A 57,671-nucleotide genomic window follows, 5' to 3' on the forward strand; every position below is an offset into this window, starting at 1 on the left:
TGGCTACTTGCGCTTCGTCGCTCCATGCCTTCATATTGCGGTGGGCTTGGCAGTGCGGTTCATCGCAGTTCGGCCACCGGTATCCCGCTCTCGTCGTTCAGCATGAGTCATTTGCACAGCCAGGCGATGTAGCCAACCCTCACGAATCGATGCGAGACCGTCCCCTTCATGCCGGGGGACTGCGGAGGTATTTCCATTGGCTGTTGCGAATAACGCACCCGCGCCCAAGTCGGGCCGCTTGGCACAACGACTCTCGTTCGCCAAGATCGCTGACACCCTCGAGGTGCCAGACCTGCTCTCACTGCAGACCGAATCGTTTGACTGGCTCGTCGGTGACGATGACTGGAAGGCACTTGTGGCCTACCAGCTCGAACAGGGCCGTACCGATGTGGCTACCGCATCCGGCCTTGACGAGGTCTTCGAAGAAATTTCGCCGATTGAAGACAACGCCGGCTCGATGCAGCTGACGTTCCGCAACCCCTACCTCGAGCCTGCCAAGTACTCGATTGACGAGTGCAAGGAACGCAGCAAGACCTACGCGGCGCCGCTGTACGTCGAAGCCGAGTTCATGCGCTACGAAACCGGCGAAATCAAGACCCAGACCGTGTTCATGGGCGACTTCCCGCTGATGACCGACAAGGGCACGTTCATCATTAACGGCACCGAGCGTGTTGTGGTGTCGCAGCTGGTTCGTTCGCCGGGCGTCTACTTTGAGCGCACCCCCGAAAAGAACAGTGACACCGACGTGTTCTCGGCGCGCGTGATCCCCTCGCGCGGTGCCTGGCTCGAATTTGAGGTCGACAAGAAGGGCTTCGTTTCGGTTCGTGTTGACCGCAAGCGTAAGCAGTCGATCACCATCTTCCTGCGCGCAATCGGTCTCACCGAAGACGAAATCCGCGCCGAGTTTGCCGGCTACCCGACCCTGCTCGAAACGCTGAGCAAGGACGACCCGAAGATCCAGACCCAGGAAGACGCGCTGCGCGACATCTACCGCAAGCTGCGTCCCGGTGAGCAGGTGGCTTCGGAAGCAGCTCGCGCGCTGCTCGACAACTTCTACTTCAACCCCAAGCGCTACGACCTCGCCAAGGTTGGCCGCTACAAGCTCAACCGCAAGCTGGGTCTCGAAGCTCCCATCACCGACTCGGTGCTCTCGGTGGAAGACGTCGTCGCCACCATCAAGTACCTGGTTGCGCTGCAGCAGGGCGACACCAGCATCCCCGGCACCCGCAACGGTGGCGAGATTGTCGACATCCCCCTCGACGTTGACGACATCGACCACTTCGGTAACCGTCGTATTCGCGCCGTTGGTGAACTCATCCAGAGCCAGGTGCGTACCGGTCTGAGCCGTATGGAGCGCGTCGTGCGCGAGCGCATGACCACCCAGGAAGTCGACGCGATCACCCCGCAGTCGCTCATCAACGTGCGTCCCGTCGTGGCAGCCATCAAGGAGTTCTTCGGAACCTCGCAGCTGTCGCAGTTCATGGACCAGAACAACCCGCTTGCAGGTATCACCCACAAGCGTCGTCTCTCGGCGCTCGGCCCGGGTGGTCTGAGCCGTGAGCGTGCCGGTGTTGAGGTGCGTGACGTGCACCCCTCGCACTACGGCCGCATGTGCCCGATCGAAACCCCCGAAGGTCCGAACATCGGTCTGATCGGTTCGCTCGCAACCTTCGCTCGCATCAACGCGTTCGGTTTCATCGAAACCCCGTACCGCCGCGTTAAGGACGGCGTGGTGTCGAACGAGATCGACTACCTCACCGCCGCCGAAGAAGACGAGTTTGTCGTTTCGCAGGCAAACGCACCGCTCGACGAGAACGGTCGTTTCATCGAAGACGACGTGCTCGTGCGCACCAAGGGCGGCGAGGTTGAGCTCGTGCCCGCAAACGAGGTCGACTACATGGACGTCTCGCCGCGCCAGATGGTGTCGGTGGGTACCTCGCTGATCCCGTTCCTCGAGCACGACGACGCCAACCGTGCACTGATGGGCGCCAACATGCAGCGTCAGGCTGTGCCGCTGGTGCGCGCCCAGGCGCCGATTGTGGGTACCGGTATGGAGGGCTACTCGGCCGTTGACGCTGGTGACGTGGTCACCGCAGTAAACGCCGGTGTGGTCACCTCGGTATCGGCCGACCAGGTCACCGTGCAGACCGACGATGGCGGCAGCGAATCGTACTTCCTGCGCAAATTCCAGCGCTCGAACGCCGGCACCTGCTACAACCACCGCGTGATCGTCAAGGCTGGCGACCGCGTTGAGGTTGGCGAAGTGATTGCCGACGGCCCCTCGACCGACCGCGGTGAACTCGCGCTCGGTGCGAACCTGCTCGTGGCATTCATGCCGTGGGAGGGCCACAACTTCGAGGACGCCATCATCATCAGCCAGAACCTCGTGAAAGACGACGTACTCTCGTCGATCCACATCGAGGAATACGAGGTGGATGCTCGCGACACCAAGCTCGGTAAGGAAGAAATCACCGCCGACCTGCCCAACGTGTCGCAAGACATGCTCAAAGACCTCGACGAGCGCGGCATTATCCGCATCGGTGCCGAGGTTCGCCCCGGCGACATCCTCGTCGGTAAGGTCACCCCGAAGGGTGAAACCGAGCTCAGCGCTGAAGAGCGCCTGCTGCGCGCCATCTTCAACGAAAAGAGCCGCGAGGTGCGCGACACCTCGCTGAAGGTACCCCACGGTCAGCAGGGCACCGTCATCGGCGTCAAGGTGTTTGACGTTGAGGCCGGCGACGACGAGCTCGGCTCGGGCGTGAACCAGCGCGTAATCGTGTACATCGCCCAGAAGCGCAAGATCACCGAGGGTGACAAGCTCGCGGGCCGCCACGGTAACAAGGGCGTCATCGCCAAGATCCTGCCCGAAGAAGATATGCCGTTCCTCGAGGACGGCACCCCGGTCGACATCATCCTGAACCCGCTGGGTATCCCGAAGCGAATGAACTTCGGTCAGGTCATGGAATCGCACCTCGGTTGGGCCGCCTCGCAGGGTTGGGACATCGAGGGCAAGCCCGAGTGGGCTGCACAACTGCCCGAGGCTGCCTACCACGTTGAGGCTGGCACTCGCGTGGCCACCCCGGTCTTCGATGGTGCCACCCAGGAAGAGCTCACCGGTCTGCTCGGCTCGACCCGTCCGAACCGTGACGGCGACCGACTGATCGACGAGACGGGTAAGACCCGCCTGTTTGACGGCCGCTCGGGCGAACCGTTCCCCGACCCGGTCTCGGTTGGCTACATGTACATCCTGAAGCTGCATCACCTCGTCGATGACAAGATCCACGCTCGTTCGACCGGTCCTTATTCGATGATTACCCAGCAGCCGCTGGGTGGTAAGGCCCAGTTCGGTGGTCAGCGCTTCGGTGAGATGGAGGTGTGGGCGCTCGAAGCCTACGGCGCCGCCTACACGCTGCAGGAGCTGCTCACCATCAAGTCGGACGACATCGTCGGTCGTGTGAAGGCATACGAATCGATCGTGAAGGGCGACAACATCCAGAAGCCCGGTATCCCCGAGTCGTTCCGCGTGCTCGTGCGCGAAATGCGCTCGCTGTGCCTCAACGTCGAAGTTCTCGGAGCTGACGGCCAGATCCTCAGCCTCGAAGAGAACGACGATGACGCTTACCGCGCTGCCGAAGAACTCGGCATCAATATCTCCAGCCGGTTCGAGTCGGCCTCGGTCGAAGAGATCTAGCCCGGTACTGAGAATCGAATCGCGTTCAGATTTAGGAGAAATCAGAATTGATCGACGCAACAAAGTTTGACAGCCTCAGCATCGGGCTGGCGACCAGCGACGACATCCTCGCGTGGTCGAAGGGTGAAGTTAAGAAGCCCGAAACCATCAACTACCGCACCCTCAAGCCCGAGAAGGACGGTCTGTTCGGTGAACAGATTTTCGGTCCATCGCGTGACTGGGAGTGTGCCTGCGGTAAATACAAGCGCGTGCGCTTCAAGGGCATCATCTGTGAGCGCTGCGGTGTTGAAGTCACCAAGTCATCGGTGCGACGCGAGCGGATGGGACACATCAACCTCGCCGCACCCGTGACCCACATCTGGTACTTCAAGGGTGTGCCGTCGCGCCTGGGCTACCTGCTCGACATGGCCCCCAAGGACCTCGAAAAGGTCATCTACTTCGCCGCCTACATGGTGGTCTCGGTGGATGAAGAGGGCCGCCGCGACGACCTCGACGAGCTCGAACAAGAGCTGCGTCTCGAGCTCGAGTCGATCGGCAAGTCACGCGACTCGCAGATCAACAACAAGCTCGCCGAGCTCGAAAAAACGCTCGCTGAGCTCGAGGCTGACGACGCCACTGCCGACCAGAAGCGCAAGGCCAAGGACGCCAGCGACAAGGAACTCGCGCGCATCCGCAAGGAATCAGACGCACTCATCCAGCAGCTCGAGCGCGTGTTTGAAGCGTTCAAGGAGCTCAAGGTTGGGGAATTGCGCGCCGACGACGCCGACTACGCCGAGCTCGTCGACCGCTACGGCGACTACTTCGAGGCCTACATGGGTGCCGAAGCCATCCAGCGCCGCCTGCGCGACTTCGACCTCGAGAGCGAAGCTGAGATCCTGCGCGAGCAGATCCAGACCGGTAAGGGTCAGAAGAAGATCCGCGCCATCAAGCGTCTCAAGGTGGTGACCGCGTTCCTCAGCACCAACAACAAGCCTGAGGCTATGGTGCTCGACGTGATCCCGGTCATCCCGCCGGAGCTGCGCCCGATGGTTCAGCTGGACGGTGGCCGTTTTGCGACCAGTGACCTCAACGACCTCTACCGTCGTGTCATCAACCGCAACAACCGGCTGCGCCGCCTGCTCGACCTCGCTGCCCCCGAGATCATCGTGAACAACGAGAAGCGCATGCTGCAGGAGGCCGTTGACGCGCTGTTCGACAACGGCCGCCGTGGTCGTCCGGTGACCGGCACCGGTAACCGCGCACTGAAGTCGCTCAGCGACATGCTCAAGGGTAAGCAGGGTCGTTTCCGTCAAAACCTGCTCGGTAAGCGCGTTGACTACTCGGGCCGCTCGGTGATCATCGTTGGTCCGACCCTGAAGATGCACCAGTGCGGTCTGCCCAAGCAGATGGCACTTGAGCTGTTCAAGCCGTACGTCATCAAGCGCCTGATCGACCTCGGTCACGCATCCAACATCAAGGCAGCCAAGCGCGCTGTTGAGCGTGCCAAGCCCGAGGTGTGGGACGTGCTCGAAGAAGTTATTCGTGAGCGCCCGGTGCTGCTCAACCGTGCACCCACCCTGCACCGTCTCGGTATCCAGGCCTTCGAGCCGCAGCTCGTTGAGGGTAAGGCCATCCAGCTTCACCCGCTCGCCTGTGCGGCGTTCAACGCCGACTTCGACGGTGACCAGATGGCTGTGCACCTGCCGCTGTCGGTTGAGGCGCAGGCCGAGGCACGCATCCTCATGCTCGCCTCGAACAACATCCTGAAGCCCTCGGATGGTCGACCCGTGACCCTGCCCTCGCAGGACATGGTTGCCGGTCTGTACCACCTCACCTTCCAGCGTGATGACGTTGTGGGTGTGGGTCGTTCGTTCTCGTCGGTTGCCGAAGCGATCCTGGCAATGGATGAGGGCACTCTGCACCTCAATGCCAAGGTCAGCATTCGTATCACCGATGGTGCTGGCGGGTCGACTGTGCGTGAGACCACGCTCGGCCGGGCACTGTTCAACGAGCTGCTGCCGGACGACTACCCGTACCTCGACAAGGTCATGACCAAGGGCCAGCTCTCGGGCGTCGTGAACTACCTCGCCGAGCGCTACGACAAGGACGTGGTTGCCAGCACCCTCGACAAGATCAAGGACGCTGGTTTCCACTGGGCAACCCGCTCGGGTATTTCGCTCGCAATTAGTGACGTGGTGGTGCCCGACACCAAGGAAGCCATCGTTGCCGAGACCGAGGCCAAGGTTGCCGAGCTGCGCGACGACTACACCATGGGTCTTATTTCGCAGGCAGAGTACCGCGAAAAGACCATCGCGATGTGGGAAGACGCCACTGAGCGCGTGGCCGAAGACACCCGCGAACAGTTCCCCGACACCAACTCGATTCACCGCATGGTGACCGCGGGTGCTAACGGTAACTGGCTGCAGGTGCGTCAGGTTGCCGGTATGCGAGGCATCGTGGCAAACCCGAAGGGTGAGAAGATTGCTCGTCCGATCATTCACTCGTACCGTGAGGGTCTGACCGTGCTCGAGTACTTCTCGTCGACCCACGGTGCTCGTAAGGGTCTGGCCGACACCGCCCTCAAGACCGCCGACTCGGGTTACCTCACCCGTCGTCTGGTGGACGTTTCGCAGGATGTGATCATCCGCGAACTCGACTGTGGTACGCGCAAGGGCCTCACCCTGCCAATCGTCCAGACCGACGCGACTGGTGAAGTGCAGCTGGCCGACAACGTTGAAAACTCGGTGTACGCCCGTACCCTGGCGGTTGATGTCAAGGATGCTGAGGGTAACGTGCTGGCTCAGGCTGGCGACCCTGTCGGTGACGTGCTCATCGAGCAGTTTGTTGCCGCCGGTGTGCGCGAGGTTGCCGTACGTTCAGTGCTCACCTGTGAATCGCAGATTGGTGTTTGTGCCAAGTGCTACGGCCGCTCGATGTCGGCGTCGCAGCTTGCCGATCTCGGCGAGGCCGTCGGTATTATCGCGGCGCAGTCGATTGGTGAGCCCGGTACCCAGCTGACGATGCGTACCTTCCACACCGGTGGTATTGCCGGTGCTGCCGACATCACCCAGGGTCTGCCCCGTGTGCAGGAGCTGTTCGAGGCCCGCACTCCGAAGGGTGCAGCGCCGCTGGCGAAGGTGGCCGGCATCATCACCATTCAGGACACCGAGAAACAGCGCAAGCTGGTGCTCACCCCCGACAACAAGGATGAAGAGCCCATCACCTACCCGGTGACCAAGCGTGCCGAACTGCTGGTTGAAGAGGGTGCTCGTGTTGAGCCCGGTCAGCAGCTGGTTGAGGGTCCGCTCGACCCGAAGGATGTGCTTGAGGTGCGTGGTCCGGCTGCCGTGCAGAAGTACCTCGTGCAGGGTGTGCAGGAGGTGTACAACAGCCAGGGTGTGCCGATTCACGACAAGCACATCGAGGTGATTGTGCGCCAGATGCTGCGCAAGGTCACGATTAACGAGTCGGGCGACACCAACATGCTGCCCGGTGAGCTGATCGACCGCCAGCGCTTCCAGGCCGCTAACCGCCAGGCGGTAACCGAGGGTCGTCGCCCGGCTTCGGGTCGACCCGAGGTGATGGGTATCACCAAGGCGTCGCTCGCCACCGAGTCGTGGCTGTCGGCCGCATCGTTCCAGGAGACCACCCGCGTGCTCACGCAGGCGGCTATGGAACAGAAGACCGACCCGCTGCTCGGCCTCAAAGAGAACGTCATCATCGGTCGCCTCATCACCGCTGGTACCGGTCTCAACGAGTACTCCGACCAGGTGGTGGAAGCTACCGAAGAGGCAATTGCCGAGCGGTACCCCTACCAGCAGGAGAACATCGACTACGAAGCCGATTTGTCGTTTGCCGACTTCGACTCGTTCGGAGCTGACAGCGACTTCGGCATCACGTTCGAATAGACAAAGCGCTCTCGCTAGTTTTTAGCGGAGATGCAGCGGGGCTCGCGCCGGGTGCGCGGGCCCCGCTCGCGTTTCCATTCGCCATGCTGATCCGTCGCCGATGCGCGGCACGTTCGGCGCGGCAAGCCGGTAAGGCCAGGCATGCGCAATAGTGTGGCCTGCATGACCGATGAATACCGCGCTCCTCAGCCCTATGACGATGGGCCGCGCTACGACGACGACCGCGCCACCACATCCGCTGCCGATCAGGTAGCCGGTGGCGACGAGCAGCAGCGCGTGTTTGCGATGCCCGCAGCCGAGCAGGCCGCTCGCGCGGAAAGCTCAGCAGAGCAAAATGCTCGCGAGGGAAGCGCCGTCGAGCGGGAAGCTCGTGGGGAAGGTGTCGGCGAGCAGACCCCCGCTGAGCCGGCTAGCGACTCGGAAGCTGCGGATGTAGGTAGCGTCGACGCCACGCCAGCACCGACCAGCCAGGATGCTGCGACGCAAGCTGCCGCAGCAGCTGCTGAACAATCGCATTTTGAAAGTGCTCCGACGCAGCAGGATGAGCGCCTCATGGAGGCAGTGCAGCGATCGCGTCACCTGCCGCTCGACGGTGAATATGAAGTCGCGCCGGTCAGCCCACAGGTAGCTGACAACACATCGGCGCCGACAACCGAAGGGGAAGCGCAGCCCGCGCCGGGGGCGCACCCTGACGTGACCACCGAAACGGCGGCGTATCCTGACACGACGACCGAAACGGCGGCGCAAACACGGCGCATCGAGACAACGCCAGCCCCCGCCGCAGAACCCTCGCAACCGGATGCATCCAGTGTGACCGCGGCGCCGGAGCCGGTTGATTCCGCGAGCGTGCACGATGACGAGACCTTCGCGCCGCTCGGGATTTCGGTGACCGAGGGCCTGTTGGTTAAGCCCGAAAAACCCAGTAACCGCGGGTTTGCCGTACTGATGTCGGTGTTTGCGACCGTACTATTTGCGGTTGGCTATGCGGTTGCGTTCACCTTTGCGCGCAAGCTGTTCAGCCCTGATCTCGAAATTGTTGACGGGCTGATGCAGCTTGTGGGTTCGATGCAGTTCTACCTGCCGGTGGCTGTGTTTTTTGTGGTTTTCCTGTTCTGGTCGCTACTGGCGAATCGCGCACGGTGGTGGGGCTACATTGTCGCCTCGCAGGTGCTGGCCGTGCTGGTGGCCGCGGCCTGCTATGCCGCAGTGGGGCTGAACGCGGTGCTCGCGGGGGAGCCGTTCACCGCGGATGTGTTCCTGCAGGCGCTGCGCGACTATGTGCACCTGCCCGGTGCACTACTGGCCGCACTCGTCGCGATTCCGGTGGTCACCTGGTTTGGCGGTATCAGCGCCATGCGCGGACGCAAGCTCACTCGCGAATACGAGCACGATCTCGCCGAGTATGAGCGGCGGGTCGAGATTGAGCGTGAGCAGGTGCGCGAACAGCGCGATACCAGCGCTGTCGAATAAAACCAGCGACGCCGAATAAACTTATCGGCAGTTTAGGGCCCGATTGCATCCCAGGCTTGACCGCTATCTGACGCCCCGGTAACATGTTCAGGTGCGCCGGACTCGGCGTGCCTGAAATGCTCCGTGGGAGTCACCTTCTCGTGATGCCCCGGCAGGTAGCCGCCGGACGTCCGTGCAGGACGTGTTACTTACCAGCGATATCGCATGTTGTCGTATTGCCGGTGAGCCGGGCGAACGCCCGAAGCTGCAGTCCGCAGCCAATCACACAGAGCAATACACCATCAAGGAGAATTACCAAGTGCCAACCATTCAGCAGTTGGTTCGCAAGGGCCGCAAGCCCAAGGTGAGCCGTTCAAACTCGCCCGCACTCAAGGGCAACCCCATGCAGCGCGGTGTGTGCACCCGTGTCTACACCACCACCCCGAAGAAGCCGAACTCGGCACTGCGCAAGGTAGCCCGTGTGAAGCTTTCGAACGGTACTGAGGTCACCGCCTACATCCCCGGCGAGGGCCACAACCTGCAGGAGCACTCGATGGTGCTCGTGCGCGGTGGTCGTGTGAAGGACCTTCCCGGTGTGCGCTACCACATCGTTCGCGGTGCGCTTGACACCCAGGCAGTCAAAGGCCGCAAGCAGGCTCGTAGCCACTACGGCGCCAAGAAGGAGAAGTAATGCCTCGTAAGGGACCTGCGCAGAAGCGCCCCGTCGTTATCGACCCCGTCTACGGTTCGCCGGTAGTCAGCCAGCTCGTCAACAAGGTGCTCGTTGACGGCAAGAAGTCGCAGGCTGAGCGCATTGTTTACGGCGCACTCGAAAACGTCGCCAACAAGACCGGCGAAGACGCTGTCGGCATGCTCAAGAAGGCGCTCGACAACATCCGCCCAACCCTCGAGGTCCGTAGCCGCCGTGTCGGTGGTTCGACCTACCAGGTGCCGGTTGAGGTGAAGCCGCACCGCGCCAACACGCTCGCACTGCGTTGGCTCGCCGGCTACGCCAAGGTGCGTCGCGAAAAGACCATGACCGAGCGTCTCACCAACGAGATCCTCGACGCCTCGAACGGCCTCGGTGCCGCGGTGAAGCGCCGCGAAGACATGCACAAGATGGCCGAATCGAACAAGGCCTTCGCACACTACCGCTGGTAGTTTCCAAACCGGTCAACAAGACATGCTAAGCAGTCTTGTCGGCCGGTTTGCGGTTGGAGTAACCAACTCGAGCCGCGAATTAGAGCAGTAACCCACACATCAACAAACGGGAGACACCGTGGCACAGGAAGTGCAGACAGACCTTAAGAAGGTCCGCAATATCGGCATCATGGCGCACATTGACGCCGGTAAGACCACGACTACCGAGCGCATCCTGTTCTACACGGGTGTTAACCACAAGATCGGTGAGTCGCACGACGGTGCGGCCACCATGGACTGGATGGCTCAGGAGCAGGAGCGCGGTATCACCATTACCTCGGCTGCTACCACCTGCTACTGGAACAAGACGCAGATCAACATCATCGACACCCCCGGTCACGTCGACTTCACCGTCGAGGTAGAGCGCTCGCTACGCGTGCTCGACGGCGCCGTCGCAGTGTTCGACGGTAAGGAAGGTGTTGAGCCGCAGTCAGAGACCGTGTGGCGTCAGGCCGACAAGTACAACGTGCCGCGCATCTGCTTCATCAACAAGATGGACAAGCTCGGTGCCGACTTCTACCACTCGGTTGAAACCATCAAGTCACGCCTGGGCGTGAAGCCGCTCGTGCTGCAGCTGCCGATCGGCGCTGAGAACGACTTCATCGGTGTTGTTGACCTCGTCAAGATGCAGGCGCTCACCTGGCGCGGTGACGACAAGGGCGCTGTGGTTCCCGGCACTCCAGCCGAGATCGAAGAGATCCCCGCCGACCTCGTCGACAAGGCTGAAGAATACCGCGCTGAGCTGCTCGAGACCGTGGCCGAGACCAGCGAGGAGCTGCTCGAAAAGTACCTCGGTGGTGAGGAACTCACCGTCGAAGAAATCCAGGCCGGCATCCGCGAGCTCACCATTGCTGGTGACGCATTCCCTGTGATCTGTGGTACCGCCTTCAAGAACCGCGGTGTGCAGCCCATGCTCGACGCCGTTGTGGCCTACCTGCCCTCGCCGCTTGACGTGCCTCCGATGAAGGCCACCCTGCCGAACGACCCCGAGGCTATCGTTGAGCGCCCCTCGAGCAAGGATGCACCCTTCTCGGCACTCGCGTTCAAGGTGGCGGTGCACCCGTTCTACGGCCGCCTCACCTACGTGCGCGTCTACTCGGGTCAGGTTTCGACCGGTACCCAGGTGCTCAACTCGACCAAGGGTAAGAAGGAGCGCATCGGTAAGCTCTTCCAGATGCACTCCAACAAGGAGAACCCGGTTGACGAGGTAATCGCTGGTCACATCTACGCCGTTATCGGCCTCAAGGACACCACCACCGGTGACACCCTGTGTGACATCAACGACCCCGTCGTGCTCGAGTCGATGACCTTCCCCGAGCCGGTTATTTCGGTGGCAATCGAGCCGAACTCGAAGGCCGACCAGGAGAAGCTCGGTACTGCTATTCAGAAGCTGGCCGAAGAAGACCCGACCTTCCGCGTTGAGCTCAACCCCGAAACTGGTCAGACCACCATCTCGGGTATGGGTGAGCTGCACCTCGACATTCTCGTCGACCGTATGAAGCGCGAGTTCAAGGTTGAGGCAAACATCGGTAAGCCGCAGGTGGCCTACCGTGAAACCATCCGTCGCACCGTCGAGCGCTACGACTACACCCACAAGAAGCAGACCGGTGGTTCTGGTCAGTTCGCTAAGGTGCAGATCAAGCTCGAGCCGCTCGAGGTTGAGGGCGACAAGATTTACGAGTTCGAGAACGCCGTTACCGGTGGTCGCGTGCCGAAGGAATACATCCCCTCGGTTGACGCCGGTATTCAGGATGCAATGCAGGTGGGTATTCTCGCCGGCTTCCCGGTGGTGGGCGTCAAGGCCACCCTGGTTGACGGTGCCTACCACGACGTTGACTCTTCGGAGATGGCGTTCAAGATCGCGGGTTCGATGGCGTTCAAGGAGGCCGCAACCAAGGCCTCGCCGGCGCTGCTCGAACCGCTCATGAAGGTCGAGGTGCGCACCCCTGAGGAATACATGGGTGACGTCATCGGCGACCTCAACTCTCGCCGCGGTCAAATCCAGTCGATGGAGGACGCCTCGGGTGTGAAGGTGGTGCGTGCACTCGTACCGCTTTCGGAGATGTTCGGCTACATCGGTGACCTGCGCTCGAAGACTTCGGGTCGCGCCGTGTACTCGATGGAGTTCGACTCGTATGCGGAGGTCCCGAAGGCCGTCGCAGACGAGATCATCGAAAAGGGTAAGGGCGCCTAGTTGACGCACTGCGTCGCAACGCGTTTAACCCCTACACTCGATCGTCCAGGTGACGACCGGGTATACTAAGCAACTGTCAAATTTTTCAAAGTTACGATTCTCGCGATAGCGTAGAGCGTTACCAAGAAACCGTCCTGAGGAGGACCCACAGTGGCCAAGGCCAAGTTTGAGCGGACTAAGCCGCACGTCAACATCGGAACGATCGGTCACGTTGACCACGGTAAGACGACCCTGTCGGCTGCCATCTCGAAGGTGCTCGCTGACAAGTTCCCGTCGGAGGTCAACGTCAAGCGTGACTTCGACACCATCGACTCGGCTCCTGAAGAGCGCCAGCGTGGTATTACCATTAACGTTTCGCACATCGAGTACGAGACCGAGAAGCGTCACTACGCACACGTTGACGCTCCCGGCCACGCCGACTACGTGAAGAACATGATCACCGGTGCGGCCCAGATGGACGGCGCAATCCTCGTGGTTGCTGCTACCGACGGCCCGATGGCGCAGACTCGTGAGCACGTGCTGCTCGCCAAGCAGGTTGGTGTTCCCTACCTGCTCGCTGCACTCAACAAGTCGGACATGGTTGACGACGAGGAAATCCTCGAGCTCGTCGAGATGGAAATTTCGGAGCTGTTCGACTCGCAGGGCTTCGACGCCGACGCACCGATCGTGCGTGTTTCGGCTCTCAAGGCTCTCGAGGGTGAAGAGAAGTGGGTTGACTCGATCCTCGAGCTCATGAACGCCGTTGACGAGAAGATTCCCGACCCGGTGCGTGACAAGGACAAGCCGTTCCTCATGCCCATCGAGGACGTCTTCACCATCACCGGTCGCGGTACCGTTGTTACCGGTCGTGCCGAGCGCGGTACCCTCGCGATCAACTCGGAAGTTGAGATCGTCGGTCTCCGCCCGACCCAGAAGACCACCGTTACCGGTATCGAGATGTTCCACAAGCAGCTCGACGAGGCATGGGCCGGCGAGAACTGTGGTCTGCTCCTGCGCGGTCTCAAGCGTGAAGACGTTGAGCGTGGTCAGGTTGTTGCAGCCCCCGGCTCGGTTACCCCGCACACCAACTTCGAGGGCACCGCGTACATCCTCTCGAAGGAAGAGGGTGGCCGCCACAACCCCTTCTACACCAACTACCGTCCGCAGTTCTACTTCCGTACCACTGACGTGACCGGTGTGATCACCCTGCCCGAGGGCAAGGAAATGGTTATGCCCGGTGACACCGTGGAGATGACCGTTGAGCTCATCCAGCCCATCGCTATGGAAGAGGGCCTCGGCTTCGCTATCCGTGAAGGTGGCCGCACCGTCGGCGCCGGCACCGTGAGCAAGATCATCAAGTAGTCACTGACTGCTCGCTAAGGCGGGTGGCAACCTTCGGGTTGTCACCCGCCTTTGTTGTTGGATGCGTCGAGTGTTTGCTGATGCGCGGAGCGCGGGCTGGGCGCGTCGAGGCCATTCAGTCGCCGGTTGTATCTCCGGCTAATTCCCGTGAATAAGCGTGGCGGCCTCGGTGAAACCCGCTAGCCTTTACCAGTGCCCATACAACGAGGGGATGGAATGAACAACCAGTCGATGGGGAACGGTCCGGGCTACGACGGTCAGCACCCGCAGCAGTCGTGGCCGGCTCAAGCCCAGCCCACGATGAGTGGGATGCCACCGCTGCCCGAGATTCACCCGCAGCATCAACACACGGCCAAGCGGCGTCGGCGCACTGGCTGGATCGTGGGCCTCTCGGCCGCAGTTGTGGTTCTCCTCGCACTCGGAGCCTGGGGCGTACTCGCACTGACATCGCGCTCGGGTGCTGACACGCCAGAAAATGCAGCCGTGAAACTGCTGCGCTCGGCCGCCGGGGTTGACATCGTCACCCTTAGCCAGGTGGTTTCGCCCAGTGAGCTCGGTGTGGTGGCCGGGCCGATCCAGGAAGTGATGAAGAGCGGCGGTGGTGGGAACCCCGGCGCTGATATCCCCGGCGTGCAATCGGCAGTGCAAGAGCTCAACGCGGCTGCCAATGTAAGCCTCGAAAACTTTCAGTCAGACACCACCGAAATTACCGATGGGGTAGTGGCGGTCCGCATCCAGTCGGGCCAGCTCATTATTGAGGGTGACACCGCGCGATATCAGCAAGCTCTCACCGACATGCAGCGTGCGGTGGCATACGAGTCGGCTCTGATGGACGGCGCTACCGAAGAAGAGGCTGCGGAGCGAGCCAAGAACGACGTTGAACCGGTAACCGACGTCACGCTGCCGAAAACGATCGATCTCGAACACCTCGACGAACTCGACCCGAGCGCACCGGATGTGAAGCTCAGCCTGGTCGCGGTGCAAGAAGACGGACGCTGGTACATCAGCCCGGTGATGTCGCTATTTGAAACTCTTTCAACTGTGACCGGCGGCAGCGCAATGCGTGGCGATGAAGTGCTGCCGGCGCATCCCGCCAAAACTCCGGAAGCTGCGGGTCTGCAATTCATCGAAAACCTACTGACCGACTCGATGACCGTCACACAGGGTCGCAGCACTTTTGAAAACACGATCGGTTCGCTCGCGGTTCCCGAACGTCGGGTGCTTTCGCTCTATCTGCTGCCGCTGATCGAGCAGGCCCTGGGTAGTGCGGGGCCAAGCGGGCCCGGCGCGCCGCGACTCAAGCTGAGCGGTGATTTTGAACGGGTCAAGAGCACCGGAGACATCATGGTGCTACCCGAGAAAGTTACGGTCAGTGTAGACGGGCAACCCCAGCTCACGCTGTCGGGAACCTGCGCACTAGTAGCGAGTAGCGGCCAGGAAAGCTGTCTCGAAGACGCCTGGCCCGGCTTCGAGGCGCTCGGACTTGACGAACTCGGACTCGTCATCGTGAAAGAAGACGGCGGCTATGTGGTGAGCATCTACGACACCGTGCGGGTGTGGCTGCAGACCGCTAGCGAAAACTATCTCAAGCTGCGGGATGCGGGCGAGCTCGACCGGCTGCGCGGCTGAGAACCGTTGGCAGGGCAGGGATGCTCGGCCACAATTCAGAAAAGAGGAAAAATTATGATTGTCACCACCACTAATTCGGTCGAAGGTCACCAGATTGCACAGTATCTGCGTGTGGTTTCGGGCGAGACCATCGTGGGTATCAATATGTTCAAAGACATCGGCGCGGGCTTCCGCAATATCGTCGGTGGCCGCAGCGCTGCCTACGAGGGCGAGGTGCAGCAGGCTCGCGAAACGGCCCTTGGCGAAATGGTGCAGCGCGCCATTGAACTCGGGGCACAGGGGGTTGTCGGCGTCGACATCGACTACGAATCGCTCGGCCAGGGCGGCATGATGATGGTGTGCGCGAGCGGCACCGCGGTACGTTTTCAGTAGCCGCTATTTACCGGGCTGATGCGGGCGACAATTGTTAAGCAAGCTTGAAGATTTGTTCGCATAGGCTCAACCCGACTCGACCCGATCACAGCGGCGAGTTGCCCGTTAATTTTTGAACAAGGAGCCCAACATGGCAGATCTCAACGGCGACGGCAAAGAAAGCTTCGGCGAAAAAGTACAGAGCCTCGGTAAGACCATCGGTGAAAAGGCCGCCGACCTGCGTGATAGCGAGGGTGTGCAGAACGCCCTCCACGGCGCGGGTGACGCAGCCAAGAAGGTGACCGGGGGCAAGTTCGACGACAAAATCGACGAGGTTGTCGACAAGCTCGACGGGCCCAACAACTAGCCACCAGCGTTGAAATAGCCAAGCGCACGGCGCGATCAATCTCAATACGGGCGAGCGCCCCGGAAGATCGGATGCATCCGACCAGCCGGGGCGCTCGTTCGTTTTAGTGCGCTACATGGTGTCGAGCAGCTGCTGGGCGAGTTCGACAGTCGTGCGCGGGTTCACGATCGCAAACCGCATGATCGGTTCGCCACGGTGTGAAGACGGCGTGGCGAAGGCGATCTGTTCGTCCAGCATGCGGTCGCTCCAGTTCTGGTAATCGGCAAGCTCCCAACCGATGCGGCGGAAGGCCACCACGGATAGATCTGGGTCACGCACGAGCTCGAGATTCGGGTGCTCGCGCACGCGCTCGGCAATTGCGTGGGCGGTGGTGATGCAGTGCTCGATCGCGGTGCGGTAGGCACCCGCACCGTAGGTTGCGAGCGAAAACCACAGCGGCAGCCCGCGCGCCCGGCGCGATAGCTGGATGCCATAGTCCGACGGGTTCCAATCTTCGCCCTCGAGCGTGTCGAGATAGCCCGCTTTTTGAGTGTGGGCCATGCGCGCCAGCTGGGGTTCGCGGTAGAGCAGCGCGCACGCATCAAAGGGAGCAAAAAGCCATTTGTGCGGGTCGACGATGAGCGAGTCGGCGGCCTCGAGGCCGTTGAACCGATCCCGCATCGACGGGGCGAGTGCGGCCGCGAGGCCGTAGGCGCCGTCAACGTGCAGCCAGAAGTTGTAGCGCTGCTTGAGTTTGGCGATCGAGGCAAGATCGTCGACGATGCCGAGGTTGGTTGACCCGGCGGTCGCGACCACCGCAACCACTGCATCCCCATACTCTTCAAGCGCCGCTTCGACAGCCTCGCCCGAGAGGCGACCCTGGTCGTCGACCGGCACGGTCACCGCATCCACATCCATGACCTCGGCAGCCGACACCACCGACGAGTGGGTCTCGGCGCTGCAGATCACGACCCAGCGCGAAGGAAGGTCCTTGCCCTCCTCGGTCAGCCGCTGACGGTGTGCATGTCGAGCGGTGACCAGAGCCGAAAGGTTGCCGATAGTGCCGCCCTGCACGAACGAGCCGCCGGCAGTTTCGGGTAGACCGAATTCACGGGCGAGGAAGGCGAGCACCTCGTTTTCCGCGTACACCGCCCCGGCGCCGTCGAGCCACGACCCGCCAAACAGCGAGGATGCCGACACCACCATGTCGAACGACACGGCAGCTTTTGTGGGCGCCGAGGGGATAAACGCGAGGTAGCCGGGGCTATCGGTTGATACGCAGGCCGGAGCAAGCACTCCCTCGAACATCGACAGTGCGCGTTCAGAGCCGATGCCCTCTTCGCAGATCGAACCCGGAGCCAGCCGCCGGAATTCCTTGAGGGGGAGTGGCTTATCCAGCGGCACATCAAAGATGAGGCGTCGACGCGAATAGTCGATCACGCGGTCGATCATCGTGAGCATCTCGGGCGAGACCTCGTGCATTCGAGTTGCACCGGTGGGTTCAGGCAGAGCGTGAGCTTCGCTCATCGTTGAGCGTTCCTTTCGTCACAGGACGCGGTGCCGTAAGGGGTGGTGCAGCACCGCACGCGACCGCGGCCGGTCGCCGGCATACAAGCATAGGGCCGGGCGCCCAAAAAATGCACCGGGATGCGGAAAACGCGACGAAATTCGACTCTCAGGAAATTCCGACACGCCCGGGTTGCACGAACACTTCAAGCCGGGCTAAGATTCTTGAGTTCAATACTTCGGACGGGCCCAGCGCTCTTCGCTGCGAATCCATCCGAATCACTGCCGAGTCAGTGCATCGCCGTACCGAGTACAGGCGCTGCCGCCGGTAGCAGAGCACGGCTCGTGCGAGCCCAGGCACACGTGCCTGACTCGCCTCGCCGTCACATCTGCCCGAGTGTAAACGCGCTCCGGGTCGGTGAACTTGACAGATACATAGTGGTGCACGCCGACTGCAGCGCAGTCCAAATGCAAGTGAGGCCGACCACGGCCGATTCGATCAAGGCCGCAGGCCAGAGAAACAGGAGTGGACATGGCGGGACAGAAGATCCGCATTCGACTGAAGTCGTATGACCACGAAGTCATCGACAACTCCGCGCGCAAGATCGTCGACACGGTCACCCGCGCAGGCGCATCCGTCATCGGGCCCGTCCCGCTGCCGACCGAGAAGCAGGTCATTACCGTGATCCGCTCACCTCACAAGTACAAGGACAGCCGCGAGCAGTTTGAAAAGCGCACCCACAAGCGGCTGATCGACATCGTCGACCCGACCCCGAAGGCTGTCGACTCGCTCATGCGTCTCGACCTTCCGGCCGACGTAAACATCGAGATCAAGCTCTAGAGGAATCCATGGCTACCGCAACGAAGACATATAAGGGGCTGCTCGGCACCAAGCTGGGCATGACCCAGATTTGGGACGAAGAGAACCGTATGGTTCCCGTCACCGTCATCCAGGTGAGCCCGAACGTCGTGACCCAGATCCGCACCCTCGAGAAGGACGGTTACGAAGCTGTTCAGATCGCCGCCGGTGCGATTGACCCGCGCAAGGTGAACCAGCCCAGCGCTGGCCACTTCAAGGCCGCCGGTGTCACCCCGCGCCGTCACCTCACCGAGATCCGCACCCCGGATGCATCCGAGTACGAACTCGGTCAGGAACTTAACGTCGACATCTTCGAAGTTGGCCAGGTCGTAGACGTGGTCGGCACCTCGAAGGGTAAGGGCTTTGCCGGCACCATGAAGCGCCACAACTTTGCAGGTGTGGGCGCATCGCACGGTCAGCACAAGAACCACCGCAAGCCCGGTTCGATCGGTGCTTCGGCTACCCCCAGCCGCGTTTTCAAGGGCACCCGCATGGCTGGTCGCATGGGTAACGACCGCGTTACCGTGCAGAACCTCACCATCCAGGGCGTCGACGTCGAGCGCGGTCTGCTGCTCGTCAAGGGCGCTGTCCCCGGCGCTAAGGGCCGACTCGTATTCGTTCGTAACGCAGTGAAGGGAGCCTAGCCAGATGGCTACCAACACCATTGACGTTCTCGACTCGACCGGTAAGAAGGCCGGCACCGTCGAACTCCCCGCTGAGATTTTCGACGTCGAGATCAGCATCCCGCTCGTGCACCAGGTGGTTGTCGCCCAGCAGGCCGCAGCTCGCCAGGGTACGCACAAGACCAAGAACCGCGGTGAGCGTAAGGGCTCGGGCCGCAAGCCGTTCAAGCAGAAGGGCACCGGTAACGCCCGCCAGGGTTCGGTGCGCATGCCGCAGCACCGCGGCGGTGGTATCGTCCACGGTCCCGTGCCTCGCAACTACTCGCAGCGCACCCCCAAGAAGATGATCGCTGCAGCACTGCTGCAGTCGCTCTCGGACCGCGCTCGTGGCGGCCGCATCCACGTGTTCACCGAACTGGTGACCGGTGAGGTGCCGTCGACCCGCAGCGCTAAGGCCGCCGTTCGCACCGCCGCTCAGGGCCGCAATGTTCTCGTGGTCGCTGGCCGCGAAGACTCGCTCACCCGCAAGTCGGTGCGCAACCTGCAGGATGCTCACATCATCGCTGCCGACCAGCTCAACGCCTACGACGTGCTGGTTGCCGACGATGTCGTGTTCCTGAAGGACGCATTCGACGCGTTCGTCGCGAGCAAGACCAACACCACCGTTGAGGAGCAGTAGACATGAGCGCAATCAACAAAGACCCGCGCGACGTCATCATCGCACCGGTGATCTCTGAGAAGAGCTACGGCCTCATCGACCAGGGCCAGTACACCTTCGAGGTAGACCCCCGCGCAAACAAGACCGAAATCAAGATCGCCATCGAGCGCATCTTTGACGTCGAGGTCGCAAGCGTTAACACCATCAACCGCAAGGGCAAGACGCGCCGGACTCGCTTCGGTATCGGCAAGCGCAAGGACACCAAGCGCGCCATCGTCACCCTGAAGTCCGGCTCGATCGACATCTTCTCGAACGTCGGCTAACCGGAGGACTAGAGGAAGAACCATGGCGATTCGCAATTACAAGCCCACGACCCCAGGTCGTCGCGGCGGTTCGGTCTCGGAGTTCACCGAGATCACCCGTACGACTCCCGAGAAGTCGCTGCTGAAGCCGCTGCCGAAGACCGGTGGCCGCAACAACCAGGGACGCATCACCACCCGCCACATCGGTGGTGGCCACAAGCGTCAGTACCGCGTCATCGACTTCAAGCGCAACGACAAGGACGGTATCAACGCGAAGGTCGCTCACATCGAGTACGACCCGAACCGCACCGCCCGCATCGCGCTGCTGCACTTCGTTGACGGCACCAAGCGCTACATCATCGCGCCGAACAAGCTCAAGCAGGGCGACATCGTTGAGTCGGGCCCCGACGCCGACATCAAGCCCGGGAACAACCTGCCGCTGCGCAACATCCCCACCGGTACCGTTGTGCACGCAGTTGAGCTCCGCCCCGGCGGCGGTGCCAAGCTCGGCCGCTCGGCCGGCGCCTCGATCCGTCTCGTTGCTAAGGATGGCCCCTACGCGCAGCTGCGTCTGCCCTCGGGTGAAGTCCGCAACGTTGACGCTCGTTGCCGCGCCACCGTCGGTGAAGTTGGCAACGCCGAACAGGCGAACATCGACCTCGGTAAGGCCGGCCGTAAGCGCTGGCTCGGCGTACGACCCACCGTTCGTGGTGTCGTGATGAACCCGGTCGACCACCCGCACGGTGGTGGTGAAGGCCGCACCTCAGGTGGTCGCCACCCGGTGAGCCCCTGGGGTCAGAAGGAAGGCCGCACTCGCAAGCCGAACCTCGAGTCAGACAAGTACATCGTTCGTCGCCGTCCGACCGGCAAGAAGCGCAAGTAGTAGGAGTTCAAGAAGATGCCTCGCAGTCTGAAAAAGGGCCCCTTCGTCGACGAGCACCTGCTGCAAAAGGTGCTGAAGCAGAACGACGCTGGGTCGAAGAACGTGATCAAGACGTGGTCGCGCCGCTCGATGATTGTGCCCGACATGATCGGCCACACCATCGCCGTGCACGACGGCCGCAAGCACATCCCGGTGTTCGTCACCGAGTCGATGATTGGCCACAAGCTCGGCGAATTCGCGCCGACCCGCACCTTCCGCGGCCACGAGAAGGACGACAAGAAGGGTCGCCGTCGCTAACGCGAGGGCACAAAGGAGGAAATCATGGTGGAAGCGATCGCGCGTGCGCGTCACATCCGCGTCACCCCTCAGAAGGCTCGCCGCGTCGTCGACCTCGTCCGCGGCAAGCAGGCGCTCGAAGCGCTCGCCATTCTGAAGTTCGCGCCGCAGGGCGCATCCGAACCGGTCTACAAGGCAGTCGCCTCGGCAGTCGCGAACGCTCGCGTCATTGCCGACAACTCGAACGAGTACCTCGACGAGCGCGACCTGTACGTGTCGACCATCTACGTCGATGAGGGCGTCACCCTCAAGCGCTTCCGTCCGCGCGCCCAGGGCCGTGCCGGACGTATCAACAAGCGCACCAGCCACATCACCGTCGTCGTCTCGACCCCCGAGACCGGCGCCGACGAGCAGAAGGCGGAGAAGTAATGGGACAGAAGATCAATCCGTACGGCTTCCGTCTCGGTATCACCACCGACCACCGGTCGCGCTGGTACGCCGACTCGACCAAGCCGGGCCAGCGCTACGCCGACTACGTGGCTGAGGATGTGCGCATCCGTCAGCACCTCAACGAGTCGCTCGACCGCGCTGGTGTATCGCACATCGAAATCGAGCGCACCCGTGACCGTGTCCGCGTGGACATTCACACCGCCCGCCCGGGCATCGTGATCGGTCGCCGTGGTGCTGAAGCTGAGCGCATCCGTGGCGAGCTGGAAAAGCTCACCGGTAAGCAGATTCAGCTCAACATTCTTGAGGTCAAGAACCCCGACCAGGATGCACAGCTGGTTGCTCAGGGCATCGCCGAGCAGCTCGCTGCCCGTGTGGCCTTCCGTCGCGCAATGCGCAAGGGCCTCCAGGGTGCACAGCGTGCCGGTGCCAAGGGCATCCGAATCCAGGTGTCGGGTCGACTCGGCGGCGCCGAAATGAGCCGCTCGGAGTTCTACCGTGAGGGCCGTGTGCCCCTGCACACCCTGCGCGCCAACATCGACTACGGCTTCTACGAGGCAAAGACCACGTACGGCCGCATCGGTGTGAAGGTGTGGATCTACAAGGGTGACCTCACCAACAAGGAGCTTGCTCGCGAGCAGGCCAACATGAAGTCGCCGCGTGACCGCGGTGACCGTTCGCGCCGCAACCGTCGCAACGACCAGGTTGCTGCTGGATCGGAGGCGTAACCCATGCTGATTCCCCGTCGAGTCAAGCACCGCAAGCAGCACCGTCCCACCCGTAAGGGCCAGGCAACCGGTGGTACCCGCGTGATGTTTGGTGACTACGGCATCCAGGCACTTTCGCCTGCCTACGTCACCAACCGCCAGATTGAGGCAGCGCGTATTGCGATGACCCGTCACATCAAGCGTGGCGGTAAGGTCTGGATCAACATCTTCCCGGACCGCCCGCTGACCAAGAAGCCCGCCGAAACCCGTATGGGTTCGGGTAAGGGCTCGCCCGAGTGGTGGGTCGCAAACGTGAAGCCCGGCCGCGTGCTGTTCGAGGTGGGCGGCGTTGACGAGCAGCTCGCTCGCGAAGCGCTCACCCGTGCGATTCACAAGCTGCCCCTGAAGGCGCGCATCATCACCCGTGAGGAAAGCGAGTAAGCAATGGCGATTGGATCGAAGGAGCTCGCCATCAACGAGCTCGACACCATGGAAGACGCCCGTCTCGCCGAAGAGCTGAAGAAGGCCAAGGAGGAGCTGTTCAACCTCCGCTTCCAGTCGGCTACCGGCCAGGGCGAAGAGCGCGGCCGCCTCAAGGCAGTCAAGCGCGACATCGCGCGCATCTACACCGTGCTGCGCGAACGTGAGCTGGGCATCCGCACCGCTCCCGCACCCGCCGAGCCCAAGGCCCGCAAGCGCGGTAAGAAGGCAGAGGCAGAAGCCGAGGCCAAGGAGGAGACCAAATAATGGCTGAAAACACCGTGTCGGCAGCCGACAAGGTCGCCGCCGACAAAGACGCTGCGCAGCACCGCAACTACCGCAAGACCCGCCGCGGCTACGTCGTGAGCGACAAGATGGACAAGACCATCGTCGTGCTCGTTGAAGACCGCGTGAAGCACCCTCTCTACGGCAAGGTGCTCCGCCGTTCCACCAAGATCAAGGCACATGACGAGCAGAACACCGCCGGTATCGGCGACCGCGTGCTCGTTGCCGAGACCCGTCCCCTCAGCGCCGATAAGCGCTGGCGGCTGGTCGAGATCCTCGAGAAGGCGAAGTAGGCCCCGCCTACCCGCTGTAACAGCCAAGGAGACTGAGACATGATTCAGCAGGAATCGCGACTCCGTGTCGCCGACAACACCGGTGCCAAGGAGCTGCTCGCCATCCGCGTGCTCGGGGGTTCGGGAAAGCGCTACGCCGGCCTTGGTGACGTTATCGTCGCCACGGTCAAGGACGCCATCCCTGGCGGCAACGTCAAGAAGGGCGACATCGTTAAGGCAGTAGTCGTTCGCACCAAGAAGCCCACCCGTCGCGTTGATGGCTCGTACATCAAGTTCGACGAGAACGCCGCCGTAATCCTGAAATCGGACGGCGAACCGCGCGGTACGCGTATCTTCGGCCCAGTGGGCCGCGAGCTGCGCGACAAGCGCTTCATGAAAATCATTTCGCTCGCCCCGGAGGTGCTCTAACAATGGCGAAGATTCGCAAGGGTGACCTCGTCGAGGTCATTACGGGCGCAAAGCAGGAACGCGGCGGCGACCGCGGTAAGCAGGGCAAGGTCCTCGAGGTGCTCACGCAGCAGAACCGCGTGATCGTCGAAGGCGTCAACCTGGTTACCAAGCACAAGCGCCCCCAGCAGACCGCAGCTGGCGCAACTGCCGGTGGCATTGAGGTTGTCGAAGCACCCATTCACGTTTCGAATGTGATGCTCGTTGACCCCGAGACCGGCAAGCCCGCTCGCGTTGGCTTCAAGGAGGAGCAGGTCACCAAGGACGGCGTTACCAAGACCGTCCGCACCCGCTACTTCAAGCCCTCGCGTCGTGCAGCAGCCGAGCCCAAGAAGAAGGCTGCCGCGAAAAAAACCACCAAGTCGACTGCAAAGAAGACTGAGAAGAAGGACAACGAGTAGCGCATGACTGAAACCGCTGTGGAGGCTGGCAAAATCCAGCCCCGACTCAAAGTCAAGTACCGCGACGAACTTCGCGCCAAGCTCCAGGAAGAGCTCGGCCTGAAAAACGTCATGCAGGTGCCCGGCCTCACCAAGATCGTGGTGAACATGGGTGTCGGCGACGCCGCTCGCGACAGCAAGGTGATCGAGGGCGCGATCAACGACCTCACCCTCATCACCGGTCAGAAGCCCAAGGTGAACCGCGCTCGCAAGTCGATCGCACAGTTCAAACTGCGTGAGGGTCAGGCCATCGGTGCCAACGTGACCCTGCGCGGTGACCGCATGTGGGAGTTCCTCGACCGACTGCTGTCGCTGGCGCTGCCGCGTATCCGTGACTTCCGCGGTCTGTCAGACAAAAACTTCGACGGGCACGGCAACTACACCTTCGGTCTCACCGAGCAGGTTATGTTCCACGAGATCGATCCGGATAAGATTGACCGTCAGCGCGGTATGGACATCACTATCGTGACCACCGCCGAAGACGACGACCAGGGCCGTGCGCTGCTGCGCGCACTCGGCTTCCCGTTCCACTCGCGTACTGGTCGCGAGTAGAACAACCCAAAATAAACCCGACCCGGCAACCGCCGGGTCGGGTTCCACCACAGGTCGGCGTCCCCTGGCCGGGGCGTCGAAACCAGGCGAAAGGAAAAACGCGTCATGTCAATGACCGACCCCGTAGCAGATATGCTCACGCGTCTGCGTAACGCGAGCAACGCGCACCACCTCTCGGTGTCGATGCCGGGCTCGAAGCTCAAAAAGAACATCGCCGAAATCCTCAAGCGCGAGGGTTACATCGCCGACTGGAGCGCCGAGAGCGCCCGTGTTGGTGAGAACCTCAACATTGAGCTGAAGTTCGGCGACGACCGTCGCCCCGCCATCACCGGCATCAAGCGCGTGTCGAAGCCCGGTCTGCGCGTCTACGCACGCTCGACCGAGCTGCCCACCGTTTACGGTGGCCTCGGCATCGCCATCATGTCCACTTCCTCGGGTCTGCTTACCGACCGTGAGGCTCAGCAGAAGGGCGTGGGTGGGGAAGTCCTCGCCTACGTATGGTGATCGAATATGTCGCGAATTGGTCGTCTCCCAATTGAAATTCCAGCCGGCGTCGAGGTAAAGGTCGACGGTCAGCTGGTGAGTGTTAAGGGCCCCAAGGGTCAGCTCGAACTGACCGTGGCAGCCCCCATCGAAGCGAAGGTTGAAGACGGTAACGTCGTCGTTTCGCGTCCGGATGATGAACGTGACTCGCGTGCGCTTCACGGTCTCACCCGCACCCTGATTTTTAACAACATCATTGGTGTCACCCAGGGCTACTCGAAGGCCCTCGAGGTGGTCGGCACCGGTTACCGCGTGCAGCAGAAGGGCACCGACCTCGAGTTCGCCCTCGGTTTTTCGCACCCGGTGAAGTTTGCCGCTCCGGATGGTATTCAGCTCAAGGTTGAAGGCCAGAAGGTCACCGTTGAAGGTATCGACAAGCAGCTGGTCGGTGAAGTAGCCGCCAAGATTCGTAAGATCCGTCCGCCGGAGCCCTACAAGGGCAAGGGCATCCGTTACGAAGGCGAGCAGATTCGTCGCAAGGCCGGAAAGGCTGGTAAGTAAGCATGGCTCAGAAGAGCAAGCAGGCAGCCCGTGCCCAGCGGCACGCCCGGCTGCGCAAGAAGATCGTCGGCACCGCAGAGCGTCCCCGCCTGTGCGTCAGCCGTTCAACCCGTCACGTATTCGTTCAGGTCATCGACGACGCCAAGGGCCACACGCTGGCTTCGGCTTCGACCCTCGAGGCCGAACTGCGCGACTTCGATGGCGACAAGACCGCCAAGGCCCGCCGCGTTGGCGAGCTGATTGGCGAGCGCGCCAAAGCCGCCGGTATCGAATCGGTTGTTTTCGACCGCGGCGGTAACAAGTACGCGGGTCGCGTTGCGGCCATCGCCGATGGAGCACGAGAGGCAGGGCTGAACCTGTGAGCGAAATCATCGAAAACAGCGAAAACATGTCGGAAGCCCCCGTCGAAACCGCTGCGTCGAGCGAATCGAACCAGCGCGAAGAGCGTGGCGGACGCCGTTCGGGTAACCGTGACCGCGCTCAGCAGGAGCGTGGCGGCCGTGGTCGTGGCCGTGGTCGTGGCCGCGATGAGCAGTCGAACGAGTTCCTCGAGCGTGTTGTCACCATCAACCGCGTTTCGAAGGTTGTAAAGGGTGGTCGCCGCTTTAGCTTCACCGCTCTGGTTGTCGTCGGTGACGGCAACGGACTGGTGGGTGTTGGCTACGGTAAGGCACGGGAAGTGCCGCTGGCCATCTCGAAGGGTGTCGAGGAAGCGAAGAAGAACTTCTTCCGTGTACCGCGCGTCCTGAAGACCATCCCGCACCCCGTGCTCGGCCGTGCAGGCGCCGGTGACGTGCTCCTGCGCCCGGCTGCTCCCGGTACCGGTGTTATCGCCGGTGGTCCGGTGCGTGCCGTGCTCGAGTGCGCCGGTGTGCACGACGTGCTGAGCAAGTCGCTCGGTTCGTCGAACACCATCAACATCGTCCACGCGACGGTCGACGCCCTGCGCCAGCTCGAAGAGCCGCGCGCGGTAGCTGCCCGTCGTGGTCTCGACGTCGAGCGCGTCGTGCCCGAGCGCATCCTGCGCGACCAGGCACGCGAGGCCGACGAGGCCGCCAAGGCTGCAAAGGCTGGTGCGTAATGGCAACTTCGTTCAAGGTGACCCAGATCAAGTCGGTCATCAGTGAAAAGCAGAACCAGCGCGACACGCTGCGCTCGCTCGGTTTGAAGCGAATCGGCGACAGCGTTGTTCGTGAAGACTCGCAGCAGCTGCGCGGATACCTCCGCGCGGTTGCGCACCTGGTCAAGGTGGAGGAGGTCAACGAATAATGGCGAACAACGAGAACGTGCAGGAATTTGAGGACGGCGGCCTGAAGCCGCACCACCTGCGTCCCGCCGCAGGTGCCAAAAAGGCCAAGACCCGTGTGGGTCGCGGTGAAGCATCGAAGGGTAAGACCGCTGGTCGTGGTACCAAGGGAACCCGCGCACGCACCACCGTGCGTCTCGGTTTCGAGGGTGGTCAGATGCCGCAGCACATGCGTACTCCGAAGCTGCGCGGGTTCAAGAACCCGTTCCGCGTCGAGTACCAGGTTGTGAACCTGTACCAGCTCGCCGAGCTGTACCCCGAGGGTGGCGACGTGACCGTGGCTGACCTCGTAAAGAAGGGCGCTGTTCGTAAGAACGAGCCCGTCAAGGTACTCGGCACCGGTGAGATCACCGTGAAGCTGAACATCGAGGTCGACAAGGTCTCGGCTTCGGCTAAGGAGAAGATTGAGGCTGCCGGCGGTAGCGTCAAGTAACACTCTCGCTTAGAGCGGGGTCGGTGTATAACGCACCGGCCCCGCTTTTGCTTTCCGCGGATGCGGTGGGGGCTGCGTGCGCGCGCGGGTGCTGCATAGCTGCGGGCTTTGTGTGTCTGCGCGGGGTTTGTATGCGGTGCACCACGCACAATGCCCGCGGACACATACAAAGGTCCGGGGGATGCGAGGGGGAGTGGATGCGGGGCAAGAATCCACGCGCGCGCTCTATCACATGGTCGTTTACTTGGGCGTTAGCTGCGCGTCAATCCCGTTAGTGGCCGTTTACCTGCGAACCCCTTCTCGTTTACGCGCCCTCCTTAATATCGGCGAGTAATCGGTGTTCTTCCGTACGGGGTTTCGTGAGGCGTTCATGATTTCAGTACAGGGGCTGACGAAACGGTACAAGCAGGTAACGGCAGTCAGCGATTTGAGTTTTGATGTAGATGATGGGGAATTGTTCGCGCTGCTCGGTACGAACGGCGCGGGTAAAACAACGACCATCTCGTGTATGACGACGCTTCTCGGATTTGATGAGGGCAAAATCACGATTGACGACCTCATCGTCGGCAAAGATGACCACCAGATTCGTGAGCGCATCGGTGTGGTATTTCAGCAATCACTGCTCGACCCATTGCTCACGGTCGATGAAAATCTGGCTCTGCGCGCCGGTCTTTACGGTGTATCGCAGGCGCGGATTGATGAGCTCGCTGAACTCGTCGATCTGAACGACTTCCGCGATCGTCCCTATGGCGTGCTTTCGGGCGGTCAGAAGCGCCGCGTGGACATTGCCCGCGCACTCCTCAACCGCCCGCAATCGCTCTTCCTCGACGAGCCGACCGCCGGTCTCGACCCGCAAAGCCGTGAGCAGGTGTGGGATGTGGTCGCCCAGCTGCGTGAGGAGCTCGGCCTGACCGTGCTGCTCACGACGCACTACATGCAGGAGACCGAGGGCGCGGATGAGGTCATCATCATCGACCACGGCGAGGTCATCGCTGCCGGCACCCCCATGGAGCTGCGCGCCAAGTATTCGCAGCCGCTGCTGAGCGTGCAGCCCAAGGATGGGCGCCGCGACGAGGTAATCGACGCCCTCGAGGCTCGCTTCCCCGACGACGAGTGGTATGACGAGGGTGGTGCCGTGCACATCCACGTTTCGGCACAGCGCGAGGTCATCGGCACGGTGCAGGCGCTCGAGCCGGTAATGGAATCGTTCCAGTTCGTCCAGGGCTCAATGGACGATGTGTTCCTTAATCTTGTGCACAAGCGGGGAGATCAGTGAATACCGTCCGCGTACTAGTTCGCCGAAATCTGAAGATCTACTTCCGCGACCGAGCTTCGGTATTTCTCTCGCTACTGTCGGCGCTCATCCTGTTGCTGCTGTATCTGCTCTTCCTGGGCGGACTGCAGGTGGATGAATTGCAGAGTTCATTGCCAGACGCGACCGCGGAAGAAATCGACTGGTTTGTCGGCACGTGGGTATTTGCCGGCATTCTGATGATTACCACCTTTACCACCGGCTTTGCCGCACTCGGCGTATATGTGGATGATAAATCATCGGGTCGGTTTAAAGAGTTCCGAGTTTCACCAATTCGTCGAAATGAACTCATTCTCGGATATCAAATCGCCGCATTCATTGTCGCGACGATTATGAGCGTGGTCATTCTCGTGATCGGCGGCGTGCTGATGCTGCTCATCTACGGCCACGGTCCGTCGTTCCAGCAGGTGCTCGCAACCCTGGGCTACATCCTGCTGTGCTCGTGGGCGTTCTCGGCACTGAGCTCGTTCATCATGACCTTCGTCGGCTCCAATAGCTCGTACACTGCAGTCAGCACCATCGTCGGAACGCTGCTCGGTTTCTTGGCGGGCGCCTACCTGCCGCTCGGTCTGCTCAGCAAGGAAATCGGCAACGTGCTGAACGTGCTGCCGTTCTCACCGGCCGCGATGCTGATGCGTCAGCCGCTGACCACGGATGCGCTCGATGCCATCAGCGGGGGAGTGCCAGAGGCCGCCACGCAGGTGTCCGAGTACTACGGCATCGACATCTTCATTGGCGATCTGTTCGTCGAACCGCTGTGGGTGATTCTGGGTCTCATCGCGATGGGTGTCGTATTCACCGGACTCGGCGCGTGGCGCATCGGAAGGACGATCAAGTGACCAAGCGCGTAGCGATGTTCCCCGGCCAGGGGAGTCAAGTGGTGGGCATGGCGAAGCGCGCGGTGCGTGACTCGGCCGCCGCGGCCGCATTCTGGCAGGCCGCGAGCGAACGCATCGACACCGACCTGTCCAAGCTGTGCTGGGAGAGTAGCGATGAAGAGCTGCGCCCCACGCAGCGTCAGCAGCCCGCACTCGTGGCCGCGAGCCTCGCGACCTGGATTGCGCATCACGAACTCAGCGACGATGCTGCCAGCGAACAGCCCCAGTGGCACACCGCCGGGCACAGTATCGGGGCGATTCCGGCGGCCGCCGCAGCCGGGTATCTCGACCCGGTGGATGCGGTACACCTGGCGGCCGAGCGCGGCAAGCTGATGGCGAGCGCACCCGCGGGCGGCACCATGCTCGCGGTCGTCACTGCCAAGCAGCCCGATGAGGACGCCCAGTTCCGCCTCGCCGCCGAACTTGCCGACGCTCACGATTGCGATGTCGCTGCCGTGAACGGTCCCACCCAGGTAGTGCTCGCGGGCGCCATCGACAACATTGCGCGCGCCGAAGTCGAAATCGAGGCGAAGACCAAGCAGCTGTCGGTGAGCAACGCCTTCCACTCGCGCTTCATGCATCCGGTGGCCGAAGAATGGGCGGCGCTGGTCGCCGCAACCGACTTTCAACCCGGCACCGGCAGCTACATCGGCTGCCGCAGCGGTGAGCTGTGCGAAACCGAGGCCGAGGTGCGTGCCGACATTATCGAGGGGCTCACCATGCCGGTGCGCTGGATGCGCGTGCTGACGCAGCTCATCCCCGGCGCCGATGCCGTGCACGCATTCGGCCCGGGCCGCGCAACGGCGCGACTGGCACGTCCGTACCTCGGTAAGCAGCGGGTGCACCAGCACGAACCCCAGGGAGCGAAATAACCATGACCACTGAACGTCCCCTCGCCCTGATCGCGGGCGCCTCGCGCGGTATCGGCCGCGCGGCAGCGCAAGAACTCGCCCGCGCCGGCTACAACATCGTCGGCTGGTATCGCAGTAATGAGGCTGCCAGCGAAGAAACCGCGAAGCTCGTCGCCGCGCAGGGTGGCCAGTACACCGGCATGCAGGTCGATGTGCGCGATGAAGACTCGGTGCGCGACGGCTTCAAGCAGCTGCGCGGACTCGACGGCACGCTCTCGTCGGTGGTGATCACGAGCGGCATCACCAAGGACGGGCTTGCCGCCACGATGAGCACCGAAAAGTTCCGGGATGTGGTCGAGACGAACCTGTTTGGCACGTTCTATATCTGCCGCACCGCAATGCGCGCGATGCGTAAAACTGGCGGCGCGATCGTGCTGCTGTCGTCGACCTCGGGCATTAGCGGCCAGCCGGGCCAGGCGAACTACTCGGCCAGTAAGGGCGGCGTGAACGCACTCACCCAGGCGCTCGCCAAGGAGGGTGCCGCCGCGGGCATCCGCGTCAACGCCGTGGCGCCGGGATTCACCGACACCGACATGTTCCGGTCGATGGATGCGGCAGCGCGGCAGCGACTGACCGCCCAGATTCCGCTCGGTCGCGTTGGCGAACCCGAAGAGGTGGCCCGCGCCATCCGCTTCCTCGCGACCGACGAATCCAGCTACATCACCGGGCAGATCCTCGCGATCGACGGCGGCATCACCGCCTAAGTGCAGCGCCCGCAAGCGCACACAGACACAACCAGCAACCCTCCACCTCCACACCACCCGCCGAAAGGACCGACCATGTCGCAACACGAAATCGCCCAGCAGCGTCTCGAGCTGAACATCCGCCTGCGCGAACTGCTCCTCGAGGGCCTCGACCTGCCCAATGAGCCCGAGCACGTCGACTTCGACCAGCCGCTGTTCGGCCGCGGTCTCGAGCTCGACTCGCTCGACACGCTCGAAATCGTGAGCCTCATGGAAGAGGAGTTCGGCGTGTTCGTGTCGGATGAGCAGCGCAGCGTCTTCGGTTCGCTCAACAAGCTCGCCGACGAAGTGGCAGCTGCCGAATAATGACGACGCTCTACAGCGCGGACGATCTGCGCGCCCTGCTCCCGCACCGCCATCCGTTCGTGATGCTCGACCGGCTCGAGGTCACTGAACCGGGCAAGAGCGGTATCGGCTACAAGAACATCTCGATCGCCGACCCGGTGTTCGCCGGGCACTTCCCGCAGCAGGCGATCTATCCGGGCGTGCTGCTCATTGAAGCTGCCGGTCACACCTGCGGCATCGTGCACACCGCGGCCGAAGCCGAGGGCGAATCGCGCATCGGGTTCCTCGCCGGGGTGCGCAAGTTCAGCTTCAAGAAGGTCGTCGTTCCCGGGGATGTGGTCACGATCCAGGTGCGCAAGCGCACGGCCCTGGGCGACCTGTTCGAGTACGAGTGCAAGCTGCTGGTCGACGGCGGCATCGTCGCGGAGGGTTCGGTGGCGGTGGCCATGCAGGCCTAGTCGGATGCGGGGCCGACCAGGAGCGGCCCCGCATCCATTCCCACAAACTCTCGCCGATACTGTGCCTTCGCCGTTCTGAACCCCGGAAGGAACCACCATGGACGTTCGCCGCTATCAAGACGCGGATGCGCCCCAGCTCGCCGCGCTGCTTGAGCGCAATAGCTACGGCCCGTCCGAGTATCGCGATGTGCTCGACGCCGACGGCTTGCGCCGCGTGTTTGTAGCGCGCGGGGTCACCGATTGCATGGTGGGGGAGAAGGACGGCGCGATCCACGGCTGCATTGCGCTGAGCCTCAACTCGGGGCGCCGTACGCTCGCCGCTGACCGCCGCTTTGCGGGCCTGTTCGTCATCGATGACGCCTATCGCAACTCGATGCTCGCGGGCCAGCTGTTCAAGGCGATTTTCACCGAGGCAATGTCGAGGCCCGAGGTGCGTTCACTGCACGTTGAGGTCGACCCCGCCAATAAGCGCGCCCTGCCGCTGTATCTGCGGGTCGGGTTCCGGGCACTACCGGGAAGCGCGGTGGATGAGGATGGCTACCTCGAGATGGTGTCGCACCTGCCCGGCATCTCGCGCGACATTCTCGACCGCAATCTCGGCGCCAAGAGCGAGGCGATCAAACCCGCGATCAACTGGCGGATGATGCGCGGCGGCCGCAATGCGGATGCGAGCGAAAACCTGGAACTGCGCGATGGCCGCTGGACCATTAGCTATCCGATTGACACGGGCGATTTGGCTTTCCTCGCCGAGACCGACTTTGTCACCGGCGAACTGATCGGGCTCACCCAGACGAAGGGCAAGCAGCTCGAGCTACCCGCCACCGAATTGGTGCTGCAGCCGCGTGCAGCGGTTACCGAGGTCGCGGCGCTCGCGGCGGGCGGGCTGCGCTGCACCGTCGACTCGAGCGGCAACATCCGCGTGACCGCCGAGGACGGCACCCCGCTGCTGCACGCATTCTGGCCGACGGTGTTCGGACAAGAATCACAGGCCACGCGCCGCCAACAAACCCGCCACCGCATCCGGCTCGATGACAGCGCCGACGGGCTCGTGCTGGTCGACGAGGACAGCAATGTGCGGCTGCAGCTGCAGCAAACCGACGACATGATCGAACTGCGCGCGCAGGCTGGCAGCGATGACCGCGTGATGCTGGCACCGTCGGTGCGGCTGCGACCGGCACTGCACGCCAGCACCACGGCGGATGCGACCGCCACCGATGACAGCGACAGCGCCACCTGGCAGCTGGCGCCGGTGGTGCGGGGCCTGTGGCCTCAAGACTGGACCGACTTCGAATTTGCCGCCCCCGTCACCACTGCCAGCGAGGCGTGGTGGGGCAACGGTCGCGTGGGTGTGCGGATGCAGTGGCAGGGCGAGGCGCGCCTCGAAGGCGACTCGGCACCGCTCCTGCGTTCGAGTGCCCCGGGAGAAGCGGTGATGCTGCGACTCGCTGCCGCGCCCGCGCTGGGCGTGCCCGCATCGGCACCCGAGGGGATGCAGCCGGTGTCGCGGCCGCTGCGCCGCCGCGGTTCGCGTCGCGGTGACCGCAGCGAGGCAAAGCCCGTGGCCGCAGAGGTTGCGCTCAGCACCAAGACGCTGCGCGATAACAGCACCGAACTCACCGGCGGCCAGCACCGCATCCACGTGGTGCCCGAGCTCGGTATCGCCAGCTGGGAGTTGAACGGCGAAACCGTGTGCAAGGCACCGTATCCGGCCACCGGCACTTTCGGTTCGCTCGCGAGCCACCGCGTCGCGATCTGGGCCGCGCTCATTCCCGACACCAATGACCTCGACCTCGGCACGGTCTGGTTTGACGACACCGCCACACTGCCGGTCAGCGACGAATCGGATGCGGCCGGGTCGCGGATTGTGCGCGCGGGGGAGGACGAGCTGGTGCTCGCAGTGCACGGGGCAACTACGCCTGCCACCGACACGGAGCAGCCCGGCGCGCTCCCGCCCGCCAGCACGCTGGCACCCGCAACCACTCCGGCGATCGCGATCACCCCGCACACTGGCGCGCATCCGCAGTTCACGCTGGGGGTTGCCGGGCGGCTATGGCGCATCGCAACCGGTGGCTGGCGAGCCGTGGCCGATCAGGTTGCCGTCACGCTGCGCGACGGTCGAGCACTGGTGATCCAACCCGATACCGACCGTGACGCGCTCGAGCGGGGGCAGCGTCCGCGGCTGATGGTGCGCAGCGTCGCGGCTGATGGTGCCCACATCACCGCCACCGCGGGTCCGGGTGTGCCGCTGCAGCTGCGGTTGCGCGTGTGTGCCTCGCGCAATGTCGCCGAGGCCGAGATGTTCGCGTGGCAGCAGGGGGCGGATGCATGAGCCAGACACTGTTCATCGCCCCGAGCGCCTATTCGATCGGTGAGCTCGTCAACGCCATCGAGATTGCGCGCACCCTGCCCGACCCGTCGCAGGCGCGGTTCCTGGTGGCCGGGCGCAATGTTGACTATGTGCGCGCGAGCGGGTTTGCTGCCGAGAAACTGCCGCGCGGCTCGGCGGCGGCGAAAGCCTGCCGGCAGGCGGTCGCGGATGCGGACCTCGATGCGGTCGTGCTCGCCGACCACCACCTGCTCGGCCTTGAACGGGTCGGGTTCACCATCGACGATGTGCTCGGTGGGGCACCGCTGGTCGCGGTCGACTCGCTCGCCTTTGGCGGAGCCGGGCGCACACTCGAACTTGCCGTGAGCAAGGTGAGCGACAACCCGATGGTGCAAAAGTTCTTCCCCGCCGAGGTGACGCTCCCGACCCTGCCCGAGCAGGTGCCGCTGCTGCGCCCGGTCCCGGTGGCACCCGCCGTCGTGGCCGACGAGGGCACGCGCCGCATCCGCAGTTTCGACCTCTACGGCGACCGACTGCCGCGCGATATCGACGTAGCCGCGGTGCGCGCCCGGCTGGGCGTTGAGCCGCATCGCAAACTCGTCATGCTCGCCATGTCGAACTGGGCCACCACCGCCATGACCAAACCCGGCCTCGGTGCCCCAAACCGGGATCGCGACGCCGTCTACCAGCTGCGGATGCGCTGGTTCGCCGAACTGCTGCGCCGCATCGATGAACCGATCGCGCTCGTGGGCGTGAGCGCGGATGCGCTGCCCGCCACCGGGCAGGACGTGCAGATCATCACCAGCGGGTTCTTGCCGCTGGCCGAGTTCACCGAGCTGCTCGCCGCCGCCGACCTCTATCTGACCGACAACATCACCTCGGGCGCACTCGCCCGCGCGGTGCTGCTCGGTACCCCCGCGGTCGTGCTCACCCACGAACACGAAACCGAGGCGGGCGCGGATGCGTTCACCGCACACTGGCGGGAAGAGATGAGCGAGCAATTCCCGGGCTTCGACTTCCCGTATCTCGTGAACCCGTTCGGCTGGCTCGATGAGCTGCAGCTGCTACTGACCGACAACGACTATTTGCGCGTCCTCACGCGCGTCGACGCCTACGACTTTGCCGCGCAGGTGGCCGCCTGCCGCGCAGCGCTACTGGAACCCGACGCGCACCGGCACGTCCGTGACGCGCTCGACCGGCAGCGCCAGGGCCTGCCCACCGGTGGCGAGGCGCTGCACGAGCTGCGCCAACCGGCACCGGCATCCGAAGGCGGCTAGCCGCGCATCCCACCACCTCGACCAACAAGACCCACCACGCAAACAACATCCCCCAACCAGCCCCACCAAGTCAGCGGGTAGCGGGCACACCGATACCCCAGGAAGGTTCAACATGCTGTCTCTCGAATCCAGCTACGCAGCGCTGCGCGAAACCGCGGGCGTGTACTCGCGCGGTACCGACGTCATCGCCATTCGCGGCGCTGAACGCGCGGAACTCGCCAGCAAGCTCATGGCGAAGTCGATCGAGTTCGTGTCGTCGAACACCTGCGTCGACAGCCTCGTGCTGAACGCCGACGGCAGCGTCGCGGGCACCGTCCTCGTTATCCACACCGACGATGACTACATCGTGGTCGTCGACGCGGATGCAGCCTGGATCGACTCGGCGCGCGAAGTGGCCGCCGAATTCGACGCCGAGCTCGTCAGCACCGGCCAGCGCGCCATCGCCGTTGAGGGTCCGCGCTCGTGGGAGGTCGTCGACCCCTTCTTCGGTGACGAAGACATCGCCGACCTGCTCCTCAACGAAGCCAACGAAATCGACCACGACGGTGTAACCGGCATCATCGCCCGCGTCGGCACCACCGCCGAGTTCGGCTACCTGCTCATCACCGACGCTACTAACGCGCTCGACCGCATCCGCACCGAGGCCGAATCCGTTGACGGCGGCGAAATCGACCCGGCCGTGCTCGGCCGCGTCCGCGCCGAAACGAACTTCCCGGTGCTGCCCGAACAGGCCGCCGACGCCACTGTTCTCGAAGCCGGTATCGCCTGGCTCATCTCGATGGAGCGCGATGACGAGTTCGTCGGCAGCAGCGTCCTCGAGGTCGCAGCCCCCGTGCGCCGCACCGTGGCCGCACTCATCGACGGTGACTGCCCGGCCGCCGGCACCGACGTGTTCGACGGCGAAACCAAGGTCGGCCGCGTCCAGGTGGCCACCGAACGCGCCGGTCAGGAAACCGGGCTCGCGCTGCTGCTGCTCGACGACCCTTACGGCGTTCCCGGCCTCGAACTGACCGTTGACGGCCGCACCGCTCGCACGGTTTCGCGCCCGTGCATCGCCCCGAAGTCGTGGGCCACGCAGATTGGTGTGCGGTAAATGCGCGTAGCCGTCACCGGATACGGGCTCATCACCGCCGCGGGTGAAAACGCCGAAGCCAATTGGGATGCGTTCATCAACGCCCGCACCGGCATCGGCGAAAACACGATCGTGCCCCGCGAGGGCGTGATGAGCGACCGGGCCGGACAGTTTCGGCCCATGACCGAAACCGATGCCCGCCACGACCGCGCGGTGCGACTCGGCGAGGCCGCCATTGGTGAAGCGCTCGAGCGCGCGGGGCTGGGCGAAGATGCGTACCCCCGCGAGCGCATCGGCCTGAGCCTTGGCACCTCGCTCGGTGGCGCGCGCCAGGGTGAGAAGTTCCACCGCGACTGGATTGAGCGGGGCCTGGACGCCACCAACCGCTTCGATCTGATCGAGTATCCGCTGCACGCCACCGCCGACGCGCTGGCCGCCAAGTTCGCGCTGCACGGACCGCGCACGATCCACTCGAACGCCTGCGCTGCGGGCGCGGTGGCGATCGCCAACGGTTACGAGTACCTGCTTGACGGGCAGGCGGATGTGGTGGTCGCCGGTGGTGTCGACCCGCTCGCCTGGATCTCGTTCGGTGGCTTCTCGAGCCTGGGAGTGCTCACCTCGATGAACTGCGCGCCCTACACGCGCAGCGACGGCATCACCCTCGGTGAGGGCTCGGGCATCCTGATTCTCGAGAACTACGATCGCGCGGTTGCTCGCGGCGCCACCATTTATGCGGAACTACTCGGCTACGGGCTGACCGCTGACGCCTATCACCCCACCGCACCCGACCCGCGCGGTCGCGGCGCGCTCGCGGCGGTTGATCACGCGCTGCGGATGGCCGACCTCGAGCGCGACGATATTGACTACATCAACGGTCACGGTACCGGCACCCCGGCAAACGACACCGGCGAGCTCAAGACCGTGCTCGAGTTCCGCGGCGGGCAGCTGCCCATGTCGTCGACCAAGTCGATGACCGGCCACACCCTCGGCGCGGCCGGTGCGGTCGAGGCGGCCGTGTCGGTGATGACGATCGAGCATCAGCGCATCCACCCGACCTTCGTGCCGGGTGACGAGGTCGCACAAGAGAAACTGCGCGAGCGGCTCGAAGCGGGCGAGGTCAATATCGTGCCCGACCAGTTCATCGACCAGGATGTCGACTATGTGCTGTCGAACTCGTTCGCGTTCGGCGGTAATAACGCATCGCTCGTGTTCGGTCGCCCAGACGCCAAGCCCGTCACCGCGGATGCTGCCGAGGGCCGCCGCGCGCGCACCGATGTGCAGATCAGCGCCACCTCGGCGCTCGTGGCCGGTGCCACGAACGAGGCGGCCGTGATCGAAGCGCTCGGTAGCGGCACGAACCTCGTCACCGAACAGGCCGAGATTGATCCGGGGGTCGAGTTCCCGGTGGGCCGCTGCGCCGACAAGGCGCTCACGGCGGGCCTGAACCGCAGCGCCATGCGCCGGGTGGATCACCTCGGCAAGCTCGGCGTGCAGGCGGTGCAGCAATTGCTCAAGCAGCGTCCGCTTTCGGGTGCTGAACGGGGAACCACCGGGCTGATCTTCGCAACCGCGACCGGTCCGCTGGGCACCGTCGAGGCATTCCAGCGCGGGCTGATCGTTGACGGCAAGGGCGATAGCAAGCTCTTCCCGAACACGGTGATGAACGCGGCCGCCGGTCACGTTGCCGTCACCTTCGGGCTGCGTGGCCCCACCGCAACCTTCTGCGCCGGTGGCGCCAGCGGGGTCAGTGCCCTGCACCTGGCGCTGCAACTACTGCGCAACCGGCAGTGTGATCGCGTCATTGTTGCGGCCGCCGATGAGGTGGCCGATGCGCTGCTCGCTGGCTACTCGCGCTTCCCTGGTTACTTGGCGACTTCGGTTGCCGAGCAGCAGGCGGGTAAGGGCACGGTGTACTCGGAGGGCGCCGTAGCGCTGCTGCTGGAAGCTCGCGATGCGCTCGCCGACGACGAGCCGCGCACGGGCGCGTACATCAGCGGCATCGGACTCAGCGGCGCGGCACTGGGAGCCGGGCGCGTGAGCCGCACGCCGCAGGAGTGGGCACGCTCCTATCGCGCAGCCCTCGAGCAGGCGGGTATCACGGCCACTGATATTGACGCGGTGGTGCTTGCCGAAGCCGGTGTGGAACGCATCGACCGGGTCGAGCGCGCCGCACTCGACGAGATCGGCATTGACGCGCAGGTGCCGCGCATCAGCCCACAGCTGACCACCGGCAATCTGCAAACCACCGGCACGCTGCTGGCGGTGCCGATCGCCAATGCGCTCGCGGCCGGTGCCGCGGTGAGCACCGACACTGTGCCGCCGACGGCCGACCGCCCGCTGCAGGTGCTCGTGTCGGGAGTGTCGGTCGGCGGCAGCTACCAGGCCTACGTCGTGACGGTCGACCCCGAACGCGAGTCGGCCAATCAGTAGGTAATGGCCGACCTCGCCGGTGTGCTCAGTAGCGCCGCCCCGTTCCGCATCCAGCTCATGCTGAGCGACAAACCCTGGGTGCGCGGATCGGGGCGGCGGATGCTGCGGCACTGGATGCGGGAACAGCCGTGTTGTGATGCGGCGCGGCTCGCGTCGCTGCCCGACGGGCGGCTTCGATGCGGCAGCTGCGGGATGTGGTTCAGCGCCAGTCATTCGGCCCCGGTGTCGGCGGCACTTGACGGCGGGCCGCGCGGGGGCGGCGACGGGCTGCCGCATGCCGTGCTCGCCATCGCGCGCGCCCCGGTGCCGGTCGGGATCGACGTGCAATTCCCGCAGCGGCGCGCGGCAGCAATGCGCTGGCTGGCGCGCGTGAGCGGTCTGCAATCACGCGGTGTGCACGAATGCACACTCGAGCACTGGGCTCTCGCCGAAGCGCAGCTCAAAGCCACCGGATGCGCGAGCCGGTTGCCTCGGGCAGGGGAGCTGTGGCTGCCTGACGTGGTTGCTGAGCGCGGCGAGTTTCACTGGCGGGTGGCAAATCGCGCGCATCGCATCCGCTACGAAACCTGGCCGGTGGTGGGTGCCCGGGTGGCTGCGGTGACAGTACCGGTTACGAATACCGGTACGCCGATTTCGCCAGATATTCAGACAGCTGTAACTGTGTTCAAGCACAGTGGGTAACTTGCACCGAAGTGAAAAGGACGGTTTTGCCCGCCGCGGGTGAGATTACCGTTAAGCTGGAGGTTGCGGTGCCCAAACGCTGGCACGCCGTCGTGTAACGACACCACTTCCTGCCGCCAACCGGCGGCCCCGAATGACCAGAAATCGAAAGCAGGATCCGCAGCGTGTTCAACGCCATTGCCCGGGTGTTTAAGACACCTGATCTCCGCAACAAGATTCTGTTCACGCTCGGCATCATCGTGATTTACCGTCTCGGTACCACGATTCCCGCACCGTTCGTGAACTTTGTGAACGTGCAGGAGTGTATTGCTGGTGTCGGTCTCGACGGCAGCGCCAACCTGCTGAACATGCTGAACATGTTCTCGGGTGGTGCGCTGCTGCAGCTGTCGATCTTCGCGCTGGGCATCATGCCCTACATCACCGCGTCGATCATCATCCAGCTGCTGCGCGTGGTTATCCCGCGATTCGAAACACTGCACAAAGAGGGGCAGAGCGGTCAGCAGACGCTGACGCAGTACACCCGCTACCTGACCATCGCGCTGGCACTGCTGCAGTCGACCACGCTGCTCACGATGGCGCGCACTGGCGCGCTGTTCGGTGGTAACCAGTCGGCGGCATGCCGTGGCGTTGTGAGCCTCGTGCCCGAGGCCGGTGCCGGCGATGTAGCGACCAACGTTGTGCGGATGCTGCTCATTGTCGGCACGCTCACCGCGGGTACCGCCGTCATCATGTGGTTCGGTGAGCTGATCACTGAGCGCGGTATCGGTAACGGTATGTCGCTACTTATCTTCACCTCGATCTGTGCGAGCTTCCCGCAAGCAATGTGGTCGCTCATGAGCGGCGCCGGTGGTGCATTCACTTTCAGCATCATCACCGTGCTGGCATTCGGCATCCTCGTTGCCGTGGTGTTCGTTGAACAATCTCAGCGACGCATCCCGGTGCAATACGCGAAGCGCATGGTGGGCCGCCGCACCTACGGGGGACAGTCAACCTACATCCCGATCAAGGTCAACCAGGCCGGTGTGATCCCGGTCATCTTCTCGTCGTCCATCCTGATGCTGCCGGCAATTGTCGCGCAGTTCGCGCAACCCGCGCCCGGTCAGCAGCCGGCGGAGTGGGTTGTCTGGGTGCAGAACAACCTCATCTCGGGTAACTCGCCGTTCTACATGGTCGCCTACTTCCTGCTGACGATCGCGTTTGCGTACTTCTATGTGTTCATCGCGTTTAACCCCGACGATGTCGCCGAGAACATGCGCCAGCAGGGTGGGTTCATTCCCGGTGTGCGTGCCGGTCAGCCGACCGCCGACTACCTCACCTACGTACTTAACCGCATCACCTTCCCCGGTTCGATCTACCTCGGCATCATTGCGATGCTGCCACTGATCGCACTGGCCACCGTGGGTGCCAACCAGAACTTCCCGTTCGGTGGCGCATCCATCCTGATCCTCGTGGGCGTGGGTCTTGAAACGATGCGGCAGATCGACGCCCAATTGCAGCAGCGTGAATACGAAGGACTTCTCCGATGAGCAACGCAGTACGTCTTCTGATTGTGGGCGCCCCCGGCGCCGGCAAGGGCACCCAGGCAACCGGTCTGGCCGAAGCATTCGGCGTGCCCGCGATTTCGACCGGCGATATTTTTCGGGCGAATATCAAAAACGGCACCGAGCTGGGCAAGAAGGTGCAGGAGATCACTGCCCAGGGCCAGCTCGTACCCGACTCGCTGACGAATGAACTCATTCGTGACCGTCTCTCGCAGTCGGATGTGGCTCCGGGCTTTTTGCTCGACGGTTACCCCCGCACTGTGGGCCAGGTTGAGTTTCTCACCGAGCTGCTCGCAGCCGATGGTGCCGCAATTGACGCGGTGGTGCAGCTGGTCACCGACACGGATGCCGTGGTTGCGCGGTTGCTGAAGCGTGCCGAAGAACAGGGTCGGGTGGACGACACTGAAGAAGTGATCCGTCACCGCCAGGAGGTTTACGCCAGCGAGACCGCGCCGGTTGTCGACCTGTACCGTGAGCGCGGCGTCGTTGTTGACGTTGACGGCATGGGCACCGTCGAGGAAGTTGCCGCGGGCATCCTCGCCGCGCTGCGTGAGCGCGGGCTCGAACCAAGCGCCTAGTCGCTAGCTTTGCAGCGGGGCATCGCCGGGTTGTTCGGCGGTGCCCCGCTTTAGTTTTCCCCACCGCGGATGCGTCGCCGCACTGCGGGTGAGTGACGCGCCTGGGTGATGGTGGCGCGCCGTGGTGCCACAAACGAAAGGTGCCCCTCTCATCGCATCCCTCGACAGGCGAGAAACGTTGTGCGATGAAAGGGGCACCTGCGAGGCGAGGCGCCAGGGCTATTAGGCCTTGAGCACTACCTTGATTGCCTCGTTCTTTGCGGCGTTCGCGAACACATCCCATGCCTCTTCGATGTCGTTGAGCGCGAAGGTGTGCGTACCCATCTTTTCGCTCGGCAGCTTGCCGGATGCGACCATCTTGAGCAGGGTCGCGGTGCTGGTAGCATCCACAAGACCCATGGTGAGGGTGTAGTTACCGATCCACATGGTGTCGAGGGGCAGCTCGACGGGCTTGCCGTGCACACCGAGGTTGGCGATGTGACCGCGGGGGCGAGCCAGCGATGCGGTGAGCTGGAGGGTTTCGGGGTAGCCGACGCACTCCATGGCGACATCGACACCGAGACCGTCGGTGAGGGCGAGCACCTCTTCACGGGTGTTGGGGCCCGAAACGACGGTGTCGGTGGCACCGAACTCGAGCGCCTTCTGCAGGCGGAACTCGTTGGTGTCGATGGCGATCACCTTCGATGCACCCCACAGCGAGGTGGTCATGATCGCGGCGAGACCTACCGCACCGGTACCCACCACGGCGACCGTGTCACCGGGGCGAACCTGACCGGCGAGCACGCCGACCTCGTAACCGGTGGGCAGCGAGTCGCTCAGGAACACAGCCTGCTCATCGGTGACGTGTTCGGGCAGGTGGTGCAGCGAACCGTCGGCGAACGGCACGCGAACCTGCTCGGCGAGAGTGCCGTCGATCATGTGGCCGAGAATCCAGCCCACACCGGCTTCGTTTGCCTGGCAGTGGTCAGGGAAGCCCTTCTGGCAGTATTCGCACACGCCACACTTCGAGATGCAGCTGACGATAACGCGGTCGCCGACCTTGAAGTTGGTGACGCTGTCGCCAACGGCGATGACGTGACCGACACCCTCGTGACCGAGGATGCGTCCATCAGTTACCGCGGGCACGTCGCCACCGAGGATGTGGAGGTCGGTGCCGCAAATGGTGGTGGTGTCGATTTTGACGATGGCGTCGGTGGGGGCCAGAATCTGCGGGTCTGGCACCTCCTCCCACGCCTTCTTACCGGGGCCGTGGTACACGAGTGCCTTCATGATGAACTCCTTAGTTCAGTAGAGGGAGGGGGTGTTCGTGAATGTAGGTAACCGAAGAAACGAGTAGGTGAACGGCGCCTGCCTATGCGAACGCGTTCTGGCCGGTGAGGTGCTGGCCGAGGATGAGCGTGTGCACCTCATCGGTCCCTTCGTAGGTGCGCACCGATTCGAGGTTGTTTGCGTGCCGCATGATCGACTGGTCGAGCAGGATGCCGTTGCCGCCGAGGATGGTGCGGGCTTCGCGGCAGATGTCGATGGCGATACGGCAGTTGTTGAGTTTGCCAACCGAGATCATGTGGCGCTCGAGTTTGCCCGCATCCTTGAGCCGGCCGATCTGCAGTGCCAGTAGCTGTGCCTTGTTGAGTTCCAGCGCCATATTGACGAGCTTCTGCTGGGTGAGCTGGAACGCCGACAGCGGCTTGTTGAACTGTTTGCGCTCGTCGGCGTAGCTGGCGGCGGTGTTGAATGCATCCCGAGCGGCACCGATGGCACCCCAGGTGATGCCGTAGCGCGCTTCGTTGAGGCATTCGAACGGTGCGCGCAGGCTCTTGGCCTCTGGCAGGCGGTGCTCCTCGCTCAGGCGCACATTGTCGAGGTGCAGTTCGGTCTGGATTGATGCGCGCATCGATGCTTTCGGTTCGAGAACCTCGGCCGAAAAACCGGGGGTGTCGGTGGGCACGATGAAGCCGCGCACACCCTCGTCGCTGCGTGCCCAGACGATGGCGATATCGGCGATGGTGCCGAGGCCGATCCAGCGTTTGGTGCCGTTGAGTACCCACTCATCGCCGTCGCGCACCGCGGTGGTCTGCATATTGCCGGGGTCAGAGCCGGCCTCCGGCTCGGTGAGACCAAAGCAGCCGATCACGCGGCCGGCGGCCATTTCGGGGAGCCACTGCTGCTTTTGGGCTTCTGAACCGTGCTTGGCGATGGCGCTCATGGCGAGTGAACCCTGCACTGAGATGAACGTGCGCAGCCCCGAGTCGCCGGCTTCGAGTTCTTGCATCGCGATGCCGTATTCGACGGCGCTGCGACCGGCGCAGCCGTAGCCCTTGATGTGCATCCCGAGCAGCCCGAGTTCGGCCATTTCGGGAATGATTTCGGTGGGGAAAACCGCCCGCTCGTACCAGTCGGCAATATTTGGTCGGATGCGGCGGTCGACAAATTCGCGCACGCGGTCGCGCAGTGCGATCTCTTCGGTGCTGAACTGTGATTCGAGATCGAGCAGGTCGTAGCGGTCGGCCATTGGGGTTCCTTTCTTGGGCGGGATGCGGGGCGCGGCTATCGCTGGGATGCGGGGGAGCGGCGCTCGTTGGAGGTGTTGGTTGAGTGGGTTTGGGTGCTTGCTGGCTGCGCGCGCAGATAGGCGCGCAGTGCGTCGCCGTCAGCGTCGAGGTCGGGTGCACCGACGGCGGGGATCGGGAACTCGGGCGTGTAGCGCACGGGATGGCGGATGCCGCGGCTGGTGTGTCCGTCGCGTTCGAGTTCGACGACGGGGTCGATGCCCACTTCGCGGGCGAGTTCGATACCTTCTGAGATGGTGGCGACGCGGCCGACTGCTAGGCCGAGGTCAACGAGCCGGTGTTCCCACTCGTCTGCGGGCGCGGCCTGGAGTGCATCCTCGAGGATCGGTCGCAGTGTGGCGCGGTGTTTTACGCGGGCTGGGTTGGTGGCGAACCGGCTATCGGATGCAATGTGCGGGATGCCGAGCTCGGTCACGAATTTTGTGAACTGGGGGTCGTTGCCGATTGCCACGGCGAGCTGCCCTTCGCGGCACGAGAGTGTTTCGTAGGGGCAGATCGACGGGTGGGTGTTGCCGAGGCGTCCGGGTTCGACGTCGGCGCCGATGACGGCCTGTGCCTGGTTGGCGAGCGCGGCTTGCAGGCTCGACAGCAGGTTGACTTCGACGAGTGTGCCGACGCCGGTGAGGTCGCGTTGGCGCAGGGCGGCGAGCACGCCGATGGTGAGGTCGCGGGCGGTGAGTAGGTCGACGAGGGCGACGCCGACTTTCATCGGGTCGCCGTCGCGTTCGCCGGTGATGTGCATGAGGCCGCCGAGCGCCTGGATGACGAAATCGTAGCCGGGGCGGCCGTGGCCGGCGCCGCTCGACCCGAATCCGCTGACGCGAGCGATGATGGCTCGCGGGTTGAGTTCGTGGATCTCGGCATTCGAGAGCTGTGCGCGGTCGAGCGTGCCGGGGAGAAAGTTGTCGACCACAATGTCGGCTTCTCGCACGAGGCGGCGAGCGAGTTCAATATCGTCAGGGTCTTTGAGATTGAGGGCGATTGACTGCTTGTTTCGGTTAACCGATTGGAAGTAGGTTGCCATGCCCTCGTTGTCGTAGGGCGGGCCCCAGGATCGGGTGTCGTCGCCGTGTTCGGGGCGCTCAATCTTGATGATTTTTGCACCGAGGTCGCCGAGCGTCATGGTGGCCCAGGGGCCGGCGAGTACGCGCGAGAAGTCGGCGACGGTGATCCCGTGTAGGGGTGCGTGGGGAGGTGGCGTTGTGGTCACTGGTTCTCCGTTGAAGCAGGTCGCAAGTGCGGGCGGCAGCTGTGGCGCGCGGGGCGAGTAGTTCTTCTGTAATTGGCAGTCTAGGCCGGGATCACGAATGGTGCACGTTGCGGCAACCCTGGCTCTTATCACACTCTTCGCTGCGTGGAACATATTCCAGCAAATTCACAGTTTTAGGCGGTCGGGATGCGCGGGTTCCTGAAGGGTCTGTGAACTCTTTTGTCGCCCTAGGCCTGGTTGATAATAAAAATGCCTGATCAGCGTTGAAAAGTGGGGTGTTTGGTAAACATTGCGCGTTGAACGGGCGCGTTAATATCGCCCGCGGATTCACTCAGTGCATCGCAGATCAATACGAGAGGAGGGCACAGTGGGCGAGCTGTTTACACCGGCACCGGGCACTGGTGCCGCGCAACTTCTCGGTGTTGATGCCGCGAAAGCCTCGTTTGAGCGCGCGTTTGCGCGCGCGGCCGGGGCGGAGGGCGCCTCGACCAGCGTGCTGGTTACCGGCACGGTCGGGTCGGGGAAGACTTCGCTGCTGCGGTGGGCCGCTGGCCGAGCGGATGAGCTGGGGTGGGCGACACTGTTCATCTCGGTGCACTCGGGAATCCGTGAGCGAATGCTCGATGACGAACTGCCGCGGCTGCTTATTGATTGTGCGGGTCCGATGCGGATGTCGCGTCTGAGCGCGCGGGCGGCTGAGGTGTTGAACTTCAGCGGTCACGTGGGTGAGGGCAAGACGGCTTCAATCTATGAGCAGATTCGCGTGCTGTCGGATGTGCTTGCAGAACAGCAGCGGGGGCTATTCCTGGCGCTAGATGAGGCGCATCGCGATGCGGGCGAGGGGTATGACGAACTCCTCGCCGAGATCGACCGGGCAGTTGCCGAAGTGCCAAACCTGGTGGTGGGTATTGGTGCCATGCCCGAGTTCACTGAGCGCATCTTCCGTGATCGCGTGCTTCGCCCGCGCACCAGTGAAGACTTCGTCAAGCTGGGGCGTCTGGCGCATGTTGACGCGGTACAGCTGTTGGAACGCGGCTTTGCTGCGGCCGGCTTGAAGGTGAATGCATCGAGCGTTGAGCTGCTGGCGCGTTTTTCGGCCGGCTATGCGCCGATGCTGCAGGCGATGGGGTCGGTGCTGGCTGAAAGCGTCAGCGGTGGGGTGCCGACGCCGTCAGAGCTGAATCAGGCGGTGGCATTCGGCTACCGCATCGTGCACCGTCTGTATTACGTGCGCCTGATGCGCGAACTTCCTGCGGCTGATCTGCGCTTGCTGCGTGAACTGGCGGATGCCGGGCTGCGGGTGAGCGGTGATGGCGCTGCGGTGTTGTCGGCGGCGCCACTGTCGCTGATTGCGCTCGCGGATGGGATGCGTGAATCGGCCGATGTGGTGCGGGCGCAGCTGACGCGGCTGGTGACACACGGGGTTTTGGTGCTCAATGAAGCTGACCAGGCGGAGGTTGCGCTACCGATGCTGCGTGAATCGTTCGTCAGTGAATCGTCGCAGGATGCCGCGCCTGTGCGACAGATCAATGAGGGGAGGCGCTCATGACCTCGGTATTTACTCCGGCCGCGAGCGATAGCCCCGCGGCATTGCGTGAGGCCGATGCGTTCGGCGGGACGATCCTCACGGCGGCGTCCGTGCCCGTCATTGAACGCGCGAATAGCGACCAACAGTTTTCTACCCAACACAATCCACTTTTCCAACAACTTCAATCGCAAGACGATAAGGAGCTCAAGATGGTAGACCGCAACGAAGAGATTAAGAGCGCGGAAGAAAGCCTAAAGCGCCATCCTCACGGATTTGCTAACGCGCCGTATGACAAGAGTATCCTGGAAAACAATCAGGATGAAGAGCGGCCCGCGCACGAGAAGCTGCGTCCTCATGAAGCGGAAATTCTGAAGGACAAAGGGATTCCGTTCGACCCGAGTGAGGTTGATTATTCTCAGAATATAGTTCGACGAGAGCCTGGCGAAAAAAAGCCGGAGCTTGAGGGTACTGGAATCTACGTCCATCAGGCCGAAAATAGCACTGCAGCCGCTAATGCTGCCGAAGCGCTGCGTGACAATCCGCAGTCCGGTGACGGCGTCTTGTATGTGGACTGCCATGGTGAAAATGGTGGCTGGGATGATTTTAACAAGCAATACAATGTTACACCGTCACAGGCCATGCAGGATAAATTCGATGAGCTATCAAGAAGCGGTGCGCGTCAAACGGATCGTTCTGTCGAAGGAAGTGTTGGCGCGGAATTTGGTATTGGTGATATTGCCGATATCAGTGTTGGTGCTAGTGGAGAATCCGGGGTGCGAGACCGCGCAAATGCCGGTGACACTGCACGTGCTGGCGAGATTCAAGATGCGGCACTTGGAAATATTGATTTTCAGTACTCGCTTGACAGTATTCGACGTGCCGCGGTCGCAAATGCTGAAAGTGGCGAATCAACGACTTTGATTCTTAACAACGGTCAAGCGCTGACCACTGAGCAGCTGAAAGAAATTAATAACCTTACTGCCGATCTTCGTGAGGACCAAGGTGCTGATTTCAACGTTCTGGTCACGGGTACTGAGCAGGTAAATGAGCAAGGTGAGAAGCAGGAACTCGCGGCGTATCTCAGGGATCACCGGCTGGACGTGTCAGACGGGGCAACCCCTGCGTACCTCGACCCAAATCAAGTCGCCTCTGAAGCTGAAGATGACAAACCGGACCAGCCTGCCTCGAACCCGGATGACAAGGATGATAATCCTCAGGAAGATGACAAGCCGGTAGATGGTGAGGATTCGCGTCCTGAGGGGGATGAGCGTCCTGAGGATTCGCGTCCTGAGGGGGATGAGCGTCCTGAGGATTCGCGTCCTGAGGGGGATGAGCGTCCTGAGGATTCGCGTCCTGAGGGGGATGAGCGTCCTGAGGATTCGCGTCCTGAGGGGGATGAGCGTCCTGAGGATTCGCGTCCTGAGGGGGATGAGCGTCCTGAGGATTCGCGTCCTGAGGGGGATGAGCGTCCTGAGGATTCGCGTCCTGAGGGGGATGAGCGTCCTGAGGATTCGCGTCCTGAGGGGGATGAGCGTCCTGAGGATTCGCGTCCTGAGCAGGACAAGCGCCCCGAGGATCCGCAGCCAGAAGACAGCGTTCAGCAGCCCCCGCATGAATCAAACCCCGAACAGGCACCACACAGTGAGCTGCCGCATACCGAGCGCCCGACCGTCGAGATCGGCGACGAAAACTACACGCCCGCTTACGAAGCACGTGTAGAGGGGTACATGGAACAGATGCAAGAGCTCTCTCCTGAAGAGCTCAAGACACTGATGGCGGTTGACCGTGGCGAAACCGTAACTGAACAACAGCTGGCCGAGCGCACCGAAATCAATGAAACTCAGATGGATGTGTCGATCTGCCCGAAGCTGGAGAACGAAGGCTACGTGGTCCGCGACGACCAAGACAACACGCAGCTCGCAGACGACGCAGTGTCTACCGCAGCGCTGCGTAGCGGTCTCGACAGCGATAACCCTGAGCTTAAGTCCCACGCCGAAAAGATGATTGACCTGCACAATCAAAATCGTCTTGAGTTGGGTGGTCAGACTCAGGCTCAGCCTGAACCGGCCAGCCAAGCAGTCCCTGCATCGCAGATGCCCGACCTGCCGCCGGTGTCACAGCCCCTCTACCGCCCGGACGAGAACCCTGGCCAGGTCTCGGCGGAGCCCTACCAGGGTGGCGCATCCTTCCAGAACGCAGCCGCACCGGCGCCGCAGCCAGGTGCTCCGGCCCCTGCCGGCGAAATGCCCAACCCGAACGGCTTCGGGTTTAGCACCAGCACGGAATTTGTGAACGGCACGCTCACGTCGCAGACATCGTTCAACACGCCCCTGGGCGGTGCGCAGGCATCCGGCTATATCGGCCAGCAGGGAATTGGATTCGACGCACACGGGATCCCGGCCGGCCAGCCGATCGGTGACATTCCGGCTGCCGCTCCGGCGCAGCCCATGGACGCGGGCCAGCCGGACGATACCGCTCAGCCGGTCGAATCGAACCAGCCAGACGAGCTTGCTGCGCCCGCTGAGCAGCCGGCCGAGGCCCCCGAAGTCCCACCGGCAACGACCAGCTTTGATCTGAACGCCGAGCTCGAGGCCGAGGTGAACGTCACGTACGAACAGACCACGTACGAGCAGCCGCAACCCGAGCTCGACCAGTCGGCTCCGGACCAGTCGGCTCCCGACCAGTCGGCTCCCAGCCAGACCACTGATCAGCAGGGCGCTGCAGATCAGCAGGGCGCAGGTCAAGGCGACGGCGCTCAGGGCGAAGCCACTGCCGATGCCCAAAACCAGGGACAGGTCGGCGCCGCCGATCTCGCAGCCGAAGTCGATGGCCAAACCCAGACGATCGAGAACCAGGCTCCGACTCAGGACCAGCAGATCCAGCAGAAGACGCTGTCGGTCTAACCTCTACCGCAAACCAGTGCCCGGGCTCGGAACCGTTCACGAACTCGGTTTCGAGCCCGGGTACCATGCGCACCACAACCCCTCAGCACTCATCGGATAAGCGAAACGAACTATGGGTCTTACAGACGAACTCAGCCGCGGTAACATGCAGCTCCTGCAGGGAGCGGGCCGTATGGGGCAGCAGGTGCTGCTGCGCTACGCCATGCAAAACGATGGCAAGCAGACGATGCAAGACATCATGCAGGGCGGCAAAGAAATGTCGCAGCAGGCCGAGCAAATCTTCGACCGTGGGCAAGCAATGGTTGACCGCGCACCAGGCGGAGCTCCAGGGATGCCTGGCGGCGCCGCCCCCGCAGCGGCAACCGCTGAGAATGGCATGCCGCCCTCGCCAGCAGCGTTCGGCGGCGAAGCATCCTCCGGTACGCCCGCGATGCCGCCACTGCCACCCGCGCCCGCCGGTGCCGAGCACCAGGCCCCCGCGCAAGACATGCCGCCCCTACCGCCCGAACCGGCAGGGCAACAGCGCGCTGCCGATGAGCAGCCGGTCGACCAACAACCGGCGCCACAAGACCCCGCGCCCGAAAACGCATCTCCAGCACCCGAAACCCCAGCACACAGCACCCCCGCACACGAAACCCCGGCCGATGCCGAACCGCAAAAGGTTGTGGTCGATGACATCCCCAACAATGACGTCGGCGGTGTACCCGCAACCCAGCTGACCAGCGCCGAACTCGACGCCTACCGCACCGAGTTCGCGCAGCACAACGTGCAATTCGACTATGAACAGGGCGCCGATGGCAGCCTCGAGATGACATTCGCGAGCAGTTCCACGGCCGAACTCGCTTATGGGCTCGATCAAACCTCGATGACGCTGGGGCACGAGCCGCAACTCAGTGGCGAACAGCTCACCAACGAGGCAGACGCTTTGGCACAGCAGGTGTCACAAAACGACCCCGCGTTCAACAACCCCGACCTCTACCTCGATATGGGGATGAACCGCTAGCCCTACATGCCCACGCACGAGTCAAACCCATATCCCATCAATCCGCGCTGGCGAGCGCGGAAACTCGACCCTGCTCGAATGACCCCGTTGACGCGGCAACAGCTGCGTAACGAAGCAGAGACGAACGCCGCCCGCGCAGCCGAGACACATAACGAAACCGGCGACCGGTCACTCGAAACACTCTCGGTCACCGGCGACGAGCTCATCAACCAAGCGGACGACTACGGTGAAGTGGTAGCGGCTCAGCATCTTGCCCAACACCAACAGCGGTTGGCGCGCGAGCAGCATGTCTTGGATGAAGAACGGCTCGAGCATGAACGCTTGCAGAGCGAATATCATCGCCGACCCGAACGCACGATGCACCGAAGGGGTGACGAACAGTGAAGCCACGCACATTCATTCTGGGAGTGGTCTTGGCCGCGGTCGGATTTTGGGCCGGCGACAAGATCAGCTATCAGGTACGCGCCGATATCGCCGCTGGTGAAAAACCCACTGATGTCGCCCAACAATTTTGGTTCGATCTGCGCGACCCGCTGCACCTGTCATTCGACCAGTTTGACCTCATCATCGGTGCCTCGCTGGCGTTCATCCTGCTGCTCATCCTGGCCTATCAAGCAACCAAGAACCGCAGCACCCGCGCCGGTGCCGAGCACGGTTCATCCCGCTGGGGAAACGCACGCGATATTAAACCGTTCGTCGACCCCGATTACCGCCAAAACCTGCTCTTTAGCCGCACGGAGCGGCTCAGCCTCGACTCGCGCAAAACACAGCGCAACCAGCACGTCATGGTCATCGGTTCGAGTGGTTCGGGTAAAACCCGCTACTACGTGCAACCCAATATTGCGCAACTCAACCAGTCGTATGTGGTCACCGACCCCAACGGCGAAATCATGCAGGCCACCGGCGCCCAACTCGAAGCCGCCGGATACAAGGTGCGTTCGCTCAACCTCGTCGACTGGTCAAAAACCGAAACCTTCAACCCGCTCGCCTATTTCAGCCCGGAACAGGCCGAAGTCGACTGCATGATTTTGGTGCAGAACATCATCTCGAACACCACCGGTAAAGCGGGCGACAACACCGGTGGCTTCTGGGAAAAAGCCGAGCGCGCACTGCTCACCGCGCTGGTCGCCTACGTGTACGGACGTAAGGGAGCCGACGGCACCCTCAACGATGTCACCGAACTCCTCGCCAAAATGCAGACCTCAGAAGCGCAAGAGGGATTCATTTCGGAAGGTGACAAGGTGTTCCTCGGGATGAAAAAAGTGCTCGACAAGCACGACCCCAGCAACCCCAAGAACGCCAATCGTGAATACGACGACTCAGCTCGCACCACGCTACGCATGTGGCAGTTTTCGTGGAGCCAGTACAACATTTACACCCAGGGTGCCGGCGAGACCCGAAAGAGCGTGCTGATCAGCCTCGGTGTGCGGCTCGGGCCCCTGCACATGCCGGCACTGTCACGGATGCTGTCGGGCAACTCGATCGAAGCAGCCAAAATTGGTGAGGAACGCACCGCAGTGTTCCTGATCATCCCCGACAGCCACGAGACGTTCAGCTTCCTGGTATCGGTGTTCTACGACATGTTTTTCCAAAAAAACATCGCCCTCGCCGACACCCTTCCCGGCAAACGCCTGCCGGTGCCCATCCACTGCTATATGGATGAGTTCGCGAACATCGGCAAACTGCCAAGCTTCCACACCAAAATCGCGGTGATGCGTAAACGTGGCATCGCGGTGAGCGTGATCATGCAGAACTACGCGCAGGGGAAGTCAATCTACGGCGACGACTGGGAGACCATCGTCGGTAACTGCGACTCGAAACTCTTCCTCGGTGGTGACGAAGAATCGACCACCAAGTGGATCGCCAACCGGCTCGGTAAAGAAACCATCAACCAGCGCGACGACACGCGCCAGCGCGGCGGGCAGGGCTTTGGCAGTGCCTCGCAGATGTATCGCAAAATCGGTCGCGAGCTACTCACTCCCGACGAAATTGCGCGCCTTGATGGTGGCGAGTGCCTCTACATGCTGCGCGGTGTGCCACCGTTCCGCAGCAAAAAACTCAAGCCCGTGCCGAGCGGCTCGTACGAGTATGTTCCCCTCGCCGAGCGGCCCACCGAACCTGAGCCTCCGAAGCTTCCGGATGCGCCGACCACAGCGCCAGCTGCCGGTACCGTGCCCGCTCAGCCCGCGCGCCAGTCAGCGCCAGCAGCAACGGCACAAACACCGGTGACCACGAACTATGTGCAGCCGCAGTCGGTGCGCAGCGCCCCGGTGACCCCATCCGACCGGGCCCAGCTTGCCGCAGCCAGCGCAAGGGCGGCAGCCGCAAACGCACAGCCGGTTCCCGCCACTGGCCACCGTGCGCCCATGCCCGCAGGTGCCGGTGTAGCAGCGCCGCGCGGCTAGCAGGCAGGCGCATCCATCGACGCGGCAGTGCGCCCGACCGACTCATCTCGGCCGGGCGCACTGCGCTGTGCAGCCAAAAGTTAGGGGCGACGCGGCGTCGGCCGCAACACCTCGGCGTCATTCTCGGAGTCGATGACCCCGCCCAGATTGGATCCCCAGCACCACGGCTTGTCGTGCCCCTCACGCACCGCGCAGGTCGTGAAGCGGCTGCCATACAGATCGGTTACTTTCGCCGAGCTACCAAAATCAACTTTGGTGGGCTCCATTGGCTCGCCAGATTCGCCATTACCGACCTGGCCGACGTTGTTGGACCCCCAGCACCACACCTCGTCATTGCTCGACGCGCAGACGTGGCTCTCGCCGGCCCACAGGTGCTGCACCGGTTTGTCTGCGAGCGCGGCAACCTGAGCCGGTGTTACCGAAGCGCCGTCTTTTTGGCCAGTCTGTCGCCACTTGTTATTGCCCCAGCAGGTGACGCCGAGCCCGTCCGTGGCACAGGCAAAATGCACGCCAGCCACCAGGTCGGTGACCTCGCCGTCAAACTCGATTACGCTCGGCCCCGGTGCTTTATCATCACCCAAACCAAGGGCCCCGTTGCGGTTACTGCCCGAACACTGCACTGCATTTCCATAGGCGGCACAGTCAAACGATTCACCCGCGGCGCGAAGCCGCTGAGTGTTGGTGGGGCGAGCCGAAGCCGAATTGGGGGCCTCGGTGCTGCCCGGGTCGGTTTGCTGCGCCGCTTCCTGCGTCGGTAGCGGAGCCGCATCCTGCGACGAGGTATTGCGGATCACCGACACCGCGGTCACGGCACCAGCGAGCACCACCAGCGCCAAACTCCCCGAAATTAGTGCGGCACGGCGGGCCGGATTTCGTCGGCGCGGCCCGCGCTGCACTGGTTTTGCGTTGTGCGTTCGAGCTGGTCGGGGATGCGTCGCCCTGCCGCTCCGGCGTGGTTTTTCAACCGGGGGCGGCGGTGGCGGTGTGATGTTGCCCGAGTGCAGTTGGCCGAGCTGCGCGAATGCCCAGCTGCGAAGCTCTGGGTAGCAATTGGGATGCTCACCAAGCGCCATGAGCGCCTCGTCGTCGAGCACATGCGGGGTTTGCGCGATCCGGTACAGACCCTCGGCATCCACAGACGGGCTAATCACTTCGCAAAACTCTTTCTTTTAGAGACCGGTAGGTTCGGTCAGGCCAACAATCTCTGCCGATCCATCATTGTGCATCTTGACGGTAAACATCCACGTTGCCTGGCCGTAGGCAACTGTTTCGCTATCGTCGCCCTTGGGTAGGTGCAGCGTGTATTTCACCGGCTGGGCGATGTGGAGGAGTTCGGCTGAATCATCGGCGCTACCGGCAAGCGTTGCCTCCGGGATGTCGTCGACCGTCACCGAGGCACCGGAAATCTCGGTCATGGATGCAGTAAACGGGCTTTCGTTGACGAGATCTTCGGGAATCCACTTCGACACTCGGCTGCGTCGCTCTGCCACGGTTTCGCCCTGTTGCCACGGCGCCAGTTCGGCTGCCGCGTCATGAGCCAGTTCGGCTGCCTCGTCTGGGATTTCGGTGATCACACCAGAATAGTCATTCATACCGTCGGGTGCGTTCGGACGCAGTGTCGAACCGATCCGCGGATTCGGGGCAGCGGTGCTGTTCGAAGGCGCCACGGTCGCCGGCGACGCGCCGTCTGTGGCTGCGGCGTCGCCACCAACACGCGCACTGACAAACCACACAACAAAACCAACGAACGCGATCAGCAGGATGCCGACCAGCATCCCAATAATTACCCGGCGATCAGACCCCCGCACGCTGTCTCCTAATACCAGTGCGGGTCGTTCGAGTTCCAAAACTCGAGCGCCGCGGACGGGCTGCCGTAGGTGTCTTTAATGTATTGGAGGCCCCAGTCAATCTGCGTGGCCGGGTTTGAACGCCAGTCTTCACCCGCCGAAGCCATTTTTTCGGCCGGCAGTGCCTGCGGAATGCCGTAGGCGCCGGAGCTCGGGTTTTCAGCGTTCCACCGCCATCCCGACTCGCCCTCCCAAAGGCGGGTCAGCGCTACCATTTCGTTCTCATCCCAACCAAAATCGGCCAGCCGCGACCGGGCATAGTCGCGGGCATCCTGCGGGCTGTAAAGCTGTGAGGTGACACCAGCACCGAGTGCATTGCGCACCGGATTGGCGGCGTTGGTTTTGAACACCACGCCACCCTGAATGAACGAGGCGACCTGTTCGGGTGTGTAGGTCTGCTGGTAGTAGTGGTTTTCGCCATAGTGCTCGGTCAAAATCGAGCCGTCTTCGTTGCGCACCGCCACATAGGCCACGTGCCCGTAGGGGCCACCGCTACTGCCGGCACCGACATATCCGGCTGGAACCGAAAAAATATCGCCAGGCCCCGGTGTCGTGGTGACCTCCCAACCCGGCATATTGCCCGGCAGACCCCAGTCTTTGCCGTCACCGCCGAGCGGGGTGAGATCGCCCCAGGTGTACGACCACGGTTCGCCGTACGAGCCCTGGTCACGGTTGATGCGCCAGGCAACAAAGTCGGTGCAATTGCCGTAGGCGTAGCCCATCGGCGACATTCCCTGGCCGAAATTATCGGGGTAGGGGTAGTCGTCGTGCCGGCTTGCAGCTGCGGCAGCCGGCACCGAATTGTTCTGCATTGACACCAGCGCATAGCCCGTACCCACCAGCAGACCGATCATGACTAGCACCGTGATGACCGCCGCGGCAATGGCTGAAAAAGCTGCCGAAACCGCACTGGTAATCACCGACGTGACGGCACCGGCAGCCGTCGTTACCGCCGATGTTGCGGCGCTCACCGCACCGGAAACCGCGGTAGTGGCGGCTCCGGCGGCAGCGCTGGCAGCACCCGAAACTGCAGCGGATGCAGCCGTTGCGGTGGTGGTTGCGGCCGCGCTCGCGGCGGTGGCGGCGGCAGTTGACGCAGCGGTGGTGGCGGCGGTAGCCGTTGCGGTGGTGGCTGCCGTGGCCGCGGTAGTGGTCGCCGTGGTTGCAGCGGTTGTGGCCGCGGTTGTGGCTGCCGTGGCGGCTGCCTGGGTGGCCATAACCCCGGCCTCGGTGGCGCGCTGCACGAGCACCCGGCTGCTCTGTGTCGCCACAGTGGTGGCTCCGCGGATGCTGTTGCTCACGAGCGTGGTTGCCGTCTTGGAGGCGGCCTGCACGCTGGTGGCCACCGATGACTCAACGATGCGCTGCTGGCCACGCACCTGAATCATGGTCGTCTGCGTGGCTGTATTGGCACCCTGATGCACCATCATGGTGCCGCGCGAACCCGCAGCCAGCACATCGCCGTGGCCGCCCTCATCATCCTGCTGCCCGCTCTGGGCCGAGCCGACGCGGTTAATCAACGAACCGACTGCCATACCGCCCTGGAATGCGGTCATGGCTCCCGCTTTGATCGCCTGCTGCCCCTGCTCAGCCGCCATCCGGAAACTCTCACGGCCGATCTCAGCGCTCTGCTGGAAGCTCGCATGAACGAAGTCTTGCGAGCCCGCCACAATGGGTTCGGTAACCGAATGTGAGAGGTCGTATCCGCTGCCGGCTGGTGAGTTCATCGGCGATTTTGCTCCTGGAACTTCGTTGTAAACAGGCGGTACATATCGGTGGTTTCAGGGATGGTGCTGTCGAACGGAATCGTTGCCGTCCCCATCCGGAAAAGACCGTGACCGCTCGACACATTGCGGAAGTATGACGATTCCTGCTGGCTGAACCCAAACAGCTGTTGCAGGGCACGGGCATCGGTTTCTTTTTGGTTGAGCAGCGCGAGCACATCCGAGTTGGCGAGCATCAACCGAGCGCGCTCGTTCAACAGGAGCTCTTCAATGTTTTGCGTCAACCCCGTGGGGTTCAGGCCGTACTTACGGGCCCGCTTGAAGACGCTCTGGAAGTAGCGCGCAGCGTATTCGTTGGCG

The 57,671-nt window shown here is 62.9% G+C and carries 55 protein-coding genes and 1 pseudogene (1 of these 56 only partly in view); 48 read left to right on the forward strand and 8 right to left on the reverse strand.

The window, feature by feature from the left end; translation table 11 throughout:
• Positions 1-196 precede the first annotated feature (196 nt).
• The 10 genes from rpoB to JMV54_RS03775 all read left to right on the forward strand — a co-directional run bounded on the left by rpoB (position 197) and on the right by JMV54_RS03775 (position 16,109).
• Positions 197-3,691: a DNA-directed RNA polymerase subunit beta gene (gene rpoB / locus JMV54_RS03730; protein ID WP_201517564.1), complete on the forward strand. Its 3,495-nt coding sequence runs from the start codon at positions 197-199 to the stop codon at positions 3,689-3,691.
• Between the two features lie 47 nt (positions 3,692-3,738).
• Entirely contained in the window at positions 3,739-7,578 is a 3,840-nt protein-coding gene (gene rpoC / locus JMV54_RS03735; protein ID WP_201517565.1) for a DNA-directed RNA polymerase subunit beta', read from the forward strand.
• Between the two features lie 162 nt (positions 7,579-7,740).
• The gene (locus JMV54_RS03740) at positions 7,741-9,048 is read left to right on the forward strand and encodes a hypothetical protein (protein WP_201517566.1); all 1,308 of its coding nucleotides are present in this window, start codon (positions 7,741-7,743) and stop codon (positions 9,046-9,048) included.
• A 298-nt stretch (positions 9,049-9,346) separates the two neighbouring features.
• Entirely contained in the window at positions 9,347-9,718 is a 372-nt protein-coding gene (rpsL, locus tag JMV54_RS03745; RefSeq protein ID WP_201517567.1) for a 30S ribosomal protein S12, read from the forward strand.
• The gene (rpsG, locus tag JMV54_RS03750) at positions 9,718-10,188 is read left to right on the forward strand and encodes a 30S ribosomal protein S7 (RefSeq protein WP_201517568.1); all 471 of its coding nucleotides are present in this window, start codon (positions 9,718-9,720) and stop codon (positions 10,186-10,188) included. The genes rpsL and rpsG overlap by 1 nt, the downstream gene beginning before the upstream one ends.
• A 118-nt stretch (positions 10,189-10,306) precedes the next feature.
• On the forward strand, positions 10,307-12,421 hold the full coding sequence (gene fusA, locus JMV54_RS03755; protein ID WP_201517569.1) for an elongation factor G: 2,115 nt from the start codon (positions 10,307-10,309) through the stop codon (positions 12,419-12,421).
• A gap of 150 nt (positions 12,422-12,571) precedes the next feature.
• On the forward strand, positions 12,572-13,762 hold the full coding sequence (tuf, locus tag JMV54_RS03760) for an elongation factor Tu (RefSeq protein ID WP_201517570.1): 1,191 nt from the start codon (positions 12,572-12,574) through the stop codon (positions 13,760-13,762).
• A gap of 216 nt (positions 13,763-13,978) precedes the next feature.
• On the forward strand, positions 13,979-15,391 hold the full coding sequence (locus tag JMV54_RS03765) for a hypothetical protein (RefSeq protein WP_201517571.1): 1,413 nt from the start codon (positions 13,979-13,981) through the stop codon (positions 15,389-15,391).
• Between the two features lie 54 nt (positions 15,392-15,445).
• A complete protein-coding gene (locus tag JMV54_RS03770; RefSeq protein WP_230972664.1) occupies positions 15,446-15,763 on the forward strand; it encodes a YbjQ family protein in 318 nt (105 codons plus the stop codon).
• Positions 15,764-15,893: 130 nt separating this feature from the next.
• Entirely contained in the window at positions 15,894-16,109 is a 216-nt protein-coding gene (locus JMV54_RS03775; RefSeq protein ID WP_201517572.1) for an Rv0909 family putative TA system antitoxin, read from the forward strand.
• A gap of 111 nt (positions 16,110-16,220) precedes the next feature.
• Here JMV54_RS03775 and JMV54_RS03780 read toward each other — a convergent pair whose 3' ends face one another.
• Positions 16,221-17,615: a pyridoxal phosphate-dependent decarboxylase family protein gene (locus JMV54_RS03780; RefSeq protein WP_201517573.1), complete on the reverse strand. Its 1,395-nt coding sequence runs from the start codon at positions 17,613-17,615 to the stop codon at positions 16,221-16,223.
• A 511-nt stretch (positions 17,616-18,126) separates the two neighbouring features.
• On the opposite strand from JMV54_RS03780, the gene rpsJ reads away from it, so the two are divergent.
• The 33 genes and pseudogenes from rpsJ (at position 18,127) to JMV54_RS03945 (ending at position 42,121) form a co-directional block, all read left to right on the forward strand.
• Positions 18,127-18,435, forward strand: coding sequence for a 30S ribosomal protein S10 (gene rpsJ, locus JMV54_RS03785; RefSeq protein ID WP_201517574.1), 309 nt, complete (start codon positions 18,127-18,129; stop codon positions 18,433-18,435).
• 8 nt (positions 18,436-18,443) lie between these two features.
• Positions 18,444-19,097 (forward strand): 50S ribosomal protein L3, encoded by a 654-nt coding sequence (gene rplC / locus JMV54_RS03790; RefSeq protein WP_201517575.1) that lies wholly within the window; start codon positions 18,444-18,446, stop codon positions 19,095-19,097.
• Between the two features lie 4 nt (positions 19,098-19,101).
• A complete protein-coding gene (rplD, locus tag JMV54_RS03795; RefSeq protein WP_201517576.1) occupies positions 19,102-19,755 on the forward strand; it encodes a 50S ribosomal protein L4 in 654 nt (217 codons plus the stop codon).
• 2 nt (positions 19,756-19,757) lie between these two features.
• On the forward strand, positions 19,758-20,057 hold the full coding sequence (rplW, locus tag JMV54_RS03800; protein WP_201517577.1) for a 50S ribosomal protein L23: 300 nt from the start codon (positions 19,758-19,760) through the stop codon (positions 20,055-20,057).
• 22 nt (positions 20,058-20,079) lie between these two features.
• Positions 20,080-20,919: a 50S ribosomal protein L2 gene (gene rplB, locus JMV54_RS03805; RefSeq protein ID WP_201517578.1), complete on the forward strand. Its 840-nt coding sequence runs from the start codon at positions 20,080-20,082 to the stop codon at positions 20,917-20,919.
• Between the two features lie 15 nt (positions 20,920-20,934).
• Positions 20,935-21,216 (forward strand): 30S ribosomal protein S19, encoded by a 282-nt coding sequence (rpsS, locus tag JMV54_RS03810; RefSeq protein ID WP_201517579.1) that lies wholly within the window; start codon positions 20,935-20,937, stop codon positions 21,214-21,216.
• 24 nt (positions 21,217-21,240) lie between these two features.
• Entirely contained in the window at positions 21,241-21,624 is a 384-nt protein-coding gene (gene rplV / locus JMV54_RS03815) for a 50S ribosomal protein L22 (RefSeq protein WP_201517581.1), read from the forward strand.
• Positions 21,624-22,370: a 30S ribosomal protein S3 gene (rpsC, locus tag JMV54_RS03820; protein WP_201517582.1), complete on the forward strand. Its 747-nt coding sequence runs from the start codon at positions 21,624-21,626 to the stop codon at positions 22,368-22,370. The genes rplV and rpsC overlap by 1 nt, the downstream gene beginning before the upstream one ends.
• A gap of 3 nt (positions 22,371-22,373) precedes the next feature.
• Entirely contained in the window at positions 22,374-22,790 is a 417-nt protein-coding gene (gene rplP, locus JMV54_RS03825; RefSeq protein ID WP_201517584.1) for a 50S ribosomal protein L16, read from the forward strand.
• Between the two features lie 3 nt (positions 22,791-22,793).
• Positions 22,794-23,096, forward strand: coding sequence for a 50S ribosomal protein L29 (gene rpmC, locus JMV54_RS03830; RefSeq protein ID WP_201517586.1), 303 nt, complete (start codon positions 22,794-22,796; stop codon positions 23,094-23,096).
• Positions 23,096-23,407, forward strand: coding sequence for a 30S ribosomal protein S17 (gene rpsQ / locus JMV54_RS03835; protein WP_201517593.1), 312 nt, complete (start codon positions 23,096-23,098; stop codon positions 23,405-23,407). Before rpmC ends, rpsQ begins: the two co-directional genes overlap by 1 nt.
• A gap of 39 nt (positions 23,408-23,446) precedes the next feature.
• Positions 23,447-23,815 carry a 50S ribosomal protein L14 gene (rplN, locus tag JMV54_RS03840; RefSeq protein WP_201517595.1) on the forward strand — a complete coding sequence of 123 codons (369 nt, stop codon included), beginning with the start codon at positions 23,447-23,449 and terminating at the stop codon, positions 23,813-23,815.
• 2 nt (positions 23,816-23,817) lie between these two features.
• Positions 23,818-24,162, forward strand: a pseudogene (gene rplX / locus JMV54_RS03845) (50S ribosomal protein L24); the annotation flags it as partial.
• 96 nt (positions 24,163-24,258) lie between these two features.
• Positions 24,259-24,846 (forward strand): 50S ribosomal protein L5, encoded by a 588-nt coding sequence (gene rplE / locus JMV54_RS03850; protein WP_201517600.1) that lies wholly within the window; start codon positions 24,259-24,261, stop codon positions 24,844-24,846.
• Positions 24,847-24,951: 105 nt separating this feature from the next.
• Positions 24,952-25,350 (forward strand): 30S ribosomal protein S8, encoded by a 399-nt coding sequence (gene rpsH, locus JMV54_RS03855; RefSeq protein ID WP_201517602.1) that lies wholly within the window; start codon positions 24,952-24,954, stop codon positions 25,348-25,350.
• Positions 25,351-25,356: 6 nt separating this feature from the next.
• Positions 25,357-25,890, forward strand: coding sequence for a 50S ribosomal protein L6 (gene rplF, locus JMV54_RS03860; RefSeq protein ID WP_201517605.1), 534 nt, complete (start codon positions 25,357-25,359; stop codon positions 25,888-25,890).
• Between the two features lie 2 nt (positions 25,891-25,892).
• Complete coding sequence (gene rplR / locus JMV54_RS03865; protein ID WP_201517608.1) at positions 25,893-26,252, forward strand: 50S ribosomal protein L18; 360 nt, start codon at positions 25,893-25,895, stop codon at positions 26,250-26,252.
• 26 nt (positions 26,253-26,278) lie between these two features.
• Positions 26,279-26,971: a 30S ribosomal protein S5 gene (gene rpsE, locus JMV54_RS03870; RefSeq protein WP_201517663.1), complete on the forward strand. Its 693-nt coding sequence runs from the start codon at positions 26,279-26,281 to the stop codon at positions 26,969-26,971.
• On the forward strand, positions 26,971-27,159 hold the full coding sequence (gene rpmD, locus JMV54_RS03875) for a 50S ribosomal protein L30 (RefSeq protein ID WP_201517610.1): 189 nt from the start codon (positions 26,971-26,973) through the stop codon (positions 27,157-27,159). Before rpsE ends, rpmD begins: the two co-directional genes overlap by 1 nt.
• Positions 27,159-27,629 (forward strand): 50S ribosomal protein L15, encoded by a 471-nt coding sequence (gene rplO / locus JMV54_RS03880; protein ID WP_230972665.1) that lies wholly within the window; start codon positions 27,159-27,161, stop codon positions 27,627-27,629. The genes rpmD and rplO overlap by 1 nt, the downstream gene beginning before the upstream one ends.
• 370 nt (positions 27,630-27,999) lie before the next feature.
• Positions 28,000-28,905 (forward strand): ABC transporter ATP-binding protein, encoded by a 906-nt coding sequence (locus JMV54_RS03885; protein ID WP_201517612.1) that lies wholly within the window; start codon positions 28,000-28,002, stop codon positions 28,903-28,905.
• Positions 28,902-29,780, forward strand: a complete 879-nt coding sequence (locus tag JMV54_RS03890) for an ABC transporter permease (RefSeq protein ID WP_201517615.1) — start codon at positions 28,902-28,904, stop codon at positions 29,778-29,780. The genes JMV54_RS03885 and JMV54_RS03890 overlap by 4 nt, the downstream gene beginning before the upstream one ends.
• Entirely contained in the window at positions 29,777-30,691 is a 915-nt protein-coding gene (locus tag JMV54_RS03895) for an ACP S-malonyltransferase (RefSeq protein WP_201517617.1), read from the forward strand. The genes JMV54_RS03890 and JMV54_RS03895 overlap by 4 nt, the downstream gene beginning before the upstream one ends.
• Before the next feature lie 2 nt (positions 30,692-30,693).
• The gene (locus tag JMV54_RS03900) at positions 30,694-31,434 is read left to right on the forward strand and encodes an SDR family oxidoreductase (RefSeq protein WP_230972801.1); all 741 of its coding nucleotides are present in this window, start codon (positions 30,694-30,696) and stop codon (positions 31,432-31,434) included.
• Between the two features lie 75 nt (positions 31,435-31,509).
• Entirely contained in the window at positions 31,510-31,779 is a 270-nt protein-coding gene (locus JMV54_RS03905) for a phosphopantetheine-binding protein (protein WP_201517619.1), read from the forward strand.
• Complete coding sequence (gene fabZ / locus JMV54_RS03910; protein ID WP_201517620.1) at positions 31,779-32,216, forward strand: 3-hydroxyacyl-ACP dehydratase FabZ; 438 nt, start codon at positions 31,779-31,781, stop codon at positions 32,214-32,216. Before JMV54_RS03905 ends, fabZ begins: the two co-directional genes overlap by 1 nt.
• Positions 32,217-32,313: 97 nt before the next feature.
• A complete protein-coding gene (locus JMV54_RS03915; protein ID WP_201517628.1) occupies positions 32,314-34,545 on the forward strand; it encodes a GNAT family N-acetyltransferase in 2,232 nt (743 codons plus the stop codon).
• On the forward strand, positions 34,542-35,819 hold the full coding sequence (locus JMV54_RS03920; protein ID WP_201517630.1) for a DUF6365 family protein: 1,278 nt from the start codon (positions 34,542-34,544) through the stop codon (positions 35,817-35,819). The genes JMV54_RS03915 and JMV54_RS03920 overlap by 4 nt, the downstream gene beginning before the upstream one ends.
• A 112-nt stretch (positions 35,820-35,931) precedes the next feature.
• The gene (locus JMV54_RS03925; protein ID WP_201517631.1) at positions 35,932-36,912 is read left to right on the forward strand and encodes an aminomethyltransferase family protein; all 981 of its coding nucleotides are present in this window, start codon (positions 35,932-35,934) and stop codon (positions 36,910-36,912) included.
• Complete coding sequence (locus tag JMV54_RS03930) at positions 36,913-39,321, forward strand: beta-ketoacyl-[acyl-carrier-protein] synthase family protein (protein ID WP_201517632.1); 2,409 nt, start codon at positions 36,913-36,915, stop codon at positions 39,319-39,321.
• Between the two features lie 3 nt (positions 39,322-39,324).
• Positions 39,325-40,002: a 4'-phosphopantetheinyl transferase family protein gene (locus tag JMV54_RS03935; protein ID WP_201517633.1), complete on the forward strand. Its 678-nt coding sequence runs from the start codon at positions 39,325-39,327 to the stop codon at positions 40,000-40,002.
• Positions 40,003-40,166: 164 nt separating this feature from the next.
• Positions 40,167-41,528, forward strand: a complete 1,362-nt coding sequence (secY, locus tag JMV54_RS03940; RefSeq protein ID WP_201517634.1) for a preprotein translocase subunit SecY — start codon at positions 40,167-40,169, stop codon at positions 41,526-41,528.
• A complete protein-coding gene (locus tag JMV54_RS03945; RefSeq protein ID WP_201517635.1) occupies positions 41,525-42,121 on the forward strand; it encodes an adenylate kinase in 597 nt (198 codons plus the stop codon). The genes secY and JMV54_RS03945 overlap by 4 nt, the downstream gene beginning before the upstream one ends.
• A gap of 222 nt (positions 42,122-42,343) precedes the next feature.
• Here JMV54_RS03945 and JMV54_RS03950 read toward each other — a convergent pair whose 3' ends face one another.
• From JMV54_RS03950 to JMV54_RS03960, 3 genes are all read right to left on the reverse strand, one after another.
• The gene (locus JMV54_RS03950) at positions 42,344-43,390 is read right to left on the reverse strand and encodes a zinc-dependent alcohol dehydrogenase family protein (protein WP_201517636.1); all 1,047 of its coding nucleotides are present in this window, start codon (positions 43,388-43,390) and stop codon (positions 42,344-42,346) included.
• An 82-nt stretch (positions 43,391-43,472) separates the two neighbouring features.
• Entirely contained in the window at positions 43,473-44,633 is a 1,161-nt protein-coding gene (locus JMV54_RS03955) for an acyl-CoA dehydrogenase family protein (protein WP_201517637.1), read from the reverse strand.
• Between the two features lie 35 nt (positions 44,634-44,668).
• Complete coding sequence (locus JMV54_RS03960) at positions 44,669-45,901, reverse strand: CaiB/BaiF CoA transferase family protein (protein WP_230972802.1); 1,233 nt, start codon at positions 45,899-45,901, stop codon at positions 44,669-44,671.
• A 367-nt stretch (positions 45,902-46,268) separates the two neighbouring features.
• Here JMV54_RS03960 and JMV54_RS03965 point away from each other — a divergent pair, with 367 nt between their 5' ends.
• From JMV54_RS03965 to JMV54_RS03985, 5 genes are all read left to right on the forward strand, one after another.
• Complete coding sequence (locus JMV54_RS03965) at positions 46,269-47,450, forward strand: ATP-binding protein (protein ID WP_201517639.1); 1,182 nt, start codon at positions 46,269-46,271, stop codon at positions 47,448-47,450.
• A complete protein-coding gene (locus JMV54_RS03970) occupies positions 47,447-50,332 on the forward strand; it encodes a hypothetical protein (protein ID WP_201517640.1) in 2,886 nt (961 codons plus the stop codon). The genes JMV54_RS03965 and JMV54_RS03970 overlap by 4 nt, the downstream gene beginning before the upstream one ends.
• A gap of 112 nt (positions 50,333-50,444) precedes the next feature.
• Positions 50,445-51,335 (forward strand): hypothetical protein, encoded by an 891-nt coding sequence (locus JMV54_RS03975; protein ID WP_201517641.1) that lies wholly within the window; start codon positions 50,445-50,447, stop codon positions 51,333-51,335.
• Between the two features lie 78 nt (positions 51,336-51,413).
• Positions 51,414-51,719, forward strand: a complete 306-nt coding sequence (locus JMV54_RS03980; RefSeq protein ID WP_201517642.1) for a hypothetical protein — start codon at positions 51,414-51,416, stop codon at positions 51,717-51,719.
• Positions 51,716-53,740 carry a VirD4-like conjugal transfer protein, CD1115 family gene (locus tag JMV54_RS03985; protein WP_201517643.1) on the forward strand — a complete coding sequence of 675 codons (2,025 nt, stop codon included), beginning with the start codon at positions 51,716-51,718 and terminating at the stop codon, positions 53,738-53,740. Before JMV54_RS03980 ends, JMV54_RS03985 begins: the two co-directional genes overlap by 4 nt.
• 80 nt (positions 53,741-53,820) lie before the next feature.
• On the opposite strand, the gene JMV54_RS03990 is transcribed toward JMV54_RS03985, so the two are convergent.
• The 4 genes in view from JMV54_RS03990 to JMV54_RS04005 are tightly spaced (at most 18 nt apart) and all read right to left on the reverse strand, a layout consistent with a single transcriptional unit that may run on beyond the window.
• Complete coding sequence (locus JMV54_RS03990) at positions 53,821-54,891, reverse strand: RCC1 domain-containing protein (protein ID WP_201517644.1); 1,071 nt, start codon at positions 54,889-54,891, stop codon at positions 53,821-53,823.
• A gap of 18 nt (positions 54,892-54,909) precedes the next feature.
• A complete protein-coding gene (locus JMV54_RS03995; protein WP_201517645.1) occupies positions 54,910-55,548 on the reverse strand; it encodes a hypothetical protein in 639 nt (212 codons plus the stop codon).
• Between the two features lie 8 nt (positions 55,549-55,556).
• Entirely contained in the window at positions 55,557-57,314 is a 1,758-nt protein-coding gene (locus JMV54_RS10780; protein WP_201517646.1) for an aggregation-promoting factor C-terminal-like domain-containing protein, read from the reverse strand.
• Positions 57,311-57,671 carry the 3' portion of a VirB4-like conjugal transfer ATPase, CD1110 family gene (locus JMV54_RS04005; RefSeq protein WP_201517647.1) on the reverse strand. The gene runs 2,090 nt beyond the window's last position, so the window shows 361 of its 2,451 coding nt (coding positions 2,091-2,451); its start codon lies beyond the right edge, outside the window — the gene reads right to left on this strand; it ends in the stop codon at positions 57,311-57,313. The genes JMV54_RS10780 and JMV54_RS04005 overlap by 4 nt, the downstream gene beginning before the upstream one ends.

The organism is Gulosibacter hominis, from assembly GCF_904842695.1.
Taxonomy (GTDB): Bacteria; Actinomycetota; Actinomycetes; order Actinomycetales; family Microbacteriaceae; genus Gulosibacter; species Gulosibacter hominis.

Excerpts from the sequence above, each read along its gene's own strand:
- JMV54_RS03740 (WP_201517566.1), top strand. The coding sequence starts at position 7,741 with ATGACCGATGAATACCGCGCTCCTCAGCCCTATGACGATGGGCCGCGC.
- rpsG (WP_201517568.1), top strand. The coding sequence starts at position 9,718 with ATGCCTCGTAAGGGACCTGCGCAGAAGCGCCCCGTCGTTATCGACCCC.
- JMV54_RS03765 (WP_201517571.1), top strand. The coding sequence starts at position 13,979 with ATGAACAACCAGTCGATGGGGAACGGTCCGGGCTACGACGGTCAGCAC.
- JMV54_RS03770 (WP_230972664.1), top strand. The coding sequence starts at position 15,446 with ATGATTGTCACCACCACTAATTCGGTCGAAGGTCACCAGATTGCACAG.
- JMV54_RS03775 (WP_201517572.1), top strand. The coding sequence starts at position 15,894 with ATGGCAGATCTCAACGGCGACGGCAAAGAAAGCTTCGGCGAAAAAGTA.
- JMV54_RS03780 (WP_201517573.1), bottom strand. The coding sequence starts at position 17,615 with ATGAGCGAAGCTCACGCTCTGCCTGAACCCACCGGTGCAACTCGAATG.
- rpsJ (WP_201517574.1), top strand. The coding sequence starts at position 18,127 with ATGGCGGGACAGAAGATCCGCATTCGACTGAAGTCGTATGACCACGAA.
- rplC (WP_201517575.1), top strand. The coding sequence starts at position 18,444 with ATGGCTACCGCAACGAAGACATATAAGGGGCTGCTCGGCACCAAGCTG.
- rplD (WP_201517576.1), top strand. The coding sequence starts at position 19,102 with ATGGCTACCAACACCATTGACGTTCTCGACTCGACCGGTAAGAAGGCC.
- rplW (WP_201517577.1), top strand. The coding sequence starts at position 19,758 with ATGAGCGCAATCAACAAAGACCCGCGCGACGTCATCATCGCACCGGTG.
- rplB (WP_201517578.1), top strand. The coding sequence starts at position 20,080 with ATGGCGATTCGCAATTACAAGCCCACGACCCCAGGTCGTCGCGGCGGT.
- rpsS (WP_201517579.1), top strand. The coding sequence starts at position 20,935 with ATGCCTCGCAGTCTGAAAAAGGGCCCCTTCGTCGACGAGCACCTGCTG.
- rplV (WP_201517581.1), top strand. The coding sequence starts at position 21,241 with ATGGTGGAAGCGATCGCGCGTGCGCGTCACATCCGCGTCACCCCTCAG.
- rpsC (WP_201517582.1), top strand. The coding sequence starts at position 21,624 with ATGGGACAGAAGATCAATCCGTACGGCTTCCGTCTCGGTATCACCACC.
- rplP (WP_201517584.1), top strand. The coding sequence starts at position 22,374 with ATGCTGATTCCCCGTCGAGTCAAGCACCGCAAGCAGCACCGTCCCACC.
- rpmC (WP_201517586.1), top strand. The coding sequence starts at position 22,794 with ATGGCGATTGGATCGAAGGAGCTCGCCATCAACGAGCTCGACACCATG.
- rpsQ (WP_201517593.1), top strand. The coding sequence starts at position 23,096 with ATGGCTGAAAACACCGTGTCGGCAGCCGACAAGGTCGCCGCCGACAAA.
- rplN (WP_201517595.1), top strand. The coding sequence starts at position 23,447 with ATGATTCAGCAGGAATCGCGACTCCGTGTCGCCGACAACACCGGTGCC.
- rplE (WP_201517600.1), top strand. The coding sequence starts at position 24,259 with ATGACTGAAACCGCTGTGGAGGCTGGCAAAATCCAGCCCCGACTCAAA.
- rpsH (WP_201517602.1), top strand. The coding sequence starts at position 24,952 with ATGTCAATGACCGACCCCGTAGCAGATATGCTCACGCGTCTGCGTAAC.
- rplF (WP_201517605.1), top strand. The coding sequence starts at position 25,357 with ATGTCGCGAATTGGTCGTCTCCCAATTGAAATTCCAGCCGGCGTCGAG.
- rplR (WP_201517608.1), top strand. The coding sequence starts at position 25,893 with ATGGCTCAGAAGAGCAAGCAGGCAGCCCGTGCCCAGCGGCACGCCCGG.
- rpsE (WP_201517663.1), top strand. The coding sequence starts at position 26,279 with ATGTCGGAAGCCCCCGTCGAAACCGCTGCGTCGAGCGAATCGAACCAG.
- rpmD (WP_201517610.1), top strand. The coding sequence starts at position 26,971 with ATGGCAACTTCGTTCAAGGTGACCCAGATCAAGTCGGTCATCAGTGAA.
- rplO (WP_230972665.1), top strand. The coding sequence starts at position 27,159 with ATGGCGAACAACGAGAACGTGCAGGAATTTGAGGACGGCGGCCTGAAG.
- JMV54_RS03885 (WP_201517612.1), top strand. The coding sequence starts at position 28,000 with ATGATTTCAGTACAGGGGCTGACGAAACGGTACAAGCAGGTAACGGCA.
- JMV54_RS03900 (WP_230972801.1), top strand. The coding sequence starts at position 30,694 with ATGACCACTGAACGTCCCCTCGCCCTGATCGCGGGCGCCTCGCGCGGT.
- JMV54_RS03905 (WP_201517619.1), top strand. The coding sequence starts at position 31,510 with ATGTCGCAACACGAAATCGCCCAGCAGCGTCTCGAGCTGAACATCCGC.
- fabZ (WP_201517620.1), top strand. The coding sequence starts at position 31,779 with ATGACGACGCTCTACAGCGCGGACGATCTGCGCGCCCTGCTCCCGCAC.
- JMV54_RS03915 (WP_201517628.1), top strand. The coding sequence starts at position 32,314 with ATGGACGTTCGCCGCTATCAAGACGCGGATGCGCCCCAGCTCGCCGCG.
- JMV54_RS03920 (WP_201517630.1), top strand. The coding sequence starts at position 34,542 with ATGAGCCAGACACTGTTCATCGCCCCGAGCGCCTATTCGATCGGTGAG.
- JMV54_RS03925 (WP_201517631.1), top strand. The coding sequence starts at position 35,932 with ATGCTGTCTCTCGAATCCAGCTACGCAGCGCTGCGCGAAACCGCGGGC.
- JMV54_RS03930 (WP_201517632.1), top strand. The coding sequence starts at position 36,913 with ATGCGCGTAGCCGTCACCGGATACGGGCTCATCACCGCCGCGGGTGAA.
- JMV54_RS03935 (WP_201517633.1), top strand. The coding sequence starts at position 39,325 with ATGGCCGACCTCGCCGGTGTGCTCAGTAGCGCCGCCCCGTTCCGCATC.
- JMV54_RS03945 (WP_201517635.1), top strand. The coding sequence starts at position 41,525 with ATGAGCAACGCAGTACGTCTTCTGATTGTGGGCGCCCCCGGCGCCGGC.
- JMV54_RS03950 (WP_201517636.1), bottom strand. The coding sequence starts at position 43,390 with ATGAAGGCACTCGTGTACCACGGCCCCGGTAAGAAGGCGTGGGAGGAG.
- JMV54_RS03955 (WP_201517637.1), bottom strand. The coding sequence starts at position 44,633 with ATGGCCGACCGCTACGACCTGCTCGATCTCGAATCACAGTTCAGCACC.
- JMV54_RS03970 (WP_201517640.1), top strand. The coding sequence starts at position 47,447 with ATGACCTCGGTATTTACTCCGGCCGCGAGCGATAGCCCCGCGGCATTG.
- JMV54_RS03975 (WP_201517641.1), top strand. The coding sequence starts at position 50,445 with ATGGGTCTTACAGACGAACTCAGCCGCGGTAACATGCAGCTCCTGCAG.
- JMV54_RS03980 (WP_201517642.1), top strand. The coding sequence starts at position 51,414 with ATGACCCCGTTGACGCGGCAACAGCTGCGTAACGAAGCAGAGACGAAC.
- JMV54_RS10780 (WP_201517646.1), bottom strand. The coding sequence starts at position 57,314 with ATGAACTCACCAGCCGGCAGCGGATACGACCTCTCACATTCGGTTACC.